This is a genomic window from Candidatus Thiodiazotropha endolucinida (assembly GCF_001715975.1).
Taxonomy (GTDB): Bacteria; Pseudomonadota; Gammaproteobacteria; order Chromatiales; family Chromatiaceae; genus Thiodiazotropha; species Thiodiazotropha endolucinida.
This window is the reverse complement of record NZ_MARB01000002.1, coordinates 172,687-230,357: the sequence shown is the minus strand read 5'-3', so window position 1 is coordinate 230,357 and position 57,671 is coordinate 172,687. Positions and strand designations below refer to the sequence as shown.

The 57,671-nt window shown below is 53.7% G+C and carries 52 protein-coding genes (2 of these 52 only partly in view); 12 read left to right on the top strand and 40 right to left on the bottom strand.

The annotated features are described in order from the left end of the window. The 18 genes from CODIS_RS02400 to CODIS_RS02325 all read right to left on the bottom strand — a co-directional run. On the bottom strand, nt 1-6 hold the 5' end (the start) of the coding sequence (locus CODIS_RS02400) for an antibiotic biosynthesis monooxygenase (protein WP_069121124.1). It extends 555 nt beyond the left edge of the window; 6 of the gene's 561 nt are visible here — the first part of the coding sequence; its start codon is at nt 4-6; its stop codon lies off the left edge, out of view. A 12-nt stretch (nt 7-18) separates the two neighbouring features. Continuing rightward, a complete protein-coding gene (locus tag CODIS_RS02395) occupies nt 19-663 on the bottom strand; it encodes a glutathione S-transferase family protein (RefSeq protein WP_069121123.1) in 645 nt (214 codons plus the stop codon). Further along, nucleotides 660-1,256 (bottom strand): 2-hydroxychromene-2-carboxylate isomerase, encoded by a 597-nt coding sequence (locus CODIS_RS02390; RefSeq protein WP_069121122.1) that lies wholly within the window; start codon nt 1,254-1,256, stop codon nt 660-662. The genes CODIS_RS02395 and CODIS_RS02390 overlap by 4 nt, the downstream gene beginning before the upstream one ends. 64 nt (nt 1,257-1,320) lie before the next feature. Continuing rightward, on the bottom strand, nt 1,321-2,631 hold the full coding sequence (locus CODIS_RS02385; RefSeq protein WP_069121121.1) for a DUF1329 domain-containing protein: 1,311 nt from the start codon (nt 2,629-2,631) through the stop codon (nt 1,321-1,323). 23 nt (nt 2,632-2,654) lie between these two features. Next, nucleotides 2,655-4,583, bottom strand: coding sequence for a DUF1302 family protein (locus CODIS_RS02380; RefSeq protein WP_235615108.1), 1,929 nt, complete (start codon nt 4,581-4,583; stop codon nt 2,655-2,657). A 294-nt stretch (nt 4,584-4,877) separates the two neighbouring features. Next, entirely contained in the window at nt 4,878-6,680 is a 1,803-nt protein-coding gene (locus CODIS_RS02375; RefSeq protein ID WP_305782076.1) for an efflux RND transporter permease subunit, read from the bottom strand. 3 nt (nt 6,681-6,683) lie between these two features. Continuing rightward, on the bottom strand, nt 6,684-7,271 hold the full coding sequence (locus CODIS_RS21570) for an RND transporter family protein (RefSeq protein ID WP_305782074.1): 588 nt from the start codon (nt 7,269-7,271) through the stop codon (nt 6,684-6,686). Beyond that, complete coding sequence (locus CODIS_RS02370; RefSeq protein WP_154722979.1) at nt 7,268-8,254, bottom strand: WD40/YVTN/BNR-like repeat-containing protein; 987 nt, start codon at nt 8,252-8,254, stop codon at nt 7,268-7,270. The genes CODIS_RS21570 and CODIS_RS02370 overlap by 4 nt, the downstream gene beginning before the upstream one ends. Nucleotides 8,255-8,280: 26 nt before the next feature. Beyond that, on the bottom strand, nt 8,281-9,072 hold the full coding sequence (gene dmpH, locus CODIS_RS02365) for a 2-oxo-3-hexenedioate decarboxylase (protein WP_069121120.1): 792 nt from the start codon (nt 9,070-9,072) through the stop codon (nt 8,281-8,283). Beyond that, nucleotides 9,072-10,100: a 4-hydroxy-2-oxovalerate aldolase gene (dmpG, locus tag CODIS_RS02360; protein ID WP_069121119.1), complete on the bottom strand. Its 1,029-nt coding sequence runs from the start codon at nt 10,098-10,100 to the stop codon at nt 9,072-9,074. The genes dmpH and dmpG overlap by 1 nt, the downstream gene beginning before the upstream one ends. An 11-nt stretch (nt 10,101-10,111) precedes the next feature. Next, nucleotides 10,112-11,029, bottom strand: coding sequence for an acetaldehyde dehydrogenase (acetylating) (locus CODIS_RS02355; protein WP_069121118.1), 918 nt, complete (start codon nt 11,027-11,029; stop codon nt 10,112-10,114). Between the two features lie 45 nt (nt 11,030-11,074). Continuing rightward, complete coding sequence (locus CODIS_RS02350; protein ID WP_069121117.1) at nt 11,075-11,668, bottom strand: carboxymuconolactone decarboxylase family protein; 594 nt, start codon at nt 11,666-11,668, stop codon at nt 11,075-11,077. A 20-nt stretch (nt 11,669-11,688) separates the two neighbouring features. Then, entirely contained in the window at nt 11,689-12,477 is a 789-nt protein-coding gene (dmpE, locus tag CODIS_RS02345) for a 2-oxopent-4-enoate hydratase (RefSeq protein ID WP_417903646.1), read from the bottom strand. Between the two features lie 10 nt (nt 12,478-12,487). After that, on the bottom strand, nt 12,488-13,963 hold the full coding sequence (locus tag CODIS_RS02340) for a 2-hydroxymuconic semialdehyde dehydrogenase (protein WP_305782073.1): 1,476 nt from the start codon (nt 13,961-13,963) through the stop codon (nt 12,488-12,490). Nucleotides 13,964-13,975: 12 nt separating this feature from the next. Further along, nucleotides 13,976-14,125, bottom strand: coding sequence for a hypothetical protein (locus tag CODIS_RS20800; protein WP_154722978.1), 150 nt, complete (start codon nt 14,123-14,125; stop codon nt 13,976-13,978). Between the two features lie 49 nt (nt 14,126-14,174). After that, nucleotides 14,175-14,372 (bottom strand): chromo domain-containing protein, encoded by a 198-nt coding sequence (locus CODIS_RS02335; protein WP_069121116.1) that lies wholly within the window; start codon nt 14,370-14,372, stop codon nt 14,175-14,177. 69 nt (nt 14,373-14,441) lie between these two features. Further along, nucleotides 14,442-14,759: a 2Fe-2S iron-sulfur cluster binding domain-containing protein gene (locus CODIS_RS02330; protein ID WP_069121115.1), complete on the bottom strand. Its 318-nt coding sequence runs from the start codon at nt 14,757-14,759 to the stop codon at nt 14,442-14,444. A gap of 2 nt (nt 14,760-14,761) precedes the next feature. Then, nucleotides 14,762-15,820: an NADH:ubiquinone reductase (Na(+)-transporting) subunit F gene (locus CODIS_RS02325; RefSeq protein WP_069121114.1), complete on the bottom strand. Its 1,059-nt coding sequence runs from the start codon at nt 15,818-15,820 to the stop codon at nt 14,762-14,764. Nucleotides 15,821-16,011: 191 nt separating this feature from the next. Here CODIS_RS02325 and CODIS_RS02320 point away from each other — a divergent pair, with 191 nt between their 5' ends. Continuing rightward, on the top strand, nt 16,012-16,716 hold the full coding sequence (locus CODIS_RS02320; RefSeq protein WP_069121113.1) for an FCD domain-containing protein: 705 nt from the start codon (nt 16,012-16,014) through the stop codon (nt 16,714-16,716). A gap of 38 nt (nt 16,717-16,754) precedes the next feature. Here the strand turns inward: CODIS_RS02320 and CODIS_RS02315 are convergent, their stop codons facing one another. The 8 genes from CODIS_RS02315 to CODIS_RS02280 form a co-directional block, all read right to left on the bottom strand. Further along, nucleotides 16,755-17,219 carry a bacteriohemerythrin gene (locus CODIS_RS02315; protein ID WP_069121112.1) on the bottom strand — a complete coding sequence of 155 codons (465 nt, stop codon included), beginning with the start codon at nt 17,217-17,219 and terminating at the stop codon, nt 16,755-16,757. A gap of 11 nt (nt 17,220-17,230) precedes the next feature. Beyond that, entirely contained in the window at nt 17,231-21,970 is a 4,740-nt protein-coding gene (locus CODIS_RS02310; protein WP_069121111.1) for a PAS domain S-box protein, read from the bottom strand. A 418-nt stretch (nt 21,971-22,388) separates the two neighbouring features. Continuing rightward, complete coding sequence (locus CODIS_RS02305; RefSeq protein WP_069121110.1) at nt 22,389-23,309, bottom strand: catechol 2,3-dioxygenase; 921 nt, start codon at nt 23,307-23,309, stop codon at nt 22,389-22,391. Between the two features lie 91 nt (nt 23,310-23,400). Beyond that, nucleotides 23,401-23,769 carry a phenol hydroxylase subunit P4 gene (locus CODIS_RS02300; RefSeq protein ID WP_069121174.1) on the bottom strand — a complete coding sequence of 123 codons (369 nt, stop codon included), beginning with the start codon at nt 23,767-23,769 and terminating at the stop codon, nt 23,401-23,403. Nucleotides 23,770-23,848: 79 nt separating this feature from the next. After that, complete coding sequence (locus CODIS_RS02295) at nt 23,849-25,372, bottom strand: aromatic/alkene/methane monooxygenase hydroxylase/oxygenase subunit alpha (protein ID WP_069121109.1); 1,524 nt, start codon at nt 25,370-25,372, stop codon at nt 23,849-23,851. Between the two features lie 17 nt (nt 25,373-25,389). Further along, the gene (locus CODIS_RS02290) at nt 25,390-25,662 is read right to left on the bottom strand and encodes an MmoB/DmpM family protein (protein WP_069121108.1); all 273 of its coding nucleotides are present in this window, start codon (nt 25,660-25,662) and stop codon (nt 25,390-25,392) included. Nucleotides 25,663-25,674: 12 nt separating this feature from the next. Next, a complete protein-coding gene (locus CODIS_RS02285; protein WP_069121107.1) occupies nt 25,675-26,673 on the bottom strand; it encodes an aromatic/alkene monooxygenase hydroxylase subunit beta in 999 nt (332 codons plus the stop codon). A gap of 23 nt (nt 26,674-26,696) precedes the next feature. Then, nucleotides 26,697-26,960, bottom strand: a complete 264-nt coding sequence (locus CODIS_RS02280) for a phenol hydroxylase subunit (protein ID WP_069121173.1) — start codon at nt 26,958-26,960, stop codon at nt 26,697-26,699. Between the two features lie 440 nt (nt 26,961-27,400). On the opposite strand from CODIS_RS02280, the gene CODIS_RS02275 reads away from it, so the two are divergent. The 4 genes from CODIS_RS02275 to CODIS_RS02260 all read left to right on the top strand — a co-directional run bounded on the left by CODIS_RS02275 (nt 27,401) and on the right by CODIS_RS02260 (nt 31,632). After that, nucleotides 27,401-29,065: a sigma-54-dependent Fis family transcriptional regulator gene (locus tag CODIS_RS02275; RefSeq protein ID WP_069121106.1), complete on the top strand. Its 1,665-nt coding sequence runs from the start codon at nt 27,401-27,403 to the stop codon at nt 29,063-29,065. Nucleotides 29,066-29,131: 66 nt separating this feature from the next. Further along, nucleotides 29,132-30,016 (top strand): AEC family transporter, encoded by an 885-nt coding sequence (locus CODIS_RS02270; RefSeq protein WP_069121105.1) that lies wholly within the window; start codon nt 29,132-29,134, stop codon nt 30,014-30,016. Then, a complete protein-coding gene (locus CODIS_RS02265; protein ID WP_069121104.1) occupies nt 30,013-31,287 on the top strand; it encodes a hypothetical protein in 1,275 nt (424 codons plus the stop codon). Before CODIS_RS02270 ends, CODIS_RS02265 begins: the two co-directional genes overlap by 4 nt. Nucleotides 31,288-31,407: 120 nt before the next feature. Beyond that, on the top strand, nt 31,408-31,632 hold the full coding sequence (locus tag CODIS_RS02260; RefSeq protein WP_069121103.1) for a hypothetical protein: 225 nt from the start codon (nt 31,408-31,410) through the stop codon (nt 31,630-31,632). Between the two features lie 22 nt (nt 31,633-31,654). On the opposite strand, the gene CODIS_RS02255 is transcribed toward CODIS_RS02260, so the two are convergent. Further along, nucleotides 31,655-32,743: an XrtA/PEP-CTERM system-associated ATPase gene (locus tag CODIS_RS02255; protein WP_069121102.1), complete on the bottom strand. Its 1,089-nt coding sequence runs from the start codon at nt 32,741-32,743 to the stop codon at nt 31,655-31,657. Between the two features lie 491 nt (nt 32,744-33,234). On the opposite strand from CODIS_RS02255, the gene CODIS_RS02245 reads away from it, so the two are divergent. From CODIS_RS02245 to CODIS_RS02220, 6 genes are all read left to right on the top strand, one after another. Then, nucleotides 33,235-33,702, top strand: a complete 468-nt coding sequence (locus tag CODIS_RS02245; protein ID WP_069121100.1) for a peroxiredoxin — start codon at nt 33,235-33,237, stop codon at nt 33,700-33,702. 48 nt (nt 33,703-33,750) lie between these two features. After that, nucleotides 33,751-36,111 (top strand): ATP-binding protein, encoded by a 2,361-nt coding sequence (locus tag CODIS_RS02240; protein ID WP_069121099.1) that lies wholly within the window; start codon nt 33,751-33,753, stop codon nt 36,109-36,111. Further along, on the top strand, nt 36,108-36,965 hold the full coding sequence (locus CODIS_RS02235; protein WP_069121098.1) for a response regulator: 858 nt from the start codon (nt 36,108-36,110) through the stop codon (nt 36,963-36,965). Before CODIS_RS02240 ends, CODIS_RS02235 begins: the two co-directional genes overlap by 4 nt. 13 nt (nt 36,966-36,978) lie before the next feature. Continuing rightward, nucleotides 36,979-37,314 (top strand): ArsR/SmtB family transcription factor, encoded by a 336-nt coding sequence (locus CODIS_RS02230; RefSeq protein ID WP_069121097.1) that lies wholly within the window; start codon nt 36,979-36,981, stop codon nt 37,312-37,314. A 6-nt stretch (nt 37,315-37,320) separates the two neighbouring features. Next, nucleotides 37,321-37,524: a SlyX family protein gene (locus CODIS_RS02225; RefSeq protein WP_069121096.1), complete on the top strand. Its 204-nt coding sequence runs from the start codon at nt 37,321-37,323 to the stop codon at nt 37,522-37,524. A 139-nt stretch (nt 37,525-37,663) separates the two neighbouring features. Continuing rightward, a complete protein-coding gene (locus tag CODIS_RS02220) occupies nt 37,664-37,942 on the top strand; it encodes a phospholipase D-like domain-containing protein (protein ID WP_069121095.1) in 279 nt (92 codons plus the stop codon). A gap of 77 nt (nt 37,943-38,019) precedes the next feature. Here CODIS_RS02220 and CODIS_RS02215 read toward each other — a convergent pair whose 3' ends face one another. From CODIS_RS02215 to CODIS_RS02155, 13 genes are all read right to left on the bottom strand, one after another. Further along, entirely contained in the window at nt 38,020-39,012 is a 993-nt protein-coding gene (locus CODIS_RS02215; protein WP_069121094.1) for a thioredoxin fold domain-containing protein, read from the bottom strand. 90 nt (nt 39,013-39,102) lie between these two features. Next, nucleotides 39,103-39,375 (bottom strand): YcgL domain-containing protein, encoded by a 273-nt coding sequence (locus CODIS_RS02210; protein WP_083220504.1) that lies wholly within the window; start codon nt 39,373-39,375, stop codon nt 39,103-39,105. Beyond that, nucleotides 39,372-41,885, bottom strand: a complete 2,514-nt coding sequence (locus CODIS_RS02205) for a glycogen/starch/alpha-glucan phosphorylase (protein ID WP_069121093.1) — start codon at nt 41,883-41,885, stop codon at nt 39,372-39,374. The genes CODIS_RS02210 and CODIS_RS02205 overlap by 4 nt, the downstream gene beginning before the upstream one ends. Nucleotides 41,886-41,978: 93 nt before the next feature. Then, nucleotides 41,979-43,430 (bottom strand): glutamate synthase subunit beta, encoded by a 1,452-nt coding sequence (locus CODIS_RS02200; RefSeq protein WP_069121092.1) that lies wholly within the window; start codon nt 43,428-43,430, stop codon nt 41,979-41,981. A 2-nt stretch (nt 43,431-43,432) separates the two neighbouring features. Beyond that, a complete protein-coding gene (gene gltB, locus CODIS_RS02195) occupies nt 43,433-48,070 on the bottom strand; it encodes a glutamate synthase large subunit (RefSeq protein ID WP_069121091.1) in 4,638 nt (1,545 codons plus the stop codon). Nucleotides 48,071-48,491: 421 nt separating this feature from the next. After that, nucleotides 48,492-50,198, bottom strand: a complete 1,707-nt coding sequence (locus tag CODIS_RS02190; protein ID WP_069121090.1) for an AAA family ATPase — start codon at nt 50,196-50,198, stop codon at nt 48,492-48,494. A 26-nt stretch (nt 50,199-50,224) separates the two neighbouring features. After that, nucleotides 50,225-51,322, bottom strand: a complete 1,098-nt coding sequence (gene aroB / locus CODIS_RS02185) for a 3-dehydroquinate synthase (protein ID WP_069121089.1) — start codon at nt 51,320-51,322, stop codon at nt 50,225-50,227. Between the two features lie 17 nt (nt 51,323-51,339). After that, nucleotides 51,340-51,861, bottom strand: a complete 522-nt coding sequence (gene aroK, locus CODIS_RS02180; protein WP_069121088.1) for a shikimate kinase AroK — start codon at nt 51,859-51,861, stop codon at nt 51,340-51,342. Nucleotides 51,862-52,109: 248 nt separating this feature from the next. Next, nucleotides 52,110-54,212 (bottom strand): type IV pilus secretin PilQ, encoded by a 2,103-nt coding sequence (pilQ, locus tag CODIS_RS02175; protein ID WP_235615107.1) that lies wholly within the window; start codon nt 54,210-54,212, stop codon nt 52,110-52,112. 85 nt (nt 54,213-54,297) lie between these two features. After that, nucleotides 54,298-54,837, bottom strand: coding sequence for a pilus assembly protein PilP (locus CODIS_RS02170; protein WP_235615106.1), 540 nt, complete (start codon nt 54,835-54,837; stop codon nt 54,298-54,300). Then, nucleotides 54,834-55,439, bottom strand: a complete 606-nt coding sequence (locus CODIS_RS02165; protein WP_069121086.1) for a type IV pilus inner membrane component PilO — start codon at nt 55,437-55,439, stop codon at nt 54,834-54,836. Before CODIS_RS02165 ends, CODIS_RS02170 begins: the two co-directional genes overlap by 4 nt. Further along, complete coding sequence (locus CODIS_RS02160; protein ID WP_069121085.1) at nt 55,436-55,996, bottom strand: PilN domain-containing protein; 561 nt, start codon at nt 55,994-55,996, stop codon at nt 55,436-55,438. The genes CODIS_RS02165 and CODIS_RS02160 overlap by 4 nt, the downstream gene beginning before the upstream one ends. After that, complete coding sequence (locus tag CODIS_RS02155; protein WP_069121084.1) at nt 55,996-57,069, bottom strand: pilus assembly protein PilM; 1,074 nt, start codon at nt 57,067-57,069, stop codon at nt 55,996-55,998. The genes CODIS_RS02160 and CODIS_RS02155 overlap by 1 nt, the downstream gene beginning before the upstream one ends. A 207-nt stretch (nt 57,070-57,276) precedes the next feature. Here CODIS_RS02155 and CODIS_RS02150 point away from each other — a divergent pair, with 207 nt between their 5' ends. Beyond that, on the top strand, nt 57,277-57,671 hold the 5' end (the start) of the coding sequence (locus tag CODIS_RS02150) for a penicillin-binding protein 1A (protein ID WP_069121083.1). The gene runs 2,077 nt beyond the window's last position; only the first 395 of its 2,472 coding nucleotides appear in the window; its start codon is at nt 57,277-57,279; the stop codon falls past the right edge of the window.

Genomic DNA, 57,671 nt, shown 5'->3' with positions numbered 1-57,671 from the left:
TTCCATCAGAGGCTCCCCCTAATCGAAAACCTGCCAACCCTGGCGTAGCGCATCGCTCACCACGCTGGGCGCGCTATCCAGGAACTCGCTGCGATTGGCCATCCTGGCGAACCAGTCGCCAAGCAGTGGTGTCCGCGGCGGCGGCATGCCATATGCCATGGCGAGACCGAAACGACTTGCCAGAACATAATCGGGTATACCGGCGGCGGGTACGAAATAGTCTGTCTCTGTCAAAGCTCGCTCCAACCTCGGCAAAGCCTGGTGCCAGGCTTCCATAGCACTGGCTATGACCCCCTGATCCCACGCTTTCGGTTCACGCGCCCGACGCTCGAATACCAGCTTGCGCACCGCCTCCCCCACCTGTGCATCGGCATAGTGGGCAACTCCCCGTGCCAAGGCGCGTTCTCTTGCCGAAGCAGGCAGCAGATTACCATATCTGTCATTGAGGTATTCAAGCATGACTGCAGACTCGGTGATGACGATTTCATCTATCATGAGCACCGGCACGGTGTTTCCGGGTGATAATCGCTGCCACTTATGCAGATGCTCAGGGTCGTCATAGCGATAATGCTGATAGTCCAAATTGCAACGCTGCAGTGCCATGCGTACACGCCAGCAGAAGGGGCATTCAGGTTTGTCGTAGAGTCTGACCTCCCTGTTCATATACAGGACAGTCTCCTCTCCCGCAGGTATTCGAGGACAAAATCGATGCGATCCTGCCCCCAGAATATCTCATCTTCACAAATGAATGTGGGTACCCCAATAGCCCCCTTCTCCTCAGCCTCCTCCCAGTTATGGGTCAAAACAGCCTGCCGGACAGGATCCTGAGCCGCTTCGGCCAACGCCTCCCTGTCCAGGCCGATTTCGCTGCCCACATCGAGTATCACATCGAGTACTCCGATATCCTGACCTTCGGCCCACTCCTTACGCATTACCTCGACAATATAAGGGCGCAGCAATCCCTTCTCCTCCGCCAACAGTGATCCCGCACCAGCCAGGGTAGGATCGGTGGTTTTCGGCGGGGGGTTGACGGGGATACCCAGACGTCGCGCAAAGCGCGCCATATCCTGGCGGGCAATGGGAAGCTTCTTGACCGCCACATCCGGTGGTGAACGCCCATCCCAACCACCCAATGGACGCCAGATGAGATTTGTACGGTACTCGTCGAATATCCGCCACATGGTTTTACTTGCCAGATAGCAATAGGGACTGCGGAAATTGAAATAGAGATAGATGTCGGCTGAATCGGGGTTCATGCTGCTCGCTCTCAATCAGCGGTAAAAAAATGCCTGGCGCCGATGCACCAGGCAAGGCACGGTATCAACGACCGGAAGCTCGAAGGTTCTGTACGGTAAATTTATTGGTGGGATTCAATGCGGGATCGACTTGCCCTTTGAACTGACCCGTCGTGCAGTGCATGGCCTGCACATCAATCATGGTGAAGGAGTCGTCGATCGCCACACCGGTTCCCTTGTTTTTCGGCAGGTGGTGATCCGGATGCGCCTGACCGATCTGCCAACTCTTCCACAGATCCCCTTTGCGGTCATAGGTCAGGGTACGGGGAATGGTGAAGGTCTGGGCATCGATATAGTGCACACGCCTGCTGATCGGATGGTTCGAATCCTTCGGCTTGTTCTCCAATTCGTAGACCTTGCGCAACTGCCAGGTGATCTGAGGAAAGCAGTTACCCTTGTCGCCCATCTCCACGAACTGATAACCGTCCGACTCCTTATGCTCTTCGGTGAGTTTCAGATCGTTGTGATTGTAGAACGGCACCAGGATATTCTTGGCGCCTTTGAAGGTCCACTCCATATCGTTGATGCGTCCGTTGTAGCCTTCGAAGTCCTCGATCATGACGTCGGAACCGAGAAAGGCATCGGTCACCTGACCGGAGGCCAGACGACGGACACGGCGCTGGAAACCGAGATAGAGCCAGGCGCTGTCGCGCTTGAGATCGTTTTCGTAACGGTGGATCAACAGCTGGGTATTCTTGACGTCAAAAGGTTCCAACGCCTGTACGTAGATTGCACGAAACAGCTTTGACGGATTCGGAGAAATCTCGGGTAGCGGCTCCTGGTTGACCCGGTGCATATAGTTGAGGAAATGAAAATTGAACTTGATCGTTCTCTCCAGCTTCCCGGAGTTCATGTCCTTATACTTCCAGTAGAAGGGATAGATCGCCGCATTGTCACCCCAGTTGTAGCCATACTTGTAGTTCCAGGCCAGTTTCTCACCCACCCGTGGATCATCCATCGACGGCTCCTCAGGGAAAGGCCGGCCGGCGATGAAACCTTCTATCTCACCCGATTTCTCGCCGAGCTTTACCTTACCCAAACCATCTCTGGTCGCCTGAACATAGTTGGGATGCAGGTCGAACGAGGTAGTCTCCCCCACGGTGATTTTAGTCCAATCCTGACTGATGAACTCATGCATTGCTGGATCGAGGACATCCTTGAATTTATCCACGTTCGACTGATCGATTACCAGGCCCGCGCTCAATCCTTCGAAGGTCGGCACACCGGTTTTGTAGGGATAGAAACTCTTCTCCACATCTTCATTGGTTGCAGCCTGGACAGGCAGTGTGGCGGCAAGTATCACTCCAGCCGCCAGCGTAGTGTTAAGCAAACGCATTGTTTGAATCTCCATTGAAAAACTTAAAAGCGATAACGCAAGGTGACCTGGAACTCATCCTCGGCCTGGGCCATACCGATAGGCCCGGAGCGGAAACGGCCGAGCGGTTCGAAACCGGCCAGGTTACGCAGGGCAAGGTCACCCGGAGCGCCTGCTCCGGTAAACGGCGGAAAGGGATTACAGGCCCGGCAATCATCGAACTCCTGGGCGCCATCACCCACCTTTACATTGGCGCCGACGGTAAGACGGAGATTGTCGCTGATCAGCCAATCGACAGAGGGTGCGATGACACTGGCATGGGCCTTGAAGTCATGCGCCATAATGACTTGCGGGCTGACCCGGTCGTTCTTGTACCAGCCCTTTATCAGCAAGGTGCCTATATGGTTGATTTCCCAGTTGGGGATACCCGCTTCGATACCGTTGATCGTCTCCCGCTCGTGATCGACCAGATATTCACCGAACAGCTGTGCGGAGAGCAGGAATGCACGACGCTGATTAAGAAAGGGGATGAAGGTGGGGCGGTCCCAACCGACGACATAGCGAAATACATCAGACTCGGAATAGAGTTCCGGGCGCAGGGTATTGGCAAACTCTTCGCCCTGTGTATAAGCCGCCTCGATTCGGAAGACCGACTTGATATCATCCACGTAGAAGTCCAGGGAGCCACCGAGAAGGTTGACCCTGGGGAAGTGCATATCAAATGCGATCAGATAATCATAGCTCTGTGACTCGATATCGGTGGTAAAGGGGTTATCCGCCGTATCCACCACACCGCGCAGAGAGGGTAGTTGCGAACGATAGGTCAGGGCGTTCAGGGAGAATCCCAGACCCTGATAATCACCCTCCAGTTTGACACCGAATTGGGAATTGCTGAGCGACCAATCCGGCAGATGCACATCCCGGATACCGATCACATGGGCCGGGAAATCGGTGGACAGGGCGCCGCCGGCAAAATTCGCCACCGAACACCCGTTGTCCCAGCAGTTCTTCATGGCGCGGAAGAAACTGCCCGCATCGAGAATCGCGTAGGGTGTACCGCCCTGTCCGAGGTTGCTGGGACGAAATTCGTCGAAGTTCCAGACAAACTGCAGGTTCAGATCATCGAACCGCTCAGTGGCGCCCATCCGGTACTCGCCGGTGGCCATCCACATGGGTATGCGGATATCCTCCAGCTCATCGTAGATGTTATGCCGCGAATAGTCGACGGGATTGATGACATCGAGCACACGAAACAGATCGGTACGGCCCCAAACCACCTGCTGCCGACCAAGCCGGAAGTTCCAGGTGGCGCCACTCTCGGTCGGCATGGTGGCATCGATGTAGGCCTCACGCAGGAAATCGAGCCGATCGTTGAATTCGGGATACTTGAGATCACTCTCATCGAAGTCGAGATAGTCTTTGATACAGCCTCGTGAATCCACATCACAGGGGCGTACCGGTACGCCCATGCCGACCCCGCCCTCCGTATCGTGCAGCGCATTGCCAAGATTATCCAAACCTTCGTTAGGATTCACACCGCTATCGAAACCGAAGCCCAAAACGCCGGTCGAAACATCCGAGGCGCCCCAAGGCGTGGTGCCCGCACCACCAATCGATTCCAGCCCGATGTCCCCCCCGGCCTCACTGCCGAACTGATCGTCATTGAGGTCGTAGACCGCATCGTAGGTCGCGTGAAATGTGCCGACAAAACTGACATTGGAAAATGAGCCTTTGGCGCCGTAGTCTTTGGAGCCTTCAATCTGAACCGTATTGCGCATCTTACTCAGGCCGACATGGCGGCGCGCATAGGTTGCGTTTTCGACAAATCCGTTGATCTGCAGCGTGCCATCCTCAGAGGTGTAGGCCGCCGCCTGACCACTACCTAAACAAGCAGTGATAACGGCAGGCAACAGGGCTGCGACTATGACCGGATGCATCCTTCCCGGTTGTTGTTTATTACTATCTAGGAACATCCTAGCCTCCTCCGACAACGTAAAATAACTATGTGCAGAACTCACTATGCAGCTGGCATGCCAACTTTCAAGACACTGAAATTAAAAGAAATTTTTCGGGTACCAGGGAGAGGGTTATCGATATAATAAAAATATCGATAATTTGTTTTATCATATGGTCATTGATGATTATATCGATAATTACTCAAGGCAAAAAAATGGCCGGAGCTGCACGCCGGCCATTAAGGAGGGATCGGAAGAATTTTAAGGTTTAAGTTGAGATGCTGAGGGCTCAACCAGCCTCATCACACCAGCTCACGCGATCGCCTTCTCCGCGTAGAGCACACCGTCTTCATCGTAGCGGGCGCTGCCGATGAAGCTCGGACGGAATATCATCACCCAGGAGGGGACGATAAACATCGCCGCCAGGGCGTTGAGGATCAGCATCACCACCAGCAGCAGCGCCGCGTCCGCCTGAAAACGCAGATCGGAGATAAAGACCCACATGATCACCCCGCCGATCAGGCAGGCGGCGGTAAAGCCGATCGCCTTGCCGGTGGTGGCGATAGCGCGCAGCACCGCGTGCTGCAGATTGCCGGAGGCCTTGGCCGTCTCTTCGCGAATCCGGTCCATGATGTAGATGGAGTAGTCGATACCCACGCCGATACCCACCGCAATGATCGGCACCGTATTGACATTGATGCCGATCGCCGCCAGTCCCATATAGGCGTAGGTGGAGACGGTACAGAACATCATCGCCAGGAACATGATGAATCCCGCATGCAGGGACATGTAGAACCAGGTGACAAAGACGAAGATCAAGGCCAGCACCAGGGGAATGATCAGCATATTGCTCTCATAGGCCGACTCGTTCATGGCGGCGGTCACGCCCACCAATCCACCGGCAAGTTCGATATGCAGACCCTCCACCTGATTCGCAGGCTCGTTGATCCACTCTTTGGCGCGATGGATCGCCCGGCGAATCGTTTTGGCCTGATGATCCTTGTAGAAAAAGACGATATTGGCCACCCGGTCATCGGTATCGACGAACTCCTTGAGTGCGCCGGGCACCGGACTGGAGGCCATATAGGCGAACATCAGACCGCCCACATAGGCCTCGCTATCGGGGATGATGGCCCAGCGGGGATCGTCGGAGTGGAAGATCCGGTTGACCTGTTTCACCAGATCGGGAACCGCCTTGGCGCCACCCAATTCCGGATCGAGCAGCATATGGTTCTGGAATGCCTCGATGGCCTGCAGTACATCCGGGCGCTTCATACCGCCCTTCTCGTCGGTCCTGGCCACGATGTAGAGCTCTTCCGAACCGGGAAAGCGTTCGTTGATGACCTTGGACGAGACGTTGTAGTCGTGATCCAGGTAGAGAATGGGCGAGCCGGGTTCCGACTCACCGATCTGTACCCGGCTGCTGAGCTGGGCACCCAGCAGCAGTATCACGCCGGCAATGCCCAACACGATCAAACCACCCTGTTTGTTGGCGACCAGCGCCGCCACCCTGCCGAACAGCGCATCCTCCGCAGCGGGCCTTTTGGCCGCCGGTTTTGGCTTCGGCAGCAGGGAGAGTATCAAAGGTACAGCGATCAGAACCGTGAAGACCACGCAGATCGCCCATAGGGAGGCGTAGATCCCCAGCTTCACATTGATCGGCACGGAACCCAAAGCAATCAGCAACAGGCCGATGGCATCCGACACGATACCCAGGCTGCCGGGACGAAAGAGGGAGTCGAAGGTCCGGTGGGCCGCCTCGCGTGAATCGTCCACCTCCTCCAACTCGCCATAGAAGCGCTGCACCAATTGGATGGCATGGGACATAGCCCTGGCGGATATGAGGAATGGAATCACCAGGGTCAGCGAATCCAGGTTGTAGTCGAGCAAAGAAAGGATTCCGAGGCCCCAGATCGCCGAGATGGTGATACCGAACATGGGCAGCAAAATGCCATAGGCCCGACGGAAGTAGATGATCAGCAGGAAGAGCATGATCCCCACCGTGGTGGTAAAGATCAGAAACAGCTGATCCAGATAACTGTAGACCCAGCCCCAGAGCATGGGCTGGCCGGTAGCGTAGATCTCCACGCCGGCCGCCTTCTCCGCTTCCCGGATCTGCTACAGCTGACTGAATATCTCACCATAGTTCAACTGCCCCTCGTTAAACTGGGCCTTGATCAGCGCCGCCTTGAGATCGGGGGAAACCAGCAGACCGAAGACCCGTGGATTGCTCATCACGTCGTCGCGCAGTTTGTTGAGCTCCTCCCCCGTCCAGTTATCCCTTAGCGGATCGTAGTAGGGCTGGGAGTTGACATCGCCGGTTTCGGTCAGCCATACCTTGCGTGAGGTACGGTGGGTCAGACTGGCCAGCAGATTGTGGTTGACCCCACTGACGTTATCCACCGCCTGGGTAATGCGATGGATGCGGGCCAGGGTCTCCTGGCTGAAGATATCGCCCTCGTTCACCACCACCGCCATCACCACATTGTTGGCGCCGCCGAAGGTATCGCGGATGGAGTTGTGCAACTTGATGTATTCGTGCTCCTGAGGCAACAGGTCGGCAAAATCCGAGTACATCTGTACCTTGGGAACCTGGATGGCGAAAAAGAGGGTCAGCGCAGCGATAACCGCAAGAAAGACCTTGGGATAGCGGAACACCAGATTATCGATGTTCTTCAGCCAGTGGGAGAAGGCGTGCATGGTCATTGGCTGTCTCCCCCGGATGCTGTGTCTATCGGACTGATGATCCCGCGGCCCCCCATTACCAGCAGCCGCTCTTCGCCCTGGGGGATGGCAGTGATGAGATAGGAGAAGAGGCGCGGGGCCTCGGGCACCTGCTCCCAGCCGTCGCCAATCAACTGTAGTAGGGTACCGTTGTCGCCGGTGGCATAGAGCCGGTCACCCTGGGGAATCAGGTTGTAGATGGGGGCGCTGCTGACCGACTTTTGACGATGCCAGGTTTCGCCTCGGTCATCAGTATACAGTATGGTGCCGCTGAGCCCGGCGACCCACCCCTCGTCCAGTGTGCGGAACCAGGCCGCCATGGGATAGAACTCGTTTGGGATATCATTGCCGCGCTCCCAACTCTCCCCCCCGTCCTCGGTGAAGTAGAGTGATCCGAATTCACCGGCGACCACGGCATGATCCTTGTCGAGCCATTGGATAGAGGTGAACTGCATATCCTCCTGCTGTGATATCTCCCGCCAGTTTCCCTGGCTCTCGTCACTGTGGATCAGGGTACTGAAACTGGCGGCTATCCAGAACCGCCCCCGTGGATCACAACTGATCGCCATCGGGCTCTCCATGGTTTCCAGCTGCTGCGCCCGCCAGTCACTACCCTGGGCATCGGAAAGCCACACCTTCCGTACCGTATCGATGGCTGCGAAACTGCCGTCTTCACAACTGGCTACGGAGATCAACGACGACTTCGTGGGCAATTGAGTACGCTGCCAGGTCTTACCCTTATCCAGGCTGGTGAGTACCGTACCGTAGTCGCCCACCGCAATGATCCGGCGATGGTTGGAAGCGGCTGCTTTCAATTGATCGAAACGGTAGATCGGCTTCTCGATCTCCCGTTCAACCAGGGTTAGATCGAGAGGGGCCTCACAGGCGCTGATCAGGAGACCCAGTGCCAGCCATGTGAAAGCCCGCCATGGTCCGCCAGGTAGCAATCGGTGATTGTTGTTCATCTCTTCATCCTCTCGTCTCAATCCCCTCACACAAACCGCATACCCACGCTGCCCAACCCCTGATAGCGTACGTTGAGGCAATCCCCCTTCTCCATCGCCACCGCGGCGGTGATCCCGCCTGTGAGGATCAGGGTACCGGCGGATATCTCCTCGCCTCGCTCGCCCAGCATATTGGCCAGCAGCGCCACACTGGCGGCTGGGTGGCCCAGCACAGCGGCGCCTGCACCCAGCTCCACCACCTGGCCGTTCTTCTCCATCACCACGCCGAGGGTGCGCATATCCACATCCGCCGGGTCGGCCATCTGCCCCCCCAGTACAAAGCGGGATGAGGAGGCGTTGTCGGCGATCACGCTGATCAGGTCGAAGCGGAAATTCTCATAGCGGGAGTCGATGACCTCCACCGCCGGGATGACATAATCGGTCGCCGCCAGCACATTGCCGATATGGCAGCCCGGACCACGCAGAGGGGCCTTGGTGACGAAGGCGAGTTCCGCCTCCACCTTGGGATGGATCAGTTGATCGGTTTCGATCTCACCGCCGTCGGGGCGGTCGAAGTAGTCGGCGAGGAAGCCGTAGACAGGCGTCTCCACCCCCATCTGCTTCATCTTGGCGCGGGAGGTGAGTCCTACCTTGAGGCCGATAATTTTGTTGCCCCTCGCCTCCTTGCGCCGACGAATCTCGAACTGGATATCGTAGGCATCCTCGAAATCCATCTCAGGATAACGATCGGTGATTTTGGTGGCGTCTTTCGCCTCCAGCTCGCTGGCTTCGAGGTACTGTGCAAGCTCCGCTATCTGCGCCTGGTTCAGGGTACCCATCAGTTCGCCCCCTGCGCCTTGGCCATCTCCATGGCCACATCCTCGATCATGTCCTCCTGACCGCCGATCATGCCGCGCCTGCCCAGCTCCACCAGCACGTCGCGGGAGGAGACGCCGTAACGCTCCTGTGCCCGCTTGGCGAAGAGCAGGAAGGAGGAGTAGACCCCGGCGTAGCCCAGGGTCAGGGCATCCCGGTCGACCCGGATGGGGCGGTCCAGCATCGGCACGACAAGATCCTCCGCCACATCCATCAGCTTGAACAGATCGACACCGGTCTCCACCCCCATCCGCCCGGCCACGGCGACAAAGACTTCCAGGGGTGTGTTACCCGCGCCGGCACCCATACCCGCGGCGGAACCGTCGATACGGTTGGCGCCCCCTTCCACCGCAGCCAGGGAGTTGATCACCCCAAGGGAGAGGTTGTGGTGGCCGTGGAAACCCAGCTCGGTCTCCGGCTGCAGGGCGTCGCGCACGGCACCCAGCCGTTCGCTCACATCCTGCGGCAGCATATAGCCGGCGGAGTCGGTGATGTAGATGCAGTTGGCGCCGTAGCCCTCCATCAGTTTGGCCTGTTCGACCAACTTCTCGGGACCGACCATGTGGGCCATCATGAGGAAACCGACGGTATCGAGCCCAAGCCCGCATGACTTCTTGATGTGCTGCTCCGAGACATCGGCCTCGGTGCAGTGGGTGGCCACGCGGATGGTGTCGACACCGCAGTCCGCCGCCATCTCCAGCTCCGGTACGGTACCGATGCCGGGCAGCAGCAGTGCGGAGATCTTGGCGCTTTTCACATGGGGCCGCACCGCACGCAGGTACTCCTCGTCGGTATGGGCCGGGAAGCCATAGTTGACCGAAGCGCCGGCCAGGCCGTCGCCGTGGGTCACCTCGATCATCGGCACACCGGCCTGGTCCAGGGCGGAGGCGACGGCGACCATCTGATCCAGGCTGATCTGATGGCGCTTGGCGTGCATGCCATCACGCAGGCTCATGTCGTGAATGGTGATTTTCTTTCCGTTCAGATTCATCGTTCTTGTCCTCAGGCGGTTGCCTTTTCCGGTGCCAGTACCAGGCTGCCGTTGAGAATCTCTTCCGCGAACATCTCCGCGGTACGCAGACCGGCGGCGGTCATGATGTCCAGATTGCCGGCATACTTGGGCAGGTAGTCGCCCAGCCCCTCCACTTCCATGAAGACTGAGACCCGGTTGCCATCGAACACGGGGCCGTTTTTCAGGCGGTAACCCGGCACGTACTTCTGCACATCGGCGATCATCGCCTCGATCGATTCGGTGATCGCCTGTTGATCCGGCTCCTCTTCGGTGATGCAGTGGACCGTATCGCGCATGATCAGCGGCGGTTCCGCCGGATTGAGAATGATGATCGCCTTCCCCTTCTTGGCGCCGCCCACCTTCTCCACCGCGCCGGCGGTGGTCTGGGTGAACTCGTCGATATTCTTGCGCGTACCGGGACCGGCGGATTTGGAGGAGACGGTGGCGACGATCTCGCCATAGGCCACCGGTTGCACTCGGCTGACGGCAGCCACCATGGGGATGGTCGCCTGGCCGCCGCAGGTGACCATATTGACGTTCAGCTCACGCTTGCCGACATGGTCCTTGAGATTGACCGGCGGTACGCAGAAGGGGCCGACGGCGGCAGGCGTCAGATCGATCATGATGGAGCCCTGCTGCTGCACCTTGCGGTTGTTCTCGCTGTGCACATAGGCGGAAGTGGCGTCGAAACAGATCTGGACATTGTCCTCCCGCATATGGGGCACCATTCCATCGACCCCTTCATGGGTTGTCTTCAGACCCAGCTGGCAAGCCCGTGCCAGGCCCTCTGAATCGGGATCGATACCGACCATCCAGACCGGATTGATCCAGTCGCTGCGCAGTGCCTTGTAGAGCAGATCGGTGCCGATGTTGCCGGAGCCGATCAGGGCTGCGTTGATTTTGTTCATTGCTCCTATCCTCGTCGATTTAACAGGGCTGTCGGTTGATCCGCCCTAGCTCATATGTTTGCCGGCCTGCCAGCCGCCTTGGGTCAGATGGGCCTGCGCCGTCTCCAACGGCTCCGCCTCCAGCGGCGTGGCCAGGCTGTCGTTCCAGCGATTGAAGAAACCGAACAGGCCGATCACCGACAACATCTCCACCACCGCCTCTTCGCTCCAATGGCGGCGCAGCTCATCGAACAGCTGATCGGTGACATCGTTGGGTTGAGAGGCTGCAGCCAGGGCGAAGTCGAGGGCGACATGCTCAGCATCCGAGTAGTGTTCGCTGTTGCGGTAGTTCCAGATATCCTCGAGTTTCTCTACCGGAATGCCGTGACGTTTGGCACTCACCGCCGTATGCGCCTTGCAGTACTGGCAGCCGGCAGCGCTGCTGGCGACATGGGCCACCAGTCGCTTGAAACCGAGATCGACCTCCCCGTCCGGGTCGTAGACGGCGGCGCTGAACTGGATGAAGGCGTCCACCAGCTTCGGTTTACGCTGCATGGTGAGCAGGCTGTTGGGTACGAAGCCCAGGGTCTTCTCGAAGAAGGCGAAGCGCTCCGCCAGCTCGGCGTGCTGGTCGGTGGGTAAAGGACTGAGTCGGCTCATGGCGAAACTCCTCTGTTGGATCAGGTGAAGCGGACCGAGGCAGAGCCGATACCGCCTATCTCCACCCGCATGAAGTCCCCCGCCACCACCGGCTCCAGGGGAACCAGAGAACCGGAGAGGATCACTTCACCCGCCTTCAGGGGAATGCCGAAGCTGCCCAGGGTGTTGGCCAGCCAGGCAACACAGTTCACCGGTGATCCCAGTGCGGCGGCACCGGCACCGGTGGAGAGCAGTTCACCGTTCTTCTCCACCACCATGCCTGCCGTGGCCAGGTCGACCTTGCGTGGATCGACCGCCTTGTCGCCCAGCACGAAGAGTCCGCAGGAGGCGTTATCCGCCACCGTGTCCTGGATCTTGATCCGCCAGTCCCGGATGCGGGAGTCGACGATCTCGAAGCAGGGGATCACCGCCTCGGTAGCGCGCAATACATCGGCGTTGCTGACACCCGGACCGATCAGGTCGCGCTTCAGCATGAAAGCGATCTCGCCCTCGGCCCGCGGTTGGATCAGCGCTTTGCTGATCGGCATCTCGTCGCCATTGCCGTAGACCATACGGTCGGTGAGGTAACCGAAATCGGGCTGATGCACGTTGAGCATGTTCTGCACCGCCTTGGAGGTGACGCCGATCTTCTTGCCGATGATCGATTCTCCCTGCTCGACCCGCCGGTTCACCATGCGCAGGGAGACATGGTAGGCGTCCTCGATGGTGATATCCGTTTCCCGTTCCGTCAGCGGGTCGATCATGCGGCGCTGGCTGAGGGCATCAAAGAGTTCGTCCCCCAGCTCGTGAATGCGTTGTTCGTTCAGCATCGATGACTCCTCAAAGCTTGATACAGACGTTCTTGAGCTCGGTGTAGAACTCCAGGGAGTGCACCCCACCCTCGCGGCCGATACCGGACTGCTTGGCGCCGCCGAAGGGGGTGCGCAGATCACGCAGGAACCAGGAGTTGACCCAGGCGATACCCGCATCCACCTGGGCCGCGACCCGATGGGCGCGGGCGCTGTTCTCGGTCCAGATCGCGGTGGCCAGACCGTAATCGGTGTCATTGGCCAGGGCGATCGCCTCCTCTTCGCTGTCGAAGGGGCGGATATGGCAGCAGGGACCGAAGATCTCTTCCCTGATACACGAGGCATCGTCTCGCAGATCGGTCCAGATGGTAGGTTGCACCCAGGCGCCACCGGCCAGGGTCTCCGGCATGTTGGGGGTGCTGCCACCGGTGACGACAGTGGCGCCCTCCTCTTCCGCTTTGCGGTAGTAGGAGAGCACCTTGTCTCGATGTTGGTGGCTGATCAGGGGTCCCATGTCGGTCTTGGGATCATCCCACTGCCCCAGCTTCAGGGTCTCGGCGCCGGTCTTCAGACGATCCACAAACTCATCGTAGATCGTACGTTCCACGTAGATCCTTTCCGTTCCGAGACAGACCTGACCGCAGTTGGCGAAGGCGGAACGCAGGGTGCCCTCGATCGCCTTGTCCATATCGCAGTCTGCGAAAACCAGTGCCGGATTCTTACCGCCGAGTTCGAAGGAGATATCGGTGATATCATCGGCGGCCGCCTTCATGATGGCCGCACCGGTGTCTGTTTCGCCGGTGAAAGTGATACCGTCGACCCCTTTATGACGGGTGAGGAACTCACCTGCCGAGTTGGGACCAAAACCGTGTATCACGTTATACACCCCCTTAGGGATTCCCACCTGGTTCATCACCTCGCCCAACAGGGCTGTGGTGAAGGGGGTCTCTTCGGAGGGTTTAACCACCACTGTGTTACCGCAGGCGAGCGCAGGACCCACCTTCCAGGTCATCAGCAACAGAGGCAGATTCCATGGGCTGATCACTGCGATCACGCCTTTGGGCTTGCGCAGTGAATAGTTGAGTGCGCCCTGCCCGTCCGGCGTATCCAGCACGAAACTCTCTGTGGGTACATTCTTCACCACATCGGCAAAGATCTTGAAGTTGGCGGCACCGCGGGGGATATCGATATGGCAGGCGAGCTTTTGCGGCTTGCCCGTATCGAGACACTCCGCCTCGAGGAACTCATCGAATCGGGCGGTAATGCCATCGGCCAGTTTATGCAGGAGATCAGCCCGCTCCGCCAACGGCATGCGGCCCCACTCACCCTGCAGCGCCATCCGTGCCGCATTGACCGCCGCATCCACCTCCGGCGCCCCGGCCTCGTGAACGATACCGATCTTCTGTCCCGTCGCCGGGTTGATATTGTCGAACAGCTTGCCCGAAGCGGATCCGACAAATTCTCCATTGATGAAATGTTTGACCTCTTTCATTCTGTTCACCGTCATTAAGCCAATTTCCTAAGATTTCCCGTTGTTCGCTTCGGCAGTTTTGATCGATTCTGCGGCAACACTCAATGCTGCAATACCGGCCTCTGCGCGGGCATCATCCCCGCCGCCGAAGGTACCGAACATACCGATCACACCCGCCAGTTCTTCACTGGTCTGCATGGTGTAGCGCCAGTGCGGGTTCTCGCATCGATGGTTATCTCAGGCATGCTCAGTTCTGTTCTTCCGACCTGCACCAGGTATTGTTACTGCGATCGAAATCACTCCAGCTCTTCATAAAATGCCGGGCATTATCCTGATGGTCGGTCTCTGTAAAGCCATCGATACTCAGCTGGTCTCTGGAGACACCCACTTCACCCAGGGTTATCTGTATGAAGCGAACCGTATGATCGTCACTTGCCACTGCCATGATCTCCTCCTGCCGGGATTTCTCCCGCCTTCGTTGATGTTGTGCCTTGCTTGTCGTTTTGACTGAACGCTATGCTGCGCTCTCTGATGTCCCCTCTTTCGGTTTAGGTGCCAACCGAAGTGAGAGATCACTCTTGGGGGTGACTCGACAGGAGAGAACGATGCCCAGAAGCTCATCCTCTTCCGTCACATGGGTACGGCTCATTTTGCGGGTCTCATACCTGCCCTGAGTGATCTGGATGCGGCAGATACCACAGCCACCGCCTTTGCAGCCGACCGGTATCGAGCCGAGTCCCTGTGCCTGCATGGCGTGCAGCAGGCGCTGCTCGTCGCCACAGTGAAAATGTGTATCCTTGTCTTCCACATAGATTTCGTATTGGGTGGACATCCTCAGAGCCTCTTGAATACCGGACTGCGCTTACGGTTCTCTTCGTCTTTGGTGAGAAAGCGCTCGGTGAAGATGTCGTTCTCAAACAGACGGCCCTGCATGAGGGCGCGTATCGCGGCTTCGATCATCACCGGAGGTCCGCACAGGTAGGCGGTATTACCGCTGAAGCCACTACCGTAATGGCGTTGAGCCGCTTCGTGAACGAAACCGGTCTCGCCGCTCCAGTCGTCACCCGCTTCCATCTGTGAAAGCACAGGGTAGTAGGTAAAGTTCCGATGTCGATCCGCCAGGGTGCTGAACAGCTTGTCATCGTAGAGATCCCGTTTTGCCCTGACGCCATGAAAAAGAGTGATCTGCGTGGTGCAATCGGATTCCAGCAGATCGAGAATCATCGACTTGGGACTCGAGAGTCCGGTACCGCCGGCGATGAAGATCATCGGCTCGTTGCGGGACTTGCGCACGAAGAAACGGCCATAGGGTCCGGTAAAACCGAGTCTGTCGCCCACCTTCAGATCGTTATGGATAATCGGTGTTGCCTCACCGTCCGGGACCAGACGGATATGCAGCTCGATCAGTTTGCTGTCGGACGGCCTGCTTGCCAGCGAGAAGGCGCGCGGCACGCCGACACCGGGGACCTGCAGATTGATATATTGGCCCGCCTGAAAGTCGATACCCTCGCCATCCAGCTGCAGCCAGATTCCCTTTACATCATGGGTAAGGTCTTCGAGCCTGACGATCTCAGCCTCAAAGTCTTTCACGGGGATGATCCTTGCATCGGGATCTTCGTCGATATCCGCCTCGATCACCGTATCCGATTCCAGGGTGGCGCAACAGGCCAAGACCTTTCCTTCCTCACGCTCCATGTCCATCAGGGCAAAGTTTGAGGCGTCGCCCACATCTACGTCTCCTTCAAGCACCCCGACTTTGCAGCTGCCGCATAGCCCGTGACAACAGGCGTGAGGCATCCAAATACCGGCGCGCAGACATGCATCGAGGATATTTTGACCCTCTTCGATCTCTACCTCGTCGCCGGTAGGCTCGATGGTGAGTTGGTATGCCATATTTATCGCTCCAAAATATCGATAAAAGCAAGAATAGCGATATTTTGTCGATTTGCAAGAAAATTATCGATATTTTTGTAAATTTATTATGTTCGACTAAAATATTGACAAAAGTCAGTGTCATACATCCTGCATAGCAGGTAGGGTAAAGAGCAAATTTCATTCAGATCATCAGATGGAAAAACACAGATATGGCAATAACTTACAATGAACAAGCAGAACCGAACGGAGCCAAGACCCTGTCCGACCAGGCCTATCTGCAACTGAGGTCAGATATCATTCATGGTGAATTGCAGCCGGACGAGAAACTGCGCATTGAACACCTGCGCACGGCATACGGTGTCGGCGCAAGTCCCCTACGCGAGGCCTTGAGCCGGCTCACAGCGGATGGCTTCGTTACTGCGGAAGGGCAGCGCGGTTTTCGCGTCGCCCCGATGTCCGAAGAGGATCTGGCAGACATAACACAATTGCGAATCCTGCTTGAGAAGCAGGCACTCTGTCAGAGCATTGAGCAGGGTGATGATGCCTGGGAATCTCGCATTGTTGCCGCCTTCTATCAGCTGGAAAAGGTTGAAGAATCGGAGGAAAGGGACCCTGCCGAATGGGAGATCCGCAATCACGATTTTCACGAAGCGCTGATTGCCGGCTGCAGTTCAAAATGGCTGCGCCGTTTCTACGGTATTCTCTACGATCAACACAAACGCTACAGGAACATTGCCCTGAGCACCGAGATTCCCCGGGACCTGCACCAGGAACATAAAGAGCTGCGTAACGCGGCTTTAGCCAGGGATGGCAAACGCGCCTGTGATGCGATCGAGCAACACATCATGAGAACGGCTGAAATTACATTGAAAGTGCTGCGGGAAGAGGCGCATAGAGAACAGGAGATTGCATAAAAGCGCCTGTTGACAGACAAAGGAACATGGCGCGCGGATCAATCTGATTTTGATGATGATCTCTCCGCCTCCTTTGCCTGAATGAATACCCCCAATTTCATATCCACTTTCTGGGTATGGTTGGCAATCCAGGTTTTCAGAAATTCCAGCACTGGAATGATCTGATCCCGATCGCCGGAATTGAATGTCTTTCTTACGGCGACTATTTTTGCCGAAAAATCACGATGTTCTTTGATATGCTGTGCCGCATCGTCTGATCGTTCACCAAAATAATCGTACTCCTTCATCAATGACTCTTCTGTCTGGAAGTGGTAGATGGCATAGCTCAGCAGTTCTTTGGTAATCCTTTGAAAGGTCATGGGACTGGTCGTCTCGGTGATGCTGTTGTAGGCGTCATTCACCATATTCAACAGATTCTGATGCTGGGTATCGATCACCTCAACCCCGGTAGACATCCAATCACTCCAGACAAAGGGCTCATATGTGTATTTCGTTTCAGACATTCACCTATCCTCTATGTCATTACGAAGCGTCGGATCCAATCTTTTGATTCCATTGTCAAAGCCAACCAGTGAGTGAAATCCTCTGATGACATCGCTTCTGAAAAAAGAAATCCCTGCATGCGGCTGCAACCCAACGACAGCAGTGTGGCCATCTGTCGCTCCTCTTCGACCCCCTGTACGATCACCATGCGATTGAAGGCATTGGCCATGTTCAACATGGTTTTGATTAACGCATACTGGTGCTCGTCTGCAAGCATTTTCTGGGTCAGGGTACGATCCACCTTGATCGCCCTGACCGGAAGCCGAGAAAGCTGCTGGATCGAGGTATCGCCGACACCGAAGTCGTCGAGCACACATTCGATGCCCAATTCGAGACAATCGCCGATAAACCGTTCTGTCTGGGTGAAATGGGATGTGACGACCCGCTCGGAGATCTCCAGCTGCAAAAGTGAACGTTGATGCTGATCCAATTTCTTTACACGATTTTGCAGCATTTCGAAAAACACCGGATCGAAACATTGCTCAGGAAAGATATTGACACCGATTGAGAATGTCGGACCCTTGCTGCGCATCTGCTCGATCAGCAAGACCGCCTGCTTGATGACTTGCTCTGTGAGCGACAGCATCACTTCACTCTTATTGATCAACGGCAGAAATTCCGCCGGCTCAAGCAGGCCCAATATGGGATGATCCCAACGTATCAATGCCTCTGCGGCAATAACTCGGCCTGCCCGACAATCAAGCACCGGTTGGTAGTAGACGGTGAGTTGATCGCTATCCATGGCTTTGATGATTTCACCCAGTGTCTCCTCCTGCGAGCGGACCCGCTGTTCGAAATCCTTGTTGAAGAACTTGTAGCAGTTCTTACCCGACTCCTTAGCCATATACATCGCCTGGTCTGCATGTCGAATCAACTTATCAGGTTCCGAATTATCATTGGGAAACAGGGTGACACCGATACTGGCAGTGACTGTCGATAGAACATGTTCGGCTACAGTGTAGGGTTTTGTCGCCATCTCCAGAATACGCTTGAGTATGAGCTGACTCTCCTGCTGATCCTTCAGGTCGGCCAATAGAATCAGGAACTCGTCACCACCCAAACGGGCTACCGTATCTCCGTTACGTACACATAAGGTCAGCCGCTGAGCCGTTTCTCTCAACAGTTCATCACCCGCCTCATGTCCAAATTTATCGTTTACTGCCTTGAATCCATCCAGATCGAGATAACAAACCGCCATCAGTTCACCGGTGCGCCGTGCTCTTGCAGTCATCTGTCGCAGACGATCAATAGCCAGCAGACGGTTGGGCAGCCGCGTAAGATTGTCAAAATGGGCCAGCTGCTCCAGACGATGCTCATGACTCTTCTGCTCGGTGATATCAGACATGGTCGAGACTGCGCCTGTGATTCGACCAGTACCTCTTTCATAAAGCGCATGAATCGTCAGTCCGATCCATATGGGTTCCCGCCCTTTTCTCTCAATCTCTATGGGAAGATTTTCAATCGACTCCCCTCGATACAATAAACGGGCCAGTAGTGGTTCGATATTTTTAAACGGTGAGGCCTGCGGGACCAAATCACCGATAGCCTTACCGGCACTCGCCTCTCTGTCCCACAGTTCGATGGGTAGCTTCAGTAAAGAGAAAAAACCGCTATTGGCATATCGCAGTCTCGCGCGGTCATCCCAAAGCGCGACCGCCTCCTTGACCGTATCAAGAATCGTACTGAGCTGCTGGCGATTCTGTTCCAGCTGGTCTTCAATCAACTTGTTTTCGACGATATCCCAAGCCAGTTCTGCAATTCGGCTCACCTTCTCCACATCGTGCCTGTCGTAGTTTTGCCGGGCACGATTGCCCACCCCCATGATGGCGACGATCTTGTCGCCCCTGAACACCGGCACACAGAGTTCGCAAGTGACCTCGGCGTGGCCTTCAGGCAGCCCGCGCCGGTGAGGCAACGAGGCATAGTCGTTGTGGATGACCGGGTGCCTCTCTCTCACCGCGTCGGCCCAGACACCCGCATCATCGATATCGTAATGCAATCCCTCTCCCGCAGCTTGGCAAAAACTTTTAGTCGTCTCGCTTGACCAGGCTTGCAGGGAGAGAGTTTTCTGGTCATCCTCGAGAAAGTGGTAAAAACCGATTTTGCTGCCGGTCTTTTCACAAGCCACATCCAGCGCAAAGACCAGCAGTTGATTGACAGTATGCCCCTGCGCATATTCATGCAACTTCACCCTTGAATCCATCACCTCTTCATTGAATTTCCGTTCGGTGATATCGATAAAGGTAACAACAGCCCCCCGGATTTTCCCTTGTTTGATCAGTGGATACGACCAGTATTCGGCCGGAAAGCTGGTACCGTCCTTGCGCCAGAAAACCTCACTATCCACATGAATCTGTTCCCCCCTGTTGAAGGCCTTGTAGATAGGACACTGCTCGCCTGGATAATCTGAACCATCCGCATGCGAGTGGTGTATCAGCTGATGCATGGGCTGATCAGTCAGCTCCTGATCACTGCCATAACCCAACTGCGCCAGAGCAGCCTGGTTTACACTGGAGCAGAGACCGTGTTCATCAAGACTGAAAATACCCTCTGCCGTCGAGTTCATGATCAGGCGTTGATAGTCTTCGCTCGCTTGCAGCGCACTTTCAACCTGCTTGCGATCGGTAATATCGGAGATAAAACCTTCGAGCAAGGGAGTACCGTCTTTTGACTCAACCTGAGCCCCTTTTTCCCACATCCAGCGCTCTCTCTGCCAGCGATCGAATATCCTGTATTCGATTTCGAAGGTAACACCTTCCTCGATTGCATCCGCAATCTGCTTTGACACTATTACTCTGTCCTTCGGATGAATCACATCGGCATAGCTCAGCAGCTGATTATTAATCAATTCCGACGGTTTATAACCTGTGATTTCAGTAATGCCATCACTGATAAAGATCATGCTCCAATAATGATCTCTTCTGCAGCGATAGGCCGCGCCCGGGAGATTATCCAGCAAGACACGCATGGTACGACGCGAATCTCGCAGTGCGGATTCGGTACGTTGCCGTCTTATGGCACTGGCGAGCACGTCGGAAAATGTATGCAGTAACAGAATATCCTCTTGCTGCCAGGTTGAACTGACCGTAACGGTATTGAAACCGATAAAGCCGATGAGCGCCTGATCGATGCATATAGGCATCGCCAGCAACGACTTTATCCCTTGCTCAGCCAGGTGTTGCCTGAATTCACCGGCCTCTTCCGTCAGATCGTCAAGGGACTCGACAAAGAGCGGCCTGTCCTGGCTAAACTGCTCCAGCATATAATCGAAATCGGAAAGGGGAAGCTTTTGCAGCTTCCCTGTTTGAACCGCCACCCCTTCAGCGCACCACTCATGGGTATTCGACATGGTGGCAAGATCACTGTCGAGCTGGTAAAGATAGGCACGCTCACTCTTGGAAAATTGACCAATCTCTTTCAACAAGCTGGCCAGCCTCTGATCAAGCTCGTCAATAGAGGTATCCAGTAAAATGGAAGCCTGCTTTGCAATCATCTTTTCAAGTTCGAGGCGATGATTGAGCTTAAATTCGTTGTTTTTTCGTTGCGTGATATCCTCAGCAATACCGGCGACACGATAGGGTTTTCCCGACTCATCGTGAATGGCGAATGCCTTGGCATCCACCCAGCATATCTCACCGTTCGGGCGAATCACCCGATATTCAGGAAAGTGCAGTTCTTCCCAGGGTTGCTGTAAATGCTCTGCAAGAAAACGCTCAACACGTTCAAGATCCTCACGTGGCAAAGCCTCGACCCAACTGGCGGCATTGTCATACAGGCTCTGACAACTTCTGCCCCACATCAACTTATAGCCCGGACTGACGTAGTAAACCTCTTGCCAATCCGGGGATCCCAGCCAAAAGACCTCTCGAATGGCATGGGTCAACTGCCGGAAGTTTTCCTCACTCTCCTTTAATTGTATCCTCTCCTTTCTCGTCTCAGTAATATCGCTGACCATGGCAAGGGCGCCGATAACCCTTCCATCGCGATCCTTAATGGGCCCTGTATTCATTCGGGTCCATATGTCATGTCCTTTTTTGTGCCGAAACCTGAAATCATGAGATTCAGCGATACCTCTTTGTCTCCGTTGAAGGTTTTCCCGGGCTATCTCGATCGCCTCTTGATCCATGAAGTCATAAAAAGATCTGCCCATCATCTCGTCGATTTTATATCCGAACATATCCGCCAAGGTGTGGTTGACGAAGGCTGTATTGCCCTCGCCGTCGATCTGCAAGATACCGTCATGACTGTTCTCGACGATAGTACGGTACTGCTGCTCGCGCTTTATGATCGCACGGTTAAGTTGCCGATATTTTCTCACTAATGGAAACAATATGGAGACAAGCACCAACAAGGCACCCAGACCTATCAGGGTATAGAGAAAATAGGTCCGATAGGGATTGCCAAAATCTATGGTATTACTGAACGAGAGGGTTTCAGCCACACCGGTATTGTGCGGCCGATCCTCCAGCATCAAGGCATGCTTGACGTCGTTGACGTCCAGAAACACCTTGGGTGCTTCTGTAACCCGGTATGCGCCAAGGCCGACTACATACTCCAATGCATTATCGGCAGGCGATGTCGGGAATCCGGCATGGTCGGAGTAGAGCAGATGAATCCGTTTTTCGCTTAGCGGCACCCCTCCTGCCAAGATGCCGCAAAAAAGCAGCAGCATGATACCGACAAGGAGTTGACCTGGCGCTTTAAAGTTCATCACAGATTCAAGAGCAAATGGGCAGGTCAATAATCATTGGATCCTTGTTGATATAAGACCCTGTTTATTAACTAAATAACTCCTTTCAGAAAAGACTTCATCTTATTTGATAGTAGATCAGCCAGAAAAAAAAAACAGGGCTGATTCAGGAGATAAATTCGGCTCTTGCTTTTGCAGTAGTGAGTAGATATGTCACAAATCGCAAGCAATAGATCCCATGGGAATTAAAATCGACTGCACTGCGAATAGAATTCACTGCGACCTTTTCCACATTTACACCGGTTGCTGAGTGCGATGATGATGAAGCGCCCGCATTTTGTAAAAGCGGACTACTCCGGTTGATCCCCGTGGCAACCTCTACAACAACGACAATAAAGCCCCAAGAACGGGGCTTTATTGCGCCAATATTGATAATCGATCAGGTTACTACAGTGAGGAAACGTTCATTGAGTTTCTGGTCGTGATAGAAAATCGCACCGCCCAGCTCATCGGCTGTCCAGGTAATGGGTTCATGGTCAGGATACCAGTCATATGAGCCATGAAAGACTTCATTGCGGTTGCCTGAGGGATCGAAGAAATAGATGGTTCTGCCACGGGTGATCCCATGCCGGGTGGGACCGATATCGATGGAGGTCTTATGCTTGCCGATGATATCGGCGGCCCTTAATACCTCTTCCCAGGAACCGAGCAGGAATGAAGCATGATGAAGCTTGCCTTTATCCTGATGACGGATTAGCGCCAGGTCGTGTGCCTTCATACCGCAGGTGAGGAAGGAGGCCAGTTGGAGTTCTCCATCCATCACTTTCTCCGACTCACTGAATCCCAATACCTCTTTGAACATTTTGATGCTGCCATCCAGATCATCGCCATACAGCAGACAGTGATCGAAACGCTGTACCTGCATGCCTTTGAGATTATCCGGCCAGGGCTCAGGATTGACCCGCCCCATATCGGTGCCTTTCACTTCCTTTTCCGCATACAGCTCGAACATGTGGCCGGTGGGGGAATCGAAACGTACCCGCTCGCCACAGTGATTCAGCTCATTGGCCGGCACACGCTCGACATTGCAGCCGAACGCCTTGAGCTTGCCCTCAAGCTCATCCATTGTCTCCCTGCTATCAACCTTGAAGCCCATAAAATCCATCCCGGTCGTATCCGCTTCACGCAATACAACAGAGAACCAGTCCTGTTCATCCCATCCTTTTAAGTAAACACGGCCCTGATCGTCCCGGTCCGTTTCCAACAATCCCAGCCGGTCCTTGTAATGAACAAGAGCCTCATCCAGATCCAGCACACGCAAAGAGATATGTCCCGGACGTAAAACGCCTTTAATCGCCATCACTCAATCCTCCTCTGGACACCGTGGATCACCACGGTGATGATTTGTATATTAATGACCCGCTTTCATCTGATACGGATCTTGCTGTGTGTTATGAACAGGACCCCTTGTAACCATTCAGACCAGGGGTGCGAAAACAGATAAGGGTTTTATGATCGACACCGTTCTCCGCGAGGCTCTTGCCCATATCAGGCGTTGACGCTTCACCATTGATCTTCCACTCCACACGATCCCAGTCGATCAACCCAAAGTCGGGGTGCATGCCGTAGTATTGCGGTATCAGTTGCTCGGCCAGCGCACCGAAAGGCATATCGGGAGGCAAAGGAAAAGCGGTTGCAGCACAAAAACTGAGATGCTCCTCCCAATGCAGATATACCACCTGGTTACCATGAAAATTCTCTTTTCTGTCGCGGATCTCGACAGCATCCGCGTATCCGGGTTTGCGGGCGACAACAGCCATGATTCTCTCCTCTTTGTAAATATCTTCTTTCGCCGTCCAGACCATAGAAATCGGGTATCGGAAGACGTCTATCGTTGCTTTAACCGGCCACCCGCTTACGCGCTGACTGCCAGGCATCCCACTGTTTCTGGTCCGGCGAACCCGTGTAGTCCATGTTGTCTGTACCGTTTTCCATGTGGTACCACTTGAGGACGTCACTCAGTTCCGCGCCTCCGCAGTTACCCTGGAAGATCTGATGTACCGGCAACCAGGCCTGTGAGAACTTCTCCGGCTCGTTGTCGAAGATGTCCTTACAGCCATCGGAACAGAAATGGTATCGATCGCCTTTATAAACACTGTCGCGAAACCCGATCCTGGTCGGATCTCCAGGCTCCGTGTAGCCCATGGGTATCTGGCAGGTCTGGCAAAGCTGGGGCAGCGCATTGTTGTAGAAACGCTCACCCTTGGCCTCCATCTCCCGCCACATCTCGAAGCGTGGACGGTAGTATTTATCGAAGGTATTGGGATACTTCTCCGACAACCAGGCCATCTCCTCTTCGCTGGGCAGCCAGGTGTGGAAACCCGCTGCCTGGGTGTATTGATAGAAGATCGCCCAGTTCTGGTGAGAGATATGCTCCGCCTCGTCGGTAGCGATATCGGCATACTTGGGCACACGAAGACCGTAGCGCGAGAGATCCTCGAACAGCGCACCGCCCGCCTCGGTGAAGTAGATCTCCCAGGCCTCCTTCCAGGACATGATGCGTTTGGGCAGCATATAATCCATCATCATCGCCACCAGACCCAGCATCTTGTGGCCACGCCAGAACCACTTGTCCACCCACTTTTGCACGATGGGCAGATTGTCGGGATGCTGCTCCAGCATGAATTTGATCACCTCGATGCCCAAAGTCATGTGGGTCGCCTCATCCGACTGGGCGGAGAAACCGAAGGTCACCGTGGCCAGATCGCCGTTATAGGCGGCACCGGACATGAATGGGACGAACAGCAGGTTGGTCAGCACATACTCGAAGGCGAATGAGATTGCCGTGAAGAACTCGAAGGGACCGGCACTGCAGGCATCGTCAAAGAACGACTTGGGTACAGACAGATACCACACACGATCATGCATGTGGGGGAATTCGGCGAAGCCGTCGAAATACTTGTTGTAGTGACTGATGGTATGGATCTGGGTCTGCGCATGGCGCAGCTCATCCAGGGACTGCATCTGCGCCGCCACCCTCGGACCCACTCCCCGAATATGCCGGCCCAGGTGCGCGAAGTGGCGATGGGCCTGGTACTCCAGCGGCGTGACACCGGTCAGAAACAGCTTGATGGCATTCACATAGCGGGCATCGGAGATACCCAACTGGCCGTTGTTCTGGGCAAACGAGTCGAGCACCGCATAGAGCTTGCGCTCCTTCTCGCCCTGGTACTTCCAGTAGGCATCCATCGTCAGACGAAAGGGATCCTCCCACTTCGACCAGTCGGTGATCTTGATCCCCTCGAAGGTATCGTAGGGAAAGACATCGTCCATCTTCTGGTAACTGGTCTCCCAGTCCAGACCTCTAGTCATCAGCGCATAGCGCTGCTTCAGGTTCATCTTTTTTTTGCGTTGGGGTGTCATAGCTTGCTCCTCCGGTGTTACACGCCCCAGGAGAGGACCAGCTCTTCATCATCCTCATCCAGGCTGCCGCCCATGGAGACGATGGTGAGGTGGATCTCCTGCGGGTCCCAGTCACGGCCGATACGCTCGGATACCGACCCGGCCTTCACCACCAACCGCTCCGGACAGTCGATCTTGACCGCACCCGGCATGTAGTTGGCGCTTGCACTGGGATTGTCATGCAGAATGGACTCGATCACGGGACGAGCCTCGTCATTGTTTTGCAGGGTGATGGATACGATTCCAGCCATCTCGGTCTCCTCTTATACAGTCAGGCCGAGCTTACCGGCCCGGACATCCAGTTGTTCACGCACATCGGCGATTGCCGATTCAGCACCATCGGCCAGCACCATAGATGCCAACGGCGTCAGGGCCTCCGTCATGGTGTCGCGCCATGCTCTGTACCATTGGGAAAGCTGGGTCTGATTCTCATCCGACTCCTTGCTTGCAACCTTCACGACCGCATCCACCCAGCGATTGTGCTCGGCACTCCAGTCGACCATGAACTCACACAGCATGGAGAGGGCCGCCGCACCGTGTTTCTGGCCTTGCGTATCGAAGTGGTTGTAGACAAGGGGATAGACCAACCCGTCCATGACCAGGAACTGGGCCAGCAGCGCCTCGAACCAATCCTTCAGTACCAGGCTGTCTTCCACCGCTTTGCGCACGCCCTGCCAGGCATCCGCCTCCATCCACTGTGTTTTGGCCTCATCCAGCAGCTCACCGTTGCCACTGCCAAGCACGATACCGATTCGTGAGAGGATCTGCGCGATGCCCAGCCGATCCCCCGCGGTAAAGATCGCCGCCGATGTGATGGCAGTACCATAGCCGGCATCGCTGATGGAACAGGCGTTCATATTCGCGCCCCACTCATAGTGGAGTAGCGGGATCAGATATCTGACGATCAGCTCCCGCCAGGCGGGATCGATATTGGCCAGCATGTCGCGCTTCTCCTCGAAGGCGAAGTTGCGCTCCGTAGTCTGATGCATGTTGGCGCGGGCGATGGTATAGGTGCCATAGTAGAACTGTCGCGGATCCTTGAAGAGATACCAGTCCTGCATCCTGATTGCGGTACGCCCCTCATCGAAGGTCCAATATTCCGGGCCCCATATGGGACGATAGTGGAAGTGCGTCGTTGCCTGAACATCGTACACTCCCTCTTCATAACGCGATGCCGGTACATCGGAACCCAAACGGCGTGCAACATGGGCAAAGGTCTGTCGCCTCGGCTCCACATTCACAGTTTTTATATCGATACTCATCGTTAGAATGCTCCTCCAGAAAGCTATCGATTCAGATCCGGATGGGTTGGATTTCGATAGAGGCCAGGACGGCTGTCGTTCCCGTCTACACTGCCAATCTCATCAGGACGTTGTATTAGAGTGGCTTGATGCTTCGCGCAGAAAGCCCTGAACTCGTCATAGGGGAGGATCAGTTCAACCGTCAGGTCTTCATCGTTGATGGAAAACTCGAACTCAACAAACCTGTGCAGCCGCTCACCGGTCACCCGGATATAGGCTTTGCCGATGTCCGGCACATAATCTCCCATCACTTCCTCCTCAAACCCGGCCGATCCGCAGTTGATGCAAAATCCGCCATATTGCTGGTCAACAAAACAGGGCAGAATCTGTGCCAAAACACCTTAGCCATTGAATTTAATGAGTTTTTATAGATTTGTTGCAGCTATTGGAGGATGGGTGATTTCACCATCAGATCAAAATTAATTCACCAATTTGATCATTTAACCAAATAAATAAATGGCATCTTGATAAATGTTGCTTTTGCACAATGGCAGTGCAAAAACAAAACGCGTATCTTTTATTGATTGGTTTTACGCCCGCTTCATTTTATGATTTGATAAAAACAACAACCCAAACTATAAGAATCATAAGAACTCAGACACGAGAAAGATAAGCAAGCCAGCCATTAAGGAGGATGGCTTAGCCACTACAGATACCGGTAAGCAGCTAGAGACCGGCTGGAGGAGATATGTCATCCCAAATCAGCATTGCCGGTCTACCCTCGGAGGACCGAAATCTGCACCTGTCATTCGATGCGGGCACGATTCTGCTCAACGATCAGCGCATGGTATTGATGCACACCCATGCTATGGGAGCGTTGCGCAAAGAACTCATGGATACATTGGGTATGGAGCGGGCCAGAGGCGTCCTCATCCGCATGGGTTACGCATCCGGCGCCAAGGATGCAGAGCTTGCCCGTAAACTGTTACCTGAATCCACCGATGAAGAGCTGTTGATGATGGGGCCTCGTCTGCACACCCTGGAAGGTGTGGTGCACGTAAAACCCATTAAGGTCGATATAGATATCCGTCAGCGCCACTTCTATGGTGAATTTCTTTGGGAGAACTCCCATGAGGCCGAAGAGCATTTAAAGCTTTTCGGCATTCATCACGATCCTGTCTGCTGGACCCAGATCGGTTACGCCTCAGGGTATACCAGTGAGATTATGGGCCGTTTCATCGCCTATCGCGAGGTTGACTGCCGCGCCAAAGGCGATCGCCACTGCCGCATCATCGGCAGGCCCATCGAAGAGTGGGATAACGCCGAAGAGGAGCGTCGTTACTACCGTCCGGATCCGATGGCGGAGCAGCTGTTGGCGCTACAGGATGAGGTCAACCATCTACGTGACTCGCTGCAGGAGGAGACAGGCATTGGCGACATGGTGGGGGCATCTCAACCCTTCATACAAGCCTGCGATATGTTGCGCAAGGTGGCTGACAGTCATGTCACCGTGTTGCTGCTTGGTGAAACAGGCGTCGGCAAGGAGATGTTCGCCCGTGCGCTCCACAGTATCAGCCCATTGGAAAAAAACCCATTCATTGCCATCAACTGCGCGACAATCCCGGATGAATTGATCGAATCGGAACTATTCGGCGTGGAGAAGGGAGCCTATACCGGCGCTCAGCAGTCGCGTCCCGGGCGTTTCGAACGTGCGCATGGCGGTACGCTTTTCCTCGACGAAGTGGGTGAACTCTCAATGAACGCACAGGCCAAGCTTCTGCGTGTGCTGCAGGAAGGGGAGATAGAAAGGGTGGGTGATACCCGAACCCGCAAGGTCGACGTACGGGTCGTAGCCGCTACAAATGTGGATCTGCAGGAGGCGGTGTCTGACGGGCGATTCCGCTCCGATCTCTACTATCGCTTAAATATCTATCCGGTTATTATCCCACCGCTTCGTGATCGCAAGGACGATATCGAACTGCTGGTGACCCGTTTTCTTGAAAAGTACACCGCCCGGCATGGCAAGCGGGTCAGCGATATCACTGAAAAGGCGCTAGAAGCGCTTAAGGACTACGACTGGCCGGGTAATATCCGGGAGCTGGAAAATATGATCGAACGTGGGGTTATCATTGTCACCACGGGGGACGCAATCGATCTCAAAGACCTGTTTCCATGTCTCAGCATGAGTCCGGAAGTCCCGCTGTTCAACAACTCAAACGAAAAGGATGGCGGAGACGTTGAATCGCTTGCCAGTCAGGTGATAGACCAATCGACCAGTCTCGAAGAGATGGAGACACTGTTGCTGGAGACGGCGGTAAAGAAAGCCAATGGCAATCTGAGCCAAGCGGCACGCATCTTAGGCATCACCCGTCCGCAATTAGCCTATCGTTTGAAAAAGCGAGAGCAGGAATAGACGACTGATTCAACAGTGAGGGCCTTGAGTCCAAACAGCCTGGAAGCCGGGCAATAACAAACACTCATGCATTCTTCGCTATTCCTACAGATCCTACAGGTGACACTGCCGGTATTCGGCATAGCTCTGCTTGGCTATATCTATGGTCGCCTCTGCGGGTCCGACATCCTCTCGGTCAATCGTATCAATATGCAGTTGTTCGTGCCCGCTCTGTTGTTCTATGTCCTGTCAGAGAAGATCCCCGACACTCAGGAATGGAAGACCATAGCCTGGGGCGCACTCATGATCATCATCGTCTCCGGTATCATTTCCTTACCCTTGACCCGCCTCCTCGGTATGCGACCAAGGGTGTTGTTACCCTCCATGATGTTCAACAATGCCGGTAATCTTGGACTCCCCCTGGCGGCGCTGGCTTTTGGTGATCAGCTGCTGCCCCTGGCGGTTGTAGCCTTTGTGGTTTCCACAAGCCTCCATTTCAGTCTCGGAATCTGGCTGGTCAGTGGCCGGGTTCACCCCACCGAACTGCTACGCAATCCGGTTTTCCTGGCTACCCTGGCGGGTATTATGGCCTATGCCTTCGACTGGCATACACCGAGCATACTCATGCCTGGTCTGGTCATGCTTTCAGAGGTGGCGATACCCTTGATGCTAGTCTCACTTGGGGTTCGCTTGATCCATATCGAACTACGTTACTGGAAGGCAGGGTTGTCAGGCGCCTTGCTTTGTCCCCTAAGCGGTCTGATAGGCGCATGGGTAGCCATCATCTGGTTGCAACCCAATGAACAGATGCGCGATATCTTGTTACTATTCAGTATTCTGCCCCCCGCGGTGATGAACTATCTGCTGGCTGAGAGTTACCATCAATCTCCACAGGAAGTCGCTGCGATGGTTGCATTCGGCAATCTGGCAAGCTTGATCGTGATTCCCATCGCCCTCGCCTTTATTTTATGAGGAGTTATCGCTCTACCGCCGGATGGCTGCTGCTGGCGGCTGTTATCTGTACGGCAGTCAATACCCTCTGGCCTCAACTTACCAACAGCTGGGCTGGCCTGTTTACCTGGTCTGCGGGGTTTCTCCTTTGGCCTGAACTGCCTACCCATACCCGTCGCCAGGTTGTCATCCTCATCAGCGTCGGTTCAATAGGACTTGTTTGGGGATTGACACAACATCTGACACCCGACTGGGCGATGATGCTTTACGGCAACGCTCAACTGCTGTCGATGCTGGCCGCTGTCAGCTTTCTTCGCCTGATCACCCGCCCTGACAATAACCCGGAGAGGGTAATGCCGCAGGGGAAGAGAGCGGTATGGTCAACCCTGTTTGGGGTTCATCTGTTTGGCGCCGTCATCAACCTCTCCTCGGTCTTCATCATAGGAGACCGCCTGCGGGGTAAAACGGGACTTGACCGCGAGCAGATCATTGTACTGACTCGCGGATTTTCCGCCGCCGCATTCTGGTCACCCTTTTTTGCCGCAATGGCAGCGGCCATGACCTACGCCCCAGGCGCCAGACTGGAACGCATCTGGCTGATGGGGATGCCGCTCGCGATTATCGCACTTATGATCACCGGCTACAGCAGACGGCATCCCAGGGAGTTTGTCGGTTATCCCATGCACCCCTCGACATTGGCGCTTCCCGCGGTATTGGCACTGGCAATATTGCTGATACATCAGATACGGCCTGAGTGGCATATTCTCGGCATCATCTGCCTGTTGAGCCCGACGCTGGCACTGTTAATCGTGAGCGTCCGTCAACAACCGTTACTCCAACTGCAACGACACATCACCCATGACATACCCACAATGCACAATGAACTGTGCCTGTTCCTGGCCGCCAATGTCATGGCTGCTGGCCTGAGCGCACTTTTTCAGGGATTCGGTGGCTGGTTGCCATTCAGTCAATTCGGCGGCCTGGAGGCCAGCATGACACTGCTGTTTATGCTGATTACGTCGATCGTCGGCGTTCATCCGGTGATAAATATCGCAGCGCTCGGCACCCTACTGGCACCGCTACAGCCCGACGGTACACTGCTGGCGATGACCTTCCTGTCTGCCTGGGCGGTCGGTGTCGCATGCAGTCCGTTTTCCGGCATCAATCTTTCGATGCAGGGTCGATACGGCCAACACGGGCTGGCAAGCCTGAAGTGGCATGGAAACTACAGCCTAGTGATGTTTTTCTGTTCGCTTGCGGCACTCAATCTCTACGCCACTCTCTGGTTGTAATAAATCGGTTTGCAACAGCGATGCGCAGACGGGGCCTGTTAACACTCATCCAATAGACCCTAGTATATGAGGAATTTATGTGGCACATTGTTCGCAATAACCATACCGTATGGAACAGATATGAAAGAAAAGTATATGGTTCTGCCCAGTGCACGTTTTGATGAGATTCGGCTGGTAAAGGTCCCGAAGGATCTGGATACCAATGAGGCATACCGCTTCGCAACAGGCATCATTGCCCAGGCAGAAGAGACAAATCGTGACTATCGCTGGGAGGATATTGCCGAGGCCCTTGAGGCGCGTGGATTCGAACCTATCGAAGCAATGATCGGACCCGCCCTGGACTGAGACCGGGCTTGCCCGTCACTGATTAATCAAGATCCTCATACTCATCCAGATCCATCTGCAGCAGAATCGCCTTTCGCAGCAGCTTCTGCTCGTTTCTCAGCGTCTTTTTCAGACTGCTGATCTCCTTTTCAAGGTCTTGTATCCGATAGACCAGTTCATCAGCATGGGCCAGGGTCTGCGGTGAGGGCTGGGTTGCCGCCGCCTGATTACCATTCAACCCCCCTCCGGTCGGATGCAGCGGGGAGACGGATGCAAGCTGTTGTGACTGCTCTGCCTCTTCGGTACCGGGAGGATCAAAACTGACCTCCTGTTCCAGCTCCTGCATCACCGACAATACAGCATCCTTCTCCAGGGTATGGAGCTCTTCCAGACAGCCATACAGCATCATTCTGTCGCACATCGCATTGATCCGGCGTGGCACACCGCCAGTGAACTCGAAAATCATCGGGAAAACACCCTCTGCAAAAGTGGGATCCTCCTTCCAGCCGACCAGTTGCAGTCGATGCAGGATATACTTTGCCGTCTCTTCTGCGCTCAACGGATCCAGGTGGTAGGAGGCGATAATACGTTGTCTGACCTGTTCCATTCCCGGACTCTGCAGGGTGCGTTTGAACTCCTCCTGACCCAGGAGAAAGGTCTGTACCAAGGCCTTGTTGTTGACCTGGAAGTTGGAGAGCATGCGCAACTCCTCGACCGATCGGGGTGGCAGGTTCTGTGCCTCATCCACCACCAGCAACATCTGCTTTCCTTCTGCATGCCGGGCGCGTGCTATGGCCTCCAGATTATGCAGCAGGGTAGCCTTGTTGAGCCCCTCATGAGCCAGACCAAAAGAGGCACAGACCATACGCAACATATCGTCCGGATCGACCTGGGTGGTAACCAATTGGGCGGCCATGACATTCATGTTGCTCAATTCATCGAACAAATTGCGTACCAGAGTGGTCTTGCCGGTACCTATGCCCCCCGTGATGACGATAAACCCCTCTCCCTGCTCAAGACCGTAACGCAAATAGGCCATGGCACGATTATGTCCCTTACTGTTGAAGAAGAATTTATGGTCCGGCGTAAGCTGGAATGGTTTTCCGTCAAGCTTGTAAAAGTCATCGTACATGTGGATTAGCCTTCTCTGATTTCGGTGCTTCCTTGCTTGTGCAGGTAAACCGCCACACACTAACGAAACAATAACCACAAAATATTTGGTTATTTGAATGGCTCAAGGAATCAAGGACCTACCTTAATCTAACATTATGCTATGAATCAGCGATTTTTCCTACCGTTCGCGTTAATGGGTTTACCGAAATTAACCTGCAGGATTCACTTTAATGCGCCTTGACACTGCGCCGATTAAAGCCTCCTGTGCCTCGTCGAACAAGCCATTTGCACCGCCTTTGGATAAAAAAGGGGCAGTCAGAGAACAGCGACTGATCGGTCGTCCAGCCAGTATACCCTCAAGCTGCTGCAGGTCATTGCATACCGGTAGTTGACCCAGCTCCATGGAGTCAACTATCTTGCCATTATGTCCATCCGGCTGACAGCGGGGCTATAGCGGCACACCAGCCAGGACACAGATATAACGACCAACATAAAACAGAGGAAAAATAGATGCTCAATCCTGGAGATAAAGCACCACCCTTTGAGTTACCGGACGCTGACATGCATATCATCAATTCCAATGATTTTTTCGGTAACCAGAACCTGGTGATCTATTTCTATCCGAAAGACGATACCACCGGTTGTACCATTGAGGCATTGGAACTCTCGGACCTGATGGATGAGTTTTCCGCGCTGGATACACAGGTGATCGGCATCAGTCGGGACAACTGCGTCAGCCATGCCGCATTCCGCGATAAACACGGTCTCACCGTGCAGTTGCTGGCGGATACCGAGGGCGAGGTATGCAACGACTATGATGTCTGGCGGGAAAAGGAGAAAAACGGCGAGAAAAGAATGGGCATCCTACGCTCGACGTTTATCATCGACAAAGCGGGTATCATAAGAGAGGCGCTGTATGATGTGAAACCGAAAGGTCACGCAACCCAGGTACTGGAGAAGGTGAAGAAGATCACTTAGGGCCTGTTAACAGGCCCTAAGTGGTTAGCAGCTGAACATGACGTACACGTGAAAATTCGCACTCAGATTCTGATACTGCTGTTTCTCTTTGGTTTCGCACCTTTGACCGCGATGGTAATGACGAATCTGCCATTTGTCCTGGATCGCCTCGAATTTTTCTATCACAAGGCCTATCTGCAGAATCTGCGTGCGGATTTCCGCGATCTCGATGAGCATCTTGCAAGCCGTCACGAGATGTTGCGACTACTGGCGAAACTCCCCGAACCTGGTCTCATCCTGGGACAACGCGACTTGGAAGAGGGACAGGAGCAGATCGATCACGCACGGGTGCGCTACACCAACTGGATCAACCAGATCCTTCGCGACCATCTCGATATATTTCAGATCCTTTTTCTCGATCTTGATGGCAATCCCCGCTTCTGGCTGGAGTTGAATGCCCGGACTCAACAGTGGGAACCGACAATCAAAAAACCGGACATGCCATCCAGGGATTTTTTTCAACACAATATTCTGCAGGAGTATGGACGGGTCGCAGTCAGTAAAATCAGTCTTAACCCTAATGTATCCCATTTAGATCCCAGGCGATTCATGACCTTGCGGATGATCAGTCCGATAATCGGGCCCGACCGTCAGGAGCGAGTGGTTCCATTGGGTGCCGTGGTGGTCAATATCGACGTAGGGGGTATGGCCAGCGCCTACCGCAACACACTTTGGGTCACCAATGATGGCGCTTACCTGGATGAACGTCTCAAGGGAAGCGCCGAACAACGCGCATTTGAGGACTTCTCCGGCCTGCAGGCAATCTTCGACAAGAACAGCCTGGCACTCTGGGAAGGCGGTCAGGGCAGGCAGGTAATCTGGGTTCCGCTCTTCAGCACCGAAGGTTCCGGTCCCTTATGGGTTGGTCGTCCAGTCGATCCCTCACCCCTGCACAAGTTCCGCAATGTTCTGATCATTCGCGTCATGACTATCGTAGTCATTGCCTTGGTTATCCTGTTCATCGTTGCCCGATTTATCGCCATGCGTGCAGAACAGTTCGGTCAAAAGCTACGTGATGGTGTGGGGCGGGTCCTGCGCGAGGATGAAGCGGTAGCGTTTAACTGGAAGGGGTCGCAGGAGATAAAACAGCTGGGGCAGCAGCTGACAGAACTTGCGGAGCATCATTCAAAACAGGCCGGAGCGCAACGCCAGCACGCACGACAACTGGAAGAGTCCAATCGCTACAAATCCCAGTTCCTGGCCAATGTCAGCCATGAACTGCGAACCCCCCTCAACTCCATCCTGTTGTTGTCCAAGATGCTCAATGAGGCGCCCGAGCGTCTGTCCGCTGAACAGACGAGACAGCTGCAGGTCATTCATGAGGCCGGACGCGATCTGCGGGCCCTGATCGACAACATCCTCGATCTGTCGCGAATCGAGGCGGGTAAAGCCAGTATCAGTCTGCAGCAGATCCCCATTAAGCCTCTGGTTTCGGATCTCATCGAAATGGTGAAACCCCAATTCGACGCCAAGGGCCTGCAGCTCTCCCTCGAATATGCACCTTCGCTGCCGGAGAGCATCCTGTCGGATCAGGACAAAGTTCGTCAGATTCTGAAGAATTTCCTCTCCAACGCGCTTAAATTCACCCATCAAGGCGGGGCTAAGGTGCGCGTTTTTATGCAGCCTGAAGTGGATCTTCACCCCCTATGCTTTGCCGTTGAAGACAGCGGTGTCGGGATTCCCACGAGTAAGCACGAGCTGATTTTCGAGGCGTTCAAGCAGGCGGATGGCTCCACCAGCCGGCGTTTCGGCGGTACAGGTCTGGGACTGAGTATCAGCCGTGAGCTGGCTCAACTGCTGGGTGGCGAGATAAGCCTGGAAAGTGAAGAAGGATCCGGGGCCAGATTCACCCTGTGCCTGCCGCTGGAGCTCGATCACAGCGCGCTCTCTTCCCATCAGATCGAATTGCAGGTGACGGAGGAGCCGCAGCTGATGCAGGAAAGGATCCCTACTCTGGCAATCACTTCAATGACGGAACCATCGAAGACACCCTTTGCGGATCAACGCGTCCTGGTCGTGGATGGTGATCTGCAGAGCCTGCTTACACTTACACCGTTGTTGGAGGGCTGGGGATTTGAGGTGACTGCCGCATGTGACGGCCAAGAGGCCATTGATACCCTAAAAGATGATCCGGATTTCAACATTGTCTTGATGGACATCATGATGCTGGAGCAGGATGGCTATGATACGATCAGGCATATACGCAACAAGATGAAGCTCGATACACTCAAAGTGATCGTATTAAGCGCGAAGAATGCGGCGGAAGACCGCAGCCTGTGCCTGGATGCCGGAGCAGATGAAGTTTTAACCAAGCCGGTCTCCCCGGAGAAACTGCAGGCACTTATTAGTGTGCATATAGAGACAGAATGAAGAGATACGCCGGTTTCAAACTCCTGATCGTGGATGACCACGCGCACAACCTGTTCACCCTGCGTACGCTGGTTGAGCGCTACATGGACGTGGAGATCCTGGAGGCCACATCGGGTCAACAGGCTCTCGACATCGCTGTCAGGGAACCCGGTATCGACCTTATCATTCTGGATGTACAGATGCCGGAGATGGACGGTTTTCAGACCGCATCGATGCTGAAAATCCGTAAAAAGACCAAAGACATCCCAATCATCTTCCTTACTGCCGCATTCAAGACCGAAGAGTTCCAGCTCAAGGGTTATGAGGTAGGTGGTGTCGACTATCTGCTGAAACCCATCGATGACAACCAATTGCTGAATAAGATCAGCACCTATTTCAGACTCATCGAAAAAGAACGGGAGCTCAACAAAATCCTGGAACAAAAGGTGGCGGAAAGAACCGCAGAACTGGCTGCCGCCAAACAACACCTCGAAAATATCATAACCTATATGGGTGAGGCGCTGCTGGTGCTCAATCCCGAGGGCGAGATCGAATCCGTCAACCCGACCGCCTGCAAGATGCTTGACTACAGCGAGGCGGATTTACTGCGAATGTCGATCGGCGATGTTTTCGAAGAGGAGGCAGAGGAGCAGGCGGGCGCCTTCTTCGGCACCTGGCTGGAGGCATTGATACGAACCGGAGCCCTGAGCCGAATCGAGGCAAGTTTCATCGCCAAGGACGGTCGGCGTGTTCCGATTCTCTTCTCTCGTACCGCGGTTAAAGACAGTACGGGAAATATCAGCCATATTATATGTATCGCAAAGGATATGACTGGTTATATCCGCGACATGGATGCCGTGCAGAACGCATCCTAAGGAGCTTGAAACAATGAACGAGCCAATCGACCCACACCTGACCGATGAAGAAGATACATCGCTCACCGCCAATGCCCTCAAGGCCATGGCCCATCCGTTGCGGTGGAAGATTCTCTGCTCGCTGGGGGAGAATGAGCTCTCGGTCGGCGAAATCGTAGAACGTACCGGTACGTCACAGAGCAATATCTCTCAACATCTTGAACAGTTGCGAAACAAAAACATCGTGGTATCGCGCAAAGAGGCTAACCGCATCTACTACCGCATTCGCAACCATCAGCTACTGGAGCTGATCGGTATCATGCGGAATGTGCTCTGCCCGGCCAATCTCGACGACCGCTACCCAAGATAGGCAAAGATGAACGACCGCATTATCGACCTGGAGAGTCGTATGGCTTTTCAGGAACAGGCCATACATACCCTCAGTGAAACCCTTATCGAGCAACAACGCACCATCGATTCCCTCGACAGAACCGTAGAGACACTACGTCAACGCCTGCAGGCGCTGGAACCATCACCGCTGCAACCTGGTGAGACTGAACCTCCTCCACCGCACTATTGATGGTATTTTGATTGAGGTCGATTCTAAAAACAGTGCGATAACAGGGATGGTATTTAAACTCAAACAGATTTTACAATACCCTTGACTGTCCAGCTCTCGGCTACTTGGCTTTCTGTTACTGGTCCTGCAGACATCATTCGTGCAAGCCGGTATTTTGGATATCATGACTCAGGCTGCAAAGCAGCATCCCGGCAAAAGCGCGGTTTGCGTCCTGGAGAAAAGAGAAGAATCCCTTTTAACAAGGGCATGGCTTACAGAAGCTGCTGATAAATCCATCGATGTTCAATATTTTATCTGGAGCACCGACAATATCGGGACCTTGGCCAGCGAACACCTGCTCAGTGCCGCCGAACGCGGCGCCAGGATACGGGTCATCGTCGATGACCTCTTGATCGACGCCGAGCAAATAGATGTATAGCGTATTTATCACTTTCTTCGCCGATAAGCATTCTGCGGCCTGTCGAGCAGACCCGCTGAACTTTTACACTCGATTAATTATATCTCCTCGAGATCAGCAGCCGGTGCATAATATTTTATTCCATTTCGACTAAAACCCAGCCATCGTCCGTTCTCGTTCCTAACCTCAAGATTGAAACGAAAGTAACTCCTCGCCGGCATATCAGCCATTTTCTTAGCCGATTTGTCCGGCGAAATATACAAAGCCGTTGGTCTGACCGCTGCATACTTTTTCGATTTTATCGACTGTGTCGCTACACTTGGAATCAGCCGCAGGTTGTTTGCTTGTGTGTAGTATTGACTGCCACCTTTTCTGAAACCCAACCATCGTTCACCATCTATTTCAATTTCCAAGCTGAACTTGTGCACAACATCGGGTTGCATCGTACCCATCGACTGCATACGTGTATCCGGCCTGGTGTACAGGTGCGCCTCGTTTATTATCAAATACTGCTCTGGCGAAATGCGTGTTGCTGCAACTTTCGGGAACATTTCACTCCCTTTTGGCGGCGAAACGTAGCCAACCTTCATTCGGCGTAACAGCTTGCGCGCAGACAAATAACCGCTGACGACCGAACCGTCATCGATCACTATCATTGGTGTGCCGTTGACTGCCAATCTTTTTCCAAACCGGTAGTTTTCTTCCACCGGATTATCACAATCCGCCGGTTTCAACAGCATCCCCATCTTAGCGTTAGTCAGCGCCTTCTTCGGGTTGTCCGCGCAATATACAGAGACATACTTTTTAAAGCTGTCCGATCCAATTCCAGCACGAGGGTATGCGACATAACGAACATCCACACCGGATGCATTCAATGCCGGCACTTCGCTGTGTAGCTTTCTGCAGTAACCGCAATCAATATCTGTAAACACCGTAATGTGGCGCAATTTACCGGTCGATTCGTAGACAATCATCTCGTCTGATGAAATACCATCGGCGAGGTTTTTATACTCAACTGCACTGAGTGCCCATGATGGTGATGTGAATAATATAGAAAATAGAAAACTGGTAACTGCAATGATGCTTTTCATAGCGGGCATATCTCCCTATAAATAATCCGTTGAGTCCATTTCCGCTCTACTATGGTACTACGAAGTATCAACTCAGGATAGCGGATCGAATCAATCCCCGAGGTAGAGATCGACGTCCATCTTAGGGGGCATCTGAAGATGAAAACCCTGGGAAATCAAATTGGCCATCACCAACCTAATATCCTCACGAGCAAGCGTTCGCTGCTCAGTCAAGGTTATCTCCATGACCCGCACTGGATTACCGAAACGCTGCAGCAGGGCTTCGGGCACACAGGAGAAATCATCTTCCCTGGTGATGTACAGGTACATCTCATCCTTGCGGGGGCTACGATAGATCCAGCAGGGCAGCCCGGACTCAGTCACTGTACGTCTTCAATAACGGATGGAATCGACGTCTGATTCAAACGCCAGATATCCCGATTGTACTCCTGGATTGTTCGGTCAGTGGAGAAGCGGCCGCTCTTTGCGCTATTCACTATGCTCATACGGATCCACTGCCTCTGGTCGAGATAGGCTTTTGCCGCCTTTTCCTGAGCGTCGATGTAACTACGGAAATCAGCGGCCGTCATCCAGGGATCGTAGGGATTGCGTATCGACTCGATAACAGGATCGAAAATACCGGGCTCGAACTGGTTGAAGTAGCCACTCTCCAGTAGTTGCATCACCCGTTTAAAATCACTGTCCTGATCGATAATTCGGTTGGGCATATAATGATGGCGCATTGCCTCCACTTCCTCGCTGGTAAGGCCAAATAGAATGAAGTTGGATTCGCCGACCTCTTCGAGGATCTCAATATTGGCACCATCCAGTGTGCCGATTGTCACTGCGCCGTTCATCATAAACTTCATATTGCCGGTACCGGACGCCTCTTTGCCGGCAGTGGAGATCTGCTCCGACAGGTCGCTACCCGGAGCGATCACCTCCATCGCTGAAACCCGGTAATTGGGTAGAAAAGCGACCTTCAATAGATCTCCCACCTGGTAGTCATTGTTCACCACCCTGGCGACACTGTTGACAAGCTTGATGATAAGTTTGGCCATTTGATAACCGGGGGCCGCCTTACCACCGATCAGCACACAGCGCTTGGTCCAGTTTTTTGTGTCACCCGCCTTGATACGATTGTAGAGGTGGATGACATGGAGGATATTCAGTAACTGGCGTTTATACTCATGGATACGCTTCACCTGCACATCAAACATGGCATCACAGTCAAAGCCCACGTTGCAATCGATCTTCACCAAATCCGCCAGGCGCTGCTTGTTCTCCCGTTTCACCTGCTGCCACTTGCGTTGGAATGAGACATTCTCAGCATGGGTTACCAACTGCTCGAGAGCCGGCAGATCAGAGATCCAACCATTGCCTACTGTCTCATCGAGCAGTCGGCGCAGACCCGGGTTGCACGCGGCAAGCCAACGCCTCGGGGTGACGCCGTTGGTTTTATTGTTGAAGCGCTGTGGCCAGAATTCGTAGAAGTCATGGAACAGCCCCTGCTTCAACAACTCGGTATGCAGCGCGGCAACTCCATTGACGGAGAAACTGCCGACGATGGCCAGATAGGCCATACGCACCATCGACGTCTGGCCCTCTTCGATGATCGACATCCGCCGCAAGCGGTCGGTATCGCCCGGCCAGCGCAGGGCCACCTCACTGAGGAAGCGGGCATTGATTTCGTAGATGATCTCCAGCAACCTGGGCAGCAGACACTCGAACAACTTTACCGGCCAGCGCTCAAGCGCCTCGGGCAGAAGCGTATGGTTGGTATAGGCCATGGTGCTGCCGGTAATCATCCAGGCCTGATCCCAAGACAGGCCTTGCTCGTCCATCAGTTGACGCATCAATTCAGCAACAGAGACGCTGGGATGGGTGTCGTTGAGCTGAAAACAGTTCTTGTCGGCGAAATCATCGAAGCTGCCGTGATTCTCCTTCCACTCGCGGATGACATCCTTAATACTCGCGGACGCCAGGAAGTACTGCTGACGCAGCCTCAGTTCCTTGCCATTCTCACTGGCATCGTTCGGGTAGAGCACCATGGTAATGTGCTCAGCATCATTCTTTGCCTCAACCGCCTCGGTATAACTGCCGGCATTGAACTCTTCCAGATTGAATTCATCCGTGGCTGCCGCTTTCCACAAGCGCAGGGTATTGACGGTGCCGTTGCGATAACCGGGCACCGGCAGGTCATAGGGGACTGCCAACACATCCTGGGTATCGACCCAACGTACGGAACCGTTGATATGTTCAGTATGGCCGCAAAATTTTATACGTTGTGTATACTCGGGACGCTCAAGCTCCCAGGGGTTGCCGTCCCGCAGCCAGAGATCGGGATCCTCAATCTGATAGCCGTTGGCAATGTGCTGACGGAACATGCCATATTCATAACGCAGCCCATACCCCCGCACTGGCAGTTCAAGCGTTGCGCAGCTGTCGAGAAAACAGGCGGCGAGACGCCCCAGACCACCATTACCGAGCCCGGCATCGGGTTCACTCCCGCGAATATCATCCAGATTGATACCCAAGTCGATAAATGCCCGGTTGACCTCTTCACTGACGTCCAGATTGAGTATTGCGTTGCTCAGGGTACGCCCCATGAGAAACTCCAGCGAGAGATAGAAGGTACGTTTGCAGTCGTCGTTCTCGTAGGTGGAACGGGTGCGTTTCCAACGCTCAATCAATCGGTCCCGAACCGCCAGCGCCAGGGCTTTATAGGGATAGTGACTGGACGTGCAGTGATCGTCTCGTCCCAGTGTGTGGGCGAAGTAGCGGCGAAAATCGAATGAGATGGCCTCTGCATCCATGCCCAGCGGGGGCAAAGGAGCCAGTGGGTTGCAGGTCTGTTTCTTCGACTCGGCAGCGGAGCTCTCTCTGTTCGGCATAGTGCTCTCCACGAAATTTCGCAACCCGGTGTGCGCCATTCACACCGGTTTTCAGCTAGGGCCTGTTAACACTCATCCAATCGGCCCTAGACATTACCAGCGCGGCAGATCGGTGGTACCCATTAGATATTCATCCACAGCTCTTGCAGCCTGGCGTCCCTCCCGGATCGCCCACACCACCAGGGATTGGCCGCGACGCATATCACCGGCAACGAACACGCCGTCGATGGAAGTCTTATAGGCGTTTGCACCATCCGTATCAGCCTTGATGTTGCCACGACCATCCAGCTCCACACCCAGCTCTTCGATCATGCCTTCATGAACCGGATGGACAAAACCCATTGCCAGGGTCACCAGATCAGCCTTAAGCTCGAACTCGGAATCGGCGACTTCACTCATTTTCCAGCTGCCGTTCTCATCCTTTTCCCATTCAACCTTGACGCATCGCACGCCTGCAAGATTGCCTTCGCCGTCATCGAGGAATGCCTTGGTGGCAACCTGCCACATACGCTCACACCCCTCTTCCTGAGAGCTTGAGGTACGCATTTTATTTGGCCAATTCGGCCAAGTGGTGCCCTTGTTCTCCTTTTCAGGGGGTTGCGGCAGAATCTCCAGCTGGGTGACCGAAGCCGCGCCATGCCGATTGGATGTACCGATACAGTCAGACCCGGTATCACCGCCACCGATGACAACAACATGCTTGCCTTCTGCGGAGATGAAGTTATCCACCTTATCGCCCTGAACACGATGGCTATTACTGCGCAGGAAATCCATCGCAAAATGAACACCATTCAATTCACGCCCGGGCATCGGCAGGTCACGGGGCTTTTCGGAGCCACCGGTCAACAGAATGGCATCAAAGTCATCCAGTAACTGTTTACTGGGAATATCGACACCCACATGGATGCTTGTCTTGAACTCGACTCCTTCTGTCCGCATCTGGGCCATACGGCGATCGATCACCTTTTTATCGAGTTTGAAGTCAGGGATGCCATAGCGTAACAGCCCGCCGATCCGGTTCTGTTTTTCAAACAGCACAACTGCGTGTCCCGCCCTGGCGAGCTGCTGCGCAGCGGCCATCCCTGCCGGCCCGGACCCGACAACCGCAATACGCTTGCCGCTTTTGTGATCGGCGATCTGGGGCTTGACCCAACCCTCGCTCCAGGCCTTCTCGATAATGCTGTACTCGATGGTCTTGATTGTGACTGGCTCATCTTCAAGGTTCAGGGTACAGGCAGCTTCACAGGGTGCAGGACAGATGCGCCCGGTGAATTCAGGAAAGTTATTGGTGCTGTGCAGGACATCGATCGCTGCACGCCAGTCGCCACGGTAGACCAGGTCGTTCCAGTCGGGAATGATATTGTTTACCGGGCATCCTTCATGACAAAAGGGAATGCCGCAGTCCATGCAACGTGCACCCTGCTGGCTGACGTTCTCCTCGCTCAGCGGTATTACGAACTCATTGTAGTGGATGATACGATCCGCTACGGGTGCATAAGTCCTGTCCTGTCGAACAATCTCTTTAAAACCTGTTGGTTTCCCCATCTCTAATGACTCCCCTGACTGGCGGTTGCATCGACGTGTTGTGCCTGCATCTCTTTCAATGCACGTCGATACTCTACCGGCATGACCTTAACAAACTTCGGCAGCATGCTATCCCAGTTATTGAGAATTCGCTTGGCAACCTCCGAATTGGTGTAGTGCAGATGGCGTTCTATCAGCTGCTTCAGGCGCAAAGCATCATAGCGTGTCATATCACGACTGAGATCCACCAGACCGTGGCTCTCCAGGTCTCCCCCCTGGTGATCCAGGGCTTCGAGGGCATCATCCTCCTCCTCGATCGGCTCCAGTTCCACCTGTGCCATATTGCAGCGTTCACTGAAGTCGCCTGTTTCATCCAACACATAGGCGATACCGCCGGACATACCCGCGGCAAAGTTGCGACCGGTAGATCCGAGACAGACCACCACACCGCCGGTCATATATTCACAACCGTGATCACCGACACCTTCTATGACCGCCGTGACACCCGAGTTGCGTACACAGAAGCGCTCCCCGGCGACACCTCGGAAATAACATTCACCGCTGATGCCACCATAGAGCACGGTATTACCGACGATGATATTCTCTTCCGCCTTGCCGATACCGGCATTTTCCGGCGGATAGATTACCAGGCGCCCACCCGAGAGGCCCTTGCCCACGTAATCATTGCCTTCTCCGGCCAGCTCAATGGTGACACCTTTGGCTGCCCAGGCACCGAAGGATTGTCCAGCCGTACCGCTGGCTTTGATATAGATCGTGTCATCCGGCAATCCTTTATGGCCGTACCTTTCCGCCACCCTGCCAGACAACATGGTGCCGAAGGTTCGATTGTAGTTATGGATATCGATCTCAATCTTCACAGCCTCACCTTTTTCCAGGGCAGGTTGAGCGCGTTTGATCAGCTCAAGGTCCATGGCCCTGTCGAGTCCATGATCCTGCGTTTCGCAGTTGAACAGAGCAACATCCGGTCCCGCTTGCGGTTTAGCCAGCAAACGACTGTAGTCGAGCCCCTTAGCTTTCCAATGATTGATCGCCTTACGCATGTCGAGGCGGTCGCTCTGACCAACCATTTCATTCCAGGTCCTGAAACCGAGTTCCGCCATCAGCCTGCGTGCCTCTTCGGCGACAAAGAAGAAGTAGTTGATGACATGCTCAGGCTTGCCGGTGAAACGCTTGCGTAACTCCGGATCCTGGGTGGCAATGCCCACCGGACAGGTGTTGAGATGACATTTCCGCATCATCAGACATCCCTCGGCAATCAAGGGCGCAGTGGCGAAACCGATCTCATCAGCCCCGAGCATGGCTGCGACAACCACATCCCGGCCGGTTCGCATACCCCCGTCAGCCTGAACCGAAATGCGCCCACGCAGCCTGTTCAGCACCAGAGTCTGGTGGGTCTCAGCCAAGCCGATCTCCCAGGGCGAACCGGCATGCTTGATCGAGGTCAGCGGACTGGCGCCGGTGCCACCGTCATAACCCGAAATCGTCACATGGTCCGCATGGGCCTTGGAGACACCCGCGGCAACGGTTCCGACGCCCACCTCCGAGACCAGCTTGACCGAGATACGCGCGTTGGGATTAACGTTTTTCAGATCATGAATCAGCTGTGCCAAATCCTCGATGGAATAGATATCGTGGTGAGGCGGCGGTGAGATCAGGCCCACCCCTGGCGTGGAGTGACGCACCCGGGCAATCTGCTGATTGACCTTGTGACCTGGTAGCTGCCCACCTTCACCAGGCTTGGCACCCTGCGCCATCTTGATCTGGATATCATCCGAGTTGACAAGATACTCGGTGGTCACACCGAATCGGCCGGATGCAACCTGCTTGATGGCCGATCGTTCGGGATTCCTGCTGCCGTCCTCAAGAGGATTGAAACGCTCCGGTTCCTCACCACCCTCGCCGGTATTGGATTTACCGCCGATAGCGTTCATCGCCTTGGCCAGGGTCGAGTGGGCCTCGTAGGATATCGAGCCGAAGGACATGGCGCCGGTGGCGAATCGCTTGACAATCTCGCTTGCAGGCTCCACTTCGTCCAGAGACAGGGGCTGCTCCACCCGCTTGAACTCGAAAAGGCCCCTAAGCGTCAACAGAATCTCGTTCTGGCTATTGATCGCATCGGCAAAGGACTGATAGGTGTCCCAATCATTACTGCGCACCGCATGCTGTATTTTTGCGATGGTGTCCGGTGTCCAGTTGTGATCTTCACCCCGCAATCTGTAGGCATAGTCGCCACCCACATCGAGATGCTTCTTGTATATCAGCTGATCGCCATAGGCCTTGTCGTGCCATTTGACCGCCTCAGAGGCGATCTCATTCAGGTCGGCACCCTCGATAGTCGTTGTGGTACCGGTAAAATAGGCATCGATGAAGTTGCTGGAAAGACCCACCGCATCAAAGATCTGCGCGCCGCAATAGGATTGATAGGTTGAAATGCCCATCTTGGACATGACCTTTTTCAGACCCTTGCCCACCGCTTTGATATAGCGTCTCTGGGCTTCGGCAAACGCCAGCGGCTCGCTCAAGGAGGGTAACAGCGCCTGAATCGTATCGAAGGCCAGGTAGGGGTTGACTGCCTCTGCGCCATAACCCGCCAGGGTGGCGAAGTGGTGTACTTCCAGGGCTGAACCGGTTTCGATCACCAGACCCGATTCTGTCCGCAGGCCTTTGCGTATCAGGTGATGATGCACAGCCGAAGTGGCTAGCAGTGCCGGTATGGCGATATTATCCGCATCCACCCTGCGATCAGACAGAATCAGGATATTGTAACCCTCTCGCACGTTCTGCTCTGCCATCTCACAGAGCCTTGTAAGTGCCGGCTTCATCCCCTCGACACCGCTCATTGATGGATAGACGATATTCAGGGTTTTGGTTCTGAAAGCGCCACCGGTGTTGTCTTCGATATGGCGTATGCGCTCCAGATCCTCATTGGTCAGCACCGGTTGTGAGACCTCCAATCGCATGTGATCGCCGGCATCCGCCATATTCAACAGATTCGGCCTGGGCCCGATCAGACTGACCAGTGACATCACCAGTTCTTCCCGGATCGGATCAATGGGCGGATTGGTCACCTGGGCAAAGTTCTGCTTGAAATAGGTCGACAGGTGTTTGGCCCGCAGGGAAAGTACAGAAGGTGGATTATCCGCCCCCATGGAACCAGTCGCCTCCTGTCCCGTCAACACCATCGGTGTCAGGAGAAATTTTATATCCTCCTGGCTATAGCCAAAGGCCTGCTGTGCATCGAGCAGGTCCTCGTCATCAGGGGCCATCGGGGCCACATCAGAGGGCAGTGAATCGAGATGGATCTGGGTTTGATCCAGCCAATCCTGATAGGGTTTGGCGGTGGCGAGCTCGGCTTTGATCTCGCCATCGTCGATAATGCGTCCCTGTTCCAGGTCGATGAGGAACATCTTGCCCGGCTGCAGGCGCCATTTTTTTACGATTTTCTCTTCCGGTATGTCCAGCACACCCATCTCGGAGGCCATAACCACCAGATCATCGTCAGTAATCAGGTAACGGGCGGGACGCAGACCGTTGCGATCCAGGGTTGCGCCAATCTGACGGCCATCGGTAAATGCCACGGCTGCCGGGCCATCCCAGGGCTCCATCAACGCAGCATGAAATTCATAGAAGGCACGCCGCTGATTATCCATCAATTTGTTGCCGCCCCAGGCTTCAGGGATCAGCATCATCATGGCATTGGCCAGCGAATAGCCGCCGGCAACCAGTAACTCCAGTGCATTGTCGAAACAGGCCGAGTCGGATTGACCCTCCGGGATCAATGGCCAGATCTTCTCCAGATCCTCACCCAGGACCTCGGAGGCCATGGAATTCTTACGCGCTCGCATCCAGTTGACATTGCCGCGCAGGGTATTGATCTCCCCATTGTGCGCAATCATGCGAAATGGGTGGGCCAGATCCCAGGTCGGGAAGGTGTTGGTGGAAAATCGCTGATGCACCAGGGCCAGGGCCGACTGCATGCGCTCATCCTGCAGATCGAGATAGTATTCACCGACCTGGTTTGCCAGAAGCATCCCCTTGTAGACCAGAGTCCTGGATGAGAATGAAGTGAAGTAGAAGCTACTACCTCCCTCCATTTCAGCCTGCCTGATTCGATTCTCGATCTGTTTGCGGATTACAAACAACTTACGCTCGAAGACATCCTGATCTTTGCAATTATCGCCACGGGCAACGAAAACCTGTCGCACCCCAGGCTCAGTGGGAATAACGCTTTCACCCAAGCCACTGTTTTTGACCGGCACATCACGCCAGCCGATCAGTCGTTGCCCTTCGTTCGCGATGAAGGACTCGATAGTCTCTTCACACTCGTCACGGCTTGCTGCATTTTGCGGTAAGAAAACCATGCCAATGGCATAGTCACCTTCCGGCGGCAACTCGAAATCAACCACACCACGGAAAAAGGCATCGGGAATCTGCAGCAGTATACCTGCCCCATCGCCAGCTTTTGGATCGGCCCCGACAGCACCACGGTGGGTAAGGCGATCAAGTATTTCCAGGCCCTGGCGTACCGTATCGTGGCTTTTCACACCTTTGATATTGGCAACAAATCCAACACCACAGGCGTCATGTTCATTGGCGGGATCATATAGTCCCTGTTTCGGTGGTAAAGCACCATGGCTCATTACGCAAACCTCATTTAACACGCCCCAGTTTGGCCGACACCGCACCGAGGGTTATGCAATAACCTGATCAAGGAGTACACAGCAACCCGTCAGGTCGCTGGCTTACATCAAGTGGCCTCGACCGGTCATAATCCTGAAGGAGTGTGGAGCAGTCGCGGTCGAAGCACTCGAAGACACAGAACATCGTAGGATACTTGAGAATCTCCTCTCAAGCTAGTTCTGAATCGGATCACGGCCGTTAAAGGATCGATCCAGGCGTATCACAATCAACCTAGATCACCATGACCGCCAGACTTGCAGACAATTGCAATAATATCAAGCAGTTAAAATCACGCACAATTGGCCGGATTTATTAACAGCGGCGTTCAGAACACAGCAAAAAATGCTTAACTGGATAAAAATACGAACCTAAATCATACAATCATCGGGCCATTGACTGTTTCAGTGATGCAAAGCTACGCGCCCATACACCTGTTTTCTGAACCCTTGACGGCAGTGCAGAAACAGCTTTTTGCGCACTCACACGATCCGGAAACTCGCCCCATAATAGTGCATACAAGGGCTTCCCATTTCGGGTCATCTGAAGAGTATGGGTCTTACCAGTCAGACTGTTTGAATCGATATAACGTTGCAATGAAGCCAGGTTTTCAACCGCTATCAACTGTAACGTATAGTTATCCGCTGAACGCGACATAACCCATATTGCGGCAGTATCCCCGCCCGCCTCTTCCGCTGACCCAGAAGGCTCAACCAGCTCCTCGACCGCTGCGATAGGGGTTTCCGCTGATGTTTTGGATTCTACGCCGTTATCTGTAATCCGTCCCTCTGCGACTGGCTGGGAGTTGATTTCAGCAACAGGCTGCCTACCGGGCGTCTCAGGTTGGTGTTGCATGTCACTAGTTTCAACCATATCAGCAACGATAGGCTGATCCGATTTTGCCAACTGCTCAGATTCAACTTCTATCTCTGCAGGCGTTTCTTTAATTCCCTGCACTGCCGCGAACTCATCCCTGTTTTCGCTTGCGGTGCTCTCCTCCAGTACAGGAACGGCGGATGGCGATGCGCTGTTTTCCACCACTGAGTCGGTTACAACATCCAGCTTGGCGGTCGTTACTGATTCATCAATTGATTCAATCGTCTTTTCGGGGGCTTGAGACTTCGCATCCAGGTTTTGTACGGCTGCGCTCTCTACCACCGGGGCGGGGGCCGCTTCTGTTTGAGTCACCTCAGGCATCTGTATTTGCGACTGAGGCAGTGCTGCAGGAGCGGGCAGCGGTTCGATCCTATTCTCAACCTGTCTGGCGGGGGGCGCCTCGGATTCAGGCTCAATAAGAGAAGAGATCAGCCAAATGAACAGCAACACAACAATCAACAGTGGCAGGCCACCGATAAGTAACTGCTTTTTATAACCGCTTAAAAAGGAACCCTCTCTCTCATCATTGCCATTTTCACCCACCGCATTGAGGATTGCGGAGGCCAGCAGGCCGGGATTACCCCTTGTCTCCCTGTATATTCGGTTCAACTTAACATCATCCAAGGCCAGATTTTCCGAGAGACCTTCATTCTTAAGCAGAAACTGCATGTAGGCCGCCGCCTCCTGGCGCGTCATCACCGGCAGGTCGATGACCTGGATCGCCTGGGGCGACATAACCTGTAATTGAGGGGTCGAAAGGAGCAGGTCGATCTGTTCATCAGCAAACAACACAATACTGACCAGACGCACCCCGTCCAGTTGTCTTTCGAAAAGACGCAGCAATGTAATCAGGCTCGTTGGCGGCAACATATGCGCATCATCCACGAGCAATACAGGAATCCGCCCCCGTTTCCGCAATATTCCAAACCTGTCCACGAGTCGTTGCAGCAATTCGCCGGCGATATCCGGCAATCCGCTACATCGAGCGATGGTTGCCAACAGGCGTTCTGGCTGCATGGTGGGGTCGGCATCAAAATGGCACACTGACCAGTTTTCCGGCGCCAACTGCTGGAGCCTCGTGGCAAGTAACGTCTTACCGATACCGGATGGTCCTCTGACCAGCGGAACCAACTCACTGTTCTCTATTAAATGACGCACCAGATCAAGGCGTGCGCTCACTTCCGATGTGGAAAAAAAATCATTGGCGTCAGACATGCCAGAAATCCCCCTTGAAGAGGCTATCAACTACCGTATTGAGACAAGGTTTCATTCAGATTATGCATCTTAAAATCATCCGTTACCAAAGAGCTGCCGATCTCTTTCAAGAGCACCAGTCGCAGACGACCATCCAATACTTTTTTATCGACTGCCATCAATTCAAGAAACCGATCAACCGAGAGTTCAACGGGTGGCTCTATTGGAAGTTTAGCCCTTTCTATCAATCGGTAAATGCGGTCGCACGATTGCTCCGATATCCACCCCTCTCGCCTCGACAGGTCCGCCGCCATACACATACCTGTCGCAACAGCTTCGCCGTGCAACCACTCGCCATAACCCATACCTGTTTCTATGGCATGGCCAAATGTGTGTCCTAAATTGAGTAAAGCACGTTGTCCCGCTTCTTTCTCATCGGCTTCAACAACATCAGTTTTGCACCTGCAGGATCTTTCAATGGCATAGGCAAGAGACCCCGGATCACGGGCAAGCAAAGCATCCATGTTCTCCTCAAGCCAGCTAAAAAACTCGGCATCGACGATTAAACCGTATTTGATCACCTCAGCCAGTCCCGATGAGAGTTGTCTGTCATCCAACGTATTCAGGGTTGAAGTATCCGCCAGCACCAGCTGCGGTTGGTAGAACGCACCGATCATGTTCTTTCCGAGGAGATGGTTGACACCTGTTTTGCCGCCGACAGATGAATCGACCTGTGATAGCAGCGTGGTAGGAACTTGAATAAATTCCACGCCCCGCTGATAAGTCGCAGCAGCGAAGCCGGTCATATCGCCAATCACGCCACCGCCGAGGGCAACCAAGGTGGATCTTCTCGTAAAATGTCCTTTTAAAAGTGCGGTATAAATCCGGTTAAGGACCTCTAGTGTTTTGAACTCCTCTCCATCAGGCAGTATGCAGGTCTTTAATTCATAGTCTGACAGGGCTTCTGTTGTCTTATCCAGGTAGAGCGGGGCAATTGTTTCATTGGTGACAACCATAACCTGGCTGCCCGAGATATATTTCCTGTAATAGCTTGCATCGGCATAAATCCCCTCACCGATGAAAATCGGATAGCTTCTTTCACCAAGATCCACATCCAGTTTAGATTCGCATTTACTCAATATCATTAATCCTGTCTTTGACTTCAATGTTTCATCTTTTCAATCAGTTTGCGGATATCCTGAACGACCGATTGTGTATTTCGCCCCTCGGTACTGACGACAATGTCGGCTGTCTCTCTGTAGAGCGGGTCCCGCACTGCCATCAGCTCGTTTAGCCTGCCCTTAGGATCGGGAGTACTCAGCAACGGCCTGTTTTTATCTCTATGGGTACGCTCGTATTGCTGGCGGACCGAGCAGTGCAAATAGACTACAACACCTCGAGCCGAGAGCAGTTTGCGATTCTGTTCTCGCATGATAACACCGCCACCCGTAGCCAACACGACCCCCTCTCGCGCAGTCAATTCATCGATCACGGCACTCTCCCGATGACGAAATCCACTCTCACCCTCAAATTCAAAAATCGTTGGGATGTCGACACCGGTTCTGCGCTGAATCTCATGGTCGGAATCGACAAAATCCTTATGAAAAAACTCTGCAAGCTGCCTGCCCACAGTGGTTTTTCCCGCACCCATTGGACCGATTAGAAAGAGATTTTGTATACGCATAGTTTACCTGATGCAGACTTCAACGTTATAAGACCGCTTAAAACAGATATTATCTTGTTCAGGGGAAGCTGCACTGCCCATAGTTTAATTATCTCGTCATAAACAACTAAACTGCGTGTATGCAGTCAAGCCTTCCAGGCGATGGGACACATTGAGTATATAGCGAAGTATCTCAAACAGTTACAATTACTCCAAATAAAAAAAGGCGCACCGCCTGGTGCGCCTTGATGATTGATCTCGAAAGACTATCAGCGAACTGTCAATGTCTCCTTGAGTATCTTAGGTGTAACGAATATCAACAGCTCATTGTTGTTGTCTATTCTTTCATTCCGTCTGAAAAGGACGCCCGCATAAGGAATATCCCCAAAGAACGGGACCTTCTCCGTATTATTCGTTTTATTTCTTTCGAAAACACCGCCCAGCACGACAGTTTCACCGTTATCCACCAGTACAGTGGTCTCAATCTCCCTCGTATCGATGGGGGGAACACCCAAAACAGCCCTGGAAAAATCCGGGTTGTCTTTATTAATGACCAGATCCATTCTAACTCTGTCATCCGGTGTGATATGGGGAGTTACATCAAGTTTAAGCAGAGCCTCTTTAAACGCTATCTTTGTTGCACCGCTGGATGTTGCTTCCTGATAAGGAATTTCAACACCTTGTTTTATCGTGGCTTGAGTTTGATCCGACGTTATTACCCGGGGACTTGATACCAGTTCACCCCGGCCCTCAGTCTGCATGGCGGTCAGCTCGAGCTGGAGCAGATAGGTACCTACTTTACCCACCAGGAAATTCAATCCACCTGATGGTGCGGTAACAGGCAAATTGACCATCAATCCCTCTTGATTCTCCCCGTCACTGTTAATTTCTATTCCAGGAGCAATACCGAAGGTATTATCGATGTGCCCGGGTAATGCACCTGCCGTGAGGGTAAAGTTATCGCCAAATGAGCCATCAAAGTTGGCACCGAATCTTACTCCCAGGTCCTTTGCAAAGTCGTTGTTGGCAATCACTATTCTCGATTCAATAAGTACCTGTCTGACAGGAATATCGAGTCGCTGCAACAGGCGCCTGATATCTTCGAGTTTGGCTACTGTATCCTGGACAAGCAAGGTATTCGTGCGGACGTCGACAGTAACATTGCCACGATCTGACATCAGACGGTTTTCCTCAGCTTTCAGCAGTGCCGCAAGATCCTCTGCCTTGGCGTAATTGACCTGAATGAAATCGGAACGCAACGGCGCCAGCTCCTCGATTTTCTGTTGCGATTCGAGCTCCAGCTGCTCCCGCGCCGCCACCTCTTCCGTCGGCGCCACCATGATCACATTATCAATTTGACGCTTGGTCAGACCTTTGGACTTCAAGATAATATCGAGCGCCTGATCCCAGGGAACATTTTTCAAGCGCAGGGTTATTCGGCCTCCGACAGTGTCGCTGGTCACAAGATTCAAACCGGTAAAGTCCGCGAGCAATTGCAAGACAGCACGGACTTCAATATCCTGGAAGTTGAGCGAGAGCCTCTCACCCGTAAATATCAGGCGCTCTTTTTGCAGGGCCTCTTTTTCCTGACGCGTCAGCGATCTTACTTCAACAGTAAACACCTCGTTGGCCTGATATGCCAGGTAATCATACTCACCGGTCGGTGAAATCTCGATCCTTACGTTTTCCCCAACCGGCTTGGTCTCTACCTTGGTAATCGGTGTGGCGAAATCCATAACATCCAGGGATTGCACCAGAGAGGCGTCGATTTCGGTCTTAAAGGCCTCGACGACGATCTTGCCGCCCTCTTCCCGAACATCCACCGGTGTTGAGGGATTGGTCAATGTGACCATCACCCGCCCTTCGCCCGCTTCACCCCGTCGAAAATCGATATTGGTGATACCGTAACCGTCGGTACGAATCTCTGATGCCCCACCGCTGGATGGCATGACAGATGAGGGAGCTTTTGTGATCGTACCCGATCCGATCCCCTTATTGCTCACATCGAGAGTGACCAGTACATCCGAACCCTGCACCTCTGTATTATATCCCACTAGTGAAGTGAGATTGATAACAACCCTGGTCCGGTTACCCGCCTGTAATGCGGTAACGCTGTGGGCAGGTCCTACACCGATAACCTTGGTTTTATATTCCAGGTCGTTGCTGACACCGGTAAAGTCGAGCGAGATTCGAGCCGGATTTTCAGTCGTGAAACTGACCGGATCATCCACTGGCGCGGACAGACCCAATGAGATTTGAACCCTATCACCGGGCAGCGCTGAGAACTCTATGGATTTGAGAGATGCCTCAGCATAAGCAATCAGCGGTGCGCACCATAGGGTCAAGAGCAATATAGCGGCGTTGAACCTCATGCTCCTGGCTGCTCTCATTTCTGAATGACTTTTCCAATTGTGTCTGAGTGCCATTGGCAAACCCCTCATCTCGAATTCCTCTTGACTATTCCGCCAACGCTAGCGAAGCCTGACGCTCAATATACCCACCAGAACCATCCTGTACTATCTCAGTCAATTCGATTCTGTCTTCAGAAATCAGCAGGATACGACCATGATTTTGGCCCATATAGTTGCCGCTTTTAACTTTGTGTACAGTCCCTTCCTTGGTCTTCACCAATCCCCATGTGGCCCCGACTTGCTCCAGTGTTCCTACCATCCGAATAGAGTCCAACGGATAGCTCTCAAGCTCCTCTTTACGCCGATTGAAATCAGGACTGATCCCACTCCCTGCAACGCTCGCCGTTTCTGACTGATCACCGTAGACATCAAGAAACGGATTTCGGCGCCCCGTATCGGAGTAGATGAATGTCTCTATCTGCTTGATCTCGGGTAGCGGCTCTATACGTTCCGGTGGCTTAGATTTTTGCTCCGTAACAAAACCGTTTAACTCATCAAGATTAGGATTTGCACACCCGGACAGGGCGGTGACAGCCACAAGGGAAACCAGTACCAGGATTCTGTCGTTGAGGATACGCATACTCATTGACCTTCTTCCTCTTCATCGAGGTAGCGATATGTTTTTGCTTTCGCTTCAAGCAACAGATCGGCGTTTGCATCCTCTTTGGATGTCCTGCTTATCTTGATATCGTGGATCGTCACAATTCGCGGCAAAGCAGCCAACCCACTGATAAAATGGCCAAATTCGTGATATTGTCCAGTCACCTTGACCTGTATCGGCAGTTCTGCATAGAACTCTCTCGGTACCTCATCCAGCGGCTTGAAGAGCTCGAATTCAAGTCCGGACGCCAACCCAGTCTGGGACACATCAACCAACAACTCGGCCACTTCCGTCTTGTCAGGCAACTGTCTCAACATGGTACCGAAAGACTGCTTCATCTCTTCCAGCTGTTTTCGATAGGCATCAAGGTTCGCTGCCTTTCTCTGTTTTTTGGCGAAATCCGCACGTAGTTTCTGCTCCTCTTTCTGCACACCTTCCAAGCTTGCTATGTCATCCTCGACAATCAGGTAATAACCGGCAACCAAGACCAATACCGCTGCCAATACGACAACGACGAGTTTAATCGGTGTTGGCCAAATCCCGACATTATTGAAATCGAGTTCATTGAGATCGTCGATAATGCTCATTCTTCCACCTCCGCATTCTGGGAGGTTTGCTTCACCATCAGCTTAAACTGGCTGTAACCGGTGCCTGTCTTCTCTTTACTCTCGATAAACACCAAAGCGGGTTTTTCCAGCCATTCAGAGTCGTCGATATTACGCATCATGGATGAGACGCGCGCATTTGACTGCGCCTGCCCGGTAAATGTGACACTGTTCCCCTGCTGTTGGATTTCATCGAGAAAAACACCATCAGGAAGCGAGGTTACCACCTCATCGAAGAGATGCACTATTTGCGGTCTGCTACTCTGCAATTCCTGGATGATATTCATCCTGGCCAGAAGATTTTGCTTGGTTTTGTCGAGATCCTGTATTTCACGGATCTCTTTCTCTACAGCAGCGATCTCTTTCTGCAAATAGGTGTTACGGGTATTCTGGGCATCGATCTGGCTCTGGATGAGCTGATGCACGCCGAATACGATAAAGGCAGCTACCAGTGCCCCCGCCAGCACCATCAAGCCGAATTCCTTCTGGCGCTCTTTGCGCTCCGCTTCACGCCATGGGAGTAGATTTATGCGCGCCATCAGTCGAAACTCCTCAATGCCAGACCGCAGGCAATCATCAATGCCGGTGCATCAGCACTCAACGCCTGTGGCTTTACTCTGGACGAAACCGACATATTGGCAAACGGATTCGCTACCGATGCCGGGGTCCCCAACTTCTCCTCAATCAGATCGTCGACGCCGGGTATGGATGAGCTGCCCCCAGCCAGGATGATGTGATCAACGCTGTTATAAGAACTTGAGGAGAAAAAGAACTGCAACGACCGGCTGACCTGTTGCGCCATGGCCTCTTTGAACGGATCCAGCACCTCTGGCACATAGTTGTCCGGCAGGCCACCCTGCCGTTTAGCCATGCCGGCCTCTTCGATGGAAAGGCCGTAACGTCGCTGGATCTCCTCTGTCAGTTGCCTGCCACCGAAATTCTGTTCCCGGGTATAGATAATCTTGTTGTTGTGCAGGACATTCAGGGTAGTTGTGGTGGCACCAATGTCTGCGATGGCGATCGTCTGATCCTCACCATGCTCAGGCAGTTGATCCATCAATTGAGAGCAGGCATTCTCCATGGCATAGGCCTCGACATCCACGATCGAGGCGGAGAGTCCGGCCAGCTCCAGTGCGGCGACACGATCGTCGACATTTTCGCTACGGGATGCGGCCAGCAGCACATCGACCAATTCGGCATTTTTCTCAGAAGGGCCGATGACCTCAAAATCGAGGTTGACCTCTTCCAGGGGATAGGGGATGTATTGATCGGCTTCAAGCTGAATTTGGCTTTCCAGCTCCTGGTCGGAAAGGGCCGCCGGCATCGAGATGACCTTGGTAATGACAGCAGAACCTGATACCGCTACCGCTGCATGCTTGGCCCTGGAGCCGGATCGCCGAACCGCCGCGCGGATCGCCTCACCAACAGCATCGACTTCCGCGATATTCTTTTCGACGACAGCGTTACCTGACAGGGGTTCGACCCCATAGGCCTCTACCCGGTAGCTCGCGCCATTACGCCCCGTAGCTTTGGACAACTCCAGCAACTTGATAGCTGTAGAGCTTATATCTATGCCTATCAAAGGCGGTTTTTTTCTTCCGAATAGTGACATGCGGTTACCTAAACAATCCTTATGCCGCAGAACTTAACTAGGATTCTCTTTAAATAGAGTAAGTAACTATATAGCAGCAAATGATTTTTTTGTGAAGGCATTTTTTCACAAAAGAGCTAATAATGCTCACATTTTATTTGCTAGACTATCGACCTTCATACGGACCATTCTGGTCTGCCCTGATAAACTAATTCTGTGAACCAGCGCATGAAGTCGTTTTACAGACTCTTAAGATACCTCGTTTACTTCTTATTCGGCCTGTCATTGATAGGTGCCGTTACCCTTTTTGGCGCCTATCTTTACCTTGAACCCAAGCTGCCATCCATTGAAACACTCAAAGATGTCCGCCTACAGGTCCCCCTACGAATCTACAGTAACGACCACCTACTCATTGCTGAGTTTGGCGAGAAACGTCGAGAACCACTCGATTTCGATCAAATCCCGCCGATCATGATCAATGCCTTCCTCGCCGCCGAGGACGACCGTTTTTTCCAACATCCCGGCGTAGACTACCAAGGCATTCTCCGTGCCGCCATTCAGCTTCTGCTCACGGGTGAGCGAAGACAGGGCGGAAGCACCATCACCATGCAAGTCGCTAGGAA

What these genes read in the sequence shown, in the direction of transcription:
- CODIS_RS02300 (WP_069121174.1), bottom strand. Translation starts at nt 23,769, where the DNA reads ATGGCTGTTGTCGCCCGCAAACCCGGATACGCGGATGCTGTCGAGATC.
- dmpG (WP_069121119.1), bottom strand. Translation starts at nt 10,100, where the DNA reads ATGAATCTGAACGGAAAGAAAATCACCATTCACGACATGAGCCTGCGT.
- CODIS_RS02200 (WP_069121092.1), bottom strand. Translation starts at nt 43,430, where the DNA reads ATGGGGAAACCAACAGGTTTTAAAGAGATTGTTCGACAGGACAGGACT.
- CODIS_RS02315 (WP_069121112.1), bottom strand. Translation starts at nt 17,219, where the DNA reads ATGTCTGAAACGAAATACACATATGAGCCCTTTGTCTGGAGTGATTGG.
- CODIS_RS02170 (WP_235615106.1), bottom strand. Translation starts at nt 54,837, where the DNA reads ATGAGTATGCGTATCCTCAACGACAGAATCCTGGTACTGGTTTCCCTT.
- CODIS_RS02325 (WP_069121114.1), bottom strand. Translation starts at nt 15,820, where the DNA reads ATGGCATACCAACTCACCATCGAGCCTACCGGCGACGAGGTAGAGATC.
- CODIS_RS02285 (WP_069121107.1), bottom strand. Translation starts at nt 26,673, where the DNA reads ATGAGTATCGATATAAAAACTGTGAATGTGGAGCCGAGGCGACAGACC.
- CODIS_RS02280 (WP_069121173.1), bottom strand. Translation starts at nt 26,960, where the DNA reads ATGGGAGATTATGTGCCGGACATCGGCAAAGCCTATATCCGGGTGACC.
- dmpH (WP_069121120.1), bottom strand. Translation starts at nt 9,072, where the DNA reads ATGGGTACCCTGAACCAGGCGCAGATAGCGGAGCTTGCACAGTACCTC.
- CODIS_RS02155 (WP_069121084.1), bottom strand. Translation starts at nt 57,069, where the DNA reads ATGTCACTATTCGGAAGAAAAAAACCGCCTTTGATAGGCATAGATATA.
- CODIS_RS02385 (WP_069121121.1), bottom strand. Translation starts at nt 2,631, where the DNA reads ATGCGTTTGCTTAACACTACGCTGGCGGCTGGAGTGATACTTGCCGCC.
- pilQ (WP_235615107.1), bottom strand. Translation starts at nt 54,212, where the DNA reads ATGAGGTTCAACGCCGCTATATTGCTCTTGACCCTATGGTGCGCACCG.
- CODIS_RS02340 (WP_305782073.1), bottom strand. Translation starts at nt 13,963, where the DNA reads ATGACGGTGAACAGAATGAAAGAGGTCAAACATTTCATCAATGGAGAA.
- CODIS_RS02230 (WP_069121097.1), top strand. Translation starts at nt 36,979, where the DNA reads ATGAACGAGCCAATCGACCCACACCTGACCGATGAAGAAGATACATCG.
- CODIS_RS02320 (WP_069121113.1), top strand. Translation starts at nt 16,012, where the DNA reads ATGGCAATAACTTACAATGAACAAGCAGAACCGAACGGAGCCAAGACC.
- CODIS_RS02235 (WP_069121098.1), top strand. Translation starts at nt 36,108, where the DNA reads ATGAAGAGATACGCCGGTTTCAAACTCCTGATCGTGGATGACCACGCG.
- CODIS_RS02225 (WP_069121096.1), top strand. Translation starts at nt 37,321, where the DNA reads ATGAACGACCGCATTATCGACCTGGAGAGTCGTATGGCTTTTCAGGAA.
- CODIS_RS02390 (WP_069121122.1), bottom strand. Translation starts at nt 1,256, where the DNA reads ATGAACCCCGATTCAGCCGACATCTATCTCTATTTCAATTTCCGCAGT.
- CODIS_RS02350 (WP_069121117.1), bottom strand. Translation starts at nt 11,668, where the DNA reads ATGAGCCGACTCAGTCCTTTACCCACCGACCAGCACGCCGAGCTGGCG.
- CODIS_RS02305 (WP_069121110.1), bottom strand. Translation starts at nt 23,309, where the DNA reads ATGGCGATTAAAGGCGTTTTACGTCCGGGACATATCTCTTTGCGTGTG.
- gltB (WP_069121091.1), bottom strand. Translation starts at nt 48,070, where the DNA reads ATGAGCCATGGTGCTTTACCACCGAAACAGGGACTATATGATCCCGCC.
- CODIS_RS02205 (WP_069121093.1), bottom strand. Translation starts at nt 41,885, where the DNA reads ATGCCGAACAGAGAGAGCTCCGCTGCCGAGTCGAAGAAACAGACCTGC.
- CODIS_RS02380 (WP_235615108.1), bottom strand. Translation starts at nt 4,583, where the DNA reads ATGTTCCTAGATAGTAATAAACAACAACCGGGAAGGATGCATCCGGTC.
- dmpE (WP_417903646.1), bottom strand. Translation starts at nt 12,477, where the DNA reads ATGCTGAACGAACAACGCATTCACGAGCTGGGGGACGAACTCTTTGAT.
- CODIS_RS21570 (WP_305782074.1), bottom strand. Translation starts at nt 7,271, where the DNA reads ATGACCATGCACGCCTTCTCCCACTGGCTGAAGAACATCGATAATCTG.
- CODIS_RS02370 (WP_154722979.1), bottom strand. Translation starts at nt 8,254, where the DNA reads ATGAACAACAATCACCGATTGCTACCTGGCGGACCATGGCGGGCTTTC.
- CODIS_RS02255 (WP_069121102.1), bottom strand. Translation starts at nt 32,743, where the DNA reads ATGTACGATGACTTTTACAAGCTTGACGGAAAACCATTCCAGCTTACG.
- aroK (WP_069121088.1), bottom strand. Translation starts at nt 51,861, where the DNA reads ATGCGTATACAAAATCTCTTTCTAATCGGTCCAATGGGTGCGGGAAAA.
- CODIS_RS02335 (WP_069121116.1), bottom strand. Translation starts at nt 14,372, where the DNA reads ATGGCAGTGGCAAGTGACGATCATACGGTTCGCTTCATACAGATAACC.
- CODIS_RS02270 (WP_069121105.1), top strand. Translation starts at nt 29,132, where the DNA reads ATGCATTCTTCGCTATTCCTACAGATCCTACAGGTGACACTGCCGGTA.
- CODIS_RS02165 (WP_069121086.1), bottom strand. Translation starts at nt 55,439, where the DNA reads ATGAGCATTATCGACGATCTCAATGAACTCGATTTCAATAATGTCGGG.
- aroB (WP_069121089.1), bottom strand. Translation starts at nt 51,322, where the DNA reads ATGATATTGAGTAAATGCGAATCTAAACTGGATGTGGATCTTGGTGAA.
- CODIS_RS02245 (WP_069121100.1), top strand. Translation starts at nt 33,235, where the DNA reads ATGCTCAATCCTGGAGATAAAGCACCACCCTTTGAGTTACCGGACGCT.
- CODIS_RS02215 (WP_069121094.1), bottom strand. Translation starts at nt 39,012, where the DNA reads ATGAAAAGCATCATTGCAGTTACCAGTTTTCTATTTTCTATATTATTC.
- CODIS_RS02275 (WP_069121106.1), top strand. Translation starts at nt 27,401, where the DNA reads ATGTCATCCCAAATCAGCATTGCCGGTCTACCCTCGGAGGACCGAAAT.
- CODIS_RS02395 (WP_069121123.1), bottom strand. Translation starts at nt 663, where the DNA reads ATGAACAGGGAGGTCAGACTCTACGACAAACCTGAATGCCCCTTCTGC.
- CODIS_RS02310 (WP_069121111.1), bottom strand. Translation starts at nt 21,970, where the DNA reads ATGAACTTTAAAGCGCCAGGTCAACTCCTTGTCGGTATCATGCTGCTG.
- CODIS_RS02330 (WP_069121115.1), bottom strand. Translation starts at nt 14,759, where the DNA reads ATGTCCACCCAATACGAAATCTATGTGGAAGACAAGGATACACATTTT.
- CODIS_RS02290 (WP_069121108.1), bottom strand. Translation starts at nt 25,662, where the DNA reads ATGGCTGGAATCGTATCCATCACCCTGCAAAACAATGACGAGGCTCGT.
- CODIS_RS20800 (WP_154722978.1), bottom strand. Translation starts at nt 14,125, where the DNA reads ATGCAGACCAGTGAAGAACTGGCGGGTGTGATCGGTATGTTCGGTACC.
- CODIS_RS02260 (WP_069121103.1), top strand. Translation starts at nt 31,408, where the DNA reads ATGAAAGAAAAGTATATGGTTCTGCCCAGTGCACGTTTTGATGAGATT.
- CODIS_RS02355 (WP_069121118.1), bottom strand. Translation starts at nt 11,029, where the DNA reads ATGAACAAAATCAACGCAGCCCTGATCGGCTCCGGCAACATCGGCACC.
- CODIS_RS02160 (WP_069121085.1), bottom strand. Translation starts at nt 55,996, where the DNA reads ATGGCGCGCATAAATCTACTCCCATGGCGTGAAGCGGAGCGCAAAGAG.
- CODIS_RS02190 (WP_069121090.1), bottom strand. Translation starts at nt 50,198, where the DNA reads ATGTCTGACGCCAATGATTTTTTTTCCACATCGGAAGTGAGCGCACGC.
- CODIS_RS02295 (WP_069121109.1), bottom strand. Translation starts at nt 25,372, where the DNA reads ATGACACCCCAACGCAAAAAAAAGATGAACCTGAAGCAGCGCTATGCG.
- CODIS_RS02265 (WP_069121104.1), top strand. Translation starts at nt 30,013, where the DNA reads ATGAGGAGTTATCGCTCTACCGCCGGATGGCTGCTGCTGGCGGCTGTT.